Here is a 57671-nt window from a genome sequence, read left to right as displayed (position 1 = left end):
ACTAGATCCGCTCCTTATTCGTTTTAATGAATTAATTTTTCTGAAAACCGAAAAATTAGTTTGATTCTCATGCCGTATATCATTCTTTTAGACTTCTCTTGTCTTTCTTTTGAATATACCTAGAAAATTACTTACTCGACAAAATTTACTGCGAAAAGAGGAACTGAAATCCTTATTCGTTTTAATGAATTAATTTTTCTGAAATCCGAAAAATTAGTTTGATTCTCATACCGTATGTCATTCCTCTAGACTTCTCTTGTTTTGTTTTGAATATAGCTAGATATTTACTTACTCGACAAAATTTACTGCGAAAAGAGGAACTGAAATCCTTATTCATATTAATGTATTCATTTTTCAGAAAACCGAAAAATTAGTTTGATTCTCATACTGTATATCATTCCTCTAGACTCCTCTTGTCTTTCTTTTGAATATATCTAGAGAACTACTTACTCGACAAAATTTACTGCGAAAAGAGGAACTGAAATCCTTATTCATATTAATGTATTCATTTTTCAGAAAGCCGAAAAATTAGTTTGATTCTCATACCGTATGTCATTCCTCTAGACTTCTCTTGTCTTTCTTTTGAATATATCTAGGAAATTACTTACTCAACAAAATTTACTGCGAAAAGAGGAACTGAAATCCTTATTCGCTTTAATGAATTAATTCTCATGCTGTAGACCACCCAAATAAAGCGTTTGACTTGTCTATTGGAAAGTTTTTTCGCTTTTTCTTTACATTTGTTAAGTCTGAAAGGAATTTTCTTTCTTTTTATTTACCTTTCACATTTAGTAAAAAGAAGTCTTTTCCTTCAGGGTCGCTTGATAATGCTCTTCGTAATCATATAAAGGCGTCGGATAGTCACCATTGAAATAAGCCATGCATAATCCTGAATATGGTGCATCAAAATCTAGTCCGATCGCGTCGATCAAGCCACCTTCACTTAAAAATGACAATGAGTCAGCACCGATCATCTCGCGAATTTCTTCGATCGAATGATTTGCAGCGATCAATTCCTTACGAGTTTGAATATCGATCCCATAAAAACAAGGATACCGTAATGGCGGCGAAGCAATTCGCACATGAACTTCTTTGGCTCCCGCTTCCTTTAATAGATTGACAATTCGACGACTTGTAGTCCCGCGTACAATCGAGTCATCTACCATGATCACCTTTTTGCCTTCTACGACTCCTCGTACGGCTGAAAGCTTCATTCGAACCCCTTGTTCACGCAATTCCTGAGTTGGTTGAATAAAGGTTCTTGCAACATATTGATTTTTTACCAAACCCATTTCATAAGGAATGCCTGACTCCTCCGCATAACCGCTTGCTGCTGATAAGGAAGAATTCGGCACACCGACAACCATGTCTGCTTCAATTCCTGATTCTTGTGACAAAATGCGCCCCATATTTTTACGCGCACTATGCACATTGACCCCAGCAATGTTTGAGTCAGGTCGTGCGAAATAAATATATTCCATTGAACAAATTGCGTGTTGCGTATTATCTGTAAACTGTTCAACCTTCAAACCATCGTCATTAATCGTAATGATTTCGCCAGGATTGACATCTTGAATAAATGTCGCTCCCACAACTTCTAAGGCACAGGTTTCTGAAGCCACTACATAAGCCCCGTTGACCATTTGTCCGATCGACAGCGGTCGGAAACCATTTGGATCAAGTGCCGCTACCATTGAATCTTCTGTCAGCATCAAGTAGGCAAAGCCGCCTTTGACTGTGTTCAATGCTTCCTTCATGCGTTCGCATAACGTCTCTTTCTGGCTCCGGCGAATCAGATGCATCAAGATCTCTGTATCTGAATTTGAATGGAAGATCGCACCGTCAATTTCCAATTCTTTTCTCAAACTCTTCGCATTAGTCAAATTGCCATTGTGAGCTAAAGCAAAGTCACCATCGTAAAAATTGAATAAGAAAGGCTGGATATTATCTACACTACTGGTTCCTGCAGTCGCATAACGAACATGTCCGATTGCTGCTTGTCCAGTTAATTGAGTTAGTTGACGCTCGTCTTTAAAAACCTCCGACAAAAGCCCCAATCCACGAGTACTGATTAATTTCCCGCTGTCATTGCTGACAATCCCAGCACCTTCTTGTCCACGATGCTGCAAGCTATGCAAGCCAAAATAAGTGACGCGAGCAGCATCTGGGTGACCCCAGATGCCAAATACGCCACATTCTTCATTTAAACTTTTTACTTCATTAGACATGGAATGGCTTCCTCCCATAATTTTTCGGCTTTCTCCGTTGAAACGGCGATGTCACCACCCACAGCAGTCAGTTTCAATTCGCCAGTATTAGTCACTTCACCGATTTTTATTGCTTTTTCGCCAACGAATGCTTCGAAATCCGCTTGCTTCTCTGGTTTAATCGATAGAACAAAACGAGATTGTGTTTCGGCAAACAGGTTTTCGACAGGCATTTCTACATTAACGTCGACGCCTAAATGATTATTAAATGCTGACTCAGCGATCGCTACTGCCAGACCGCCTTCTGCACAATCGTGAGCACTTTCTACTAAGCCTGCTTTAATGGCTGATAAGACTAATTCCTGATTGGCTTTCTCAACAGCTAAGTCAAAGTCCATCAATTTCCCTTCGATCAATCCTTTTTGCATTTTCTGGATCTCAGTACCATTGAAGTCAGCGTTCGTTTCACCAATGACATAAACAAGATCGCCAGCCGTTTTGAATTCTTGTGTCGTAATGTGCGCCAAGTCTTCGATCAAGCCCACCATACCGATCATCGGTGTAGGGTAGATTGCTTTACCGTTGGTCTCATTGTACATAGAAACGTTGCCGGAAATAACTGGTGTATTCAATGTACGACATGCTTCTGAGATACCATCAGCTGAAGTCCATAATTCCCAGAAACCTTCTGGCTTTTCAGGCGAACCATAGTTCAAGCAGTCGGTAATCGCTAAGGGTTGACCGCCAGAAGCTACAATATTGCGGGCTGCTTCAGCAACAGCGATTTGCCCGCCGACTTCAGGATTCAAGTACAAATATCGTGCATTACAGTCAGTCGTCATCGCCAGAGCCTTGTTGGTTCCGCGAACACGCATAACTGCCGCATCACTTCCCGGCCGTACAACAGTGTTCGTCCGAACTTGCGAATCATAAGTTTCATAAATCATTCTTTTTGAGGCGATGGTTGGTTGCTGTAACAATGCTAGTAATGTTTCAGTAGCATCGTTCACTTCCGGTTTGAAATCTGCCATATTCGCAAACTCTTGAATTCGTGCTGGTTCACGCTTTTCGTTTTCATAAACAGGAGCATCTTCTGCCAACGCATCAACAGGCAAGTTGGCAACTTCTTCACCATGGTGATACAAGCGATACATACCATCATCTGTTACTTCACCAATAGTCACTGCGTCCAACTCATAGCGTTTAAATAATTCAACGACTTCATCTTCATGACCCTGCTCAACACAGATCAGCATCCGTTCTTGTGATTCAGATAACATCATTTCATATGGCGTCATGTTGGTTTCCCGCTGAGGAACATCGTCCAAATAGAGCTTCAGACCTGATCCGGCTTTTGAAGCCATCTCAGAACTTGATGACACTAACCCAGCCGCACCCATATCTTGGATACCAACTAAGATATCCGCATGATCTAAAATCAATTCCAAACAAGCTTCTAATAATAGTTTTTCCATGAACGGATCGCCGACTTGAACTGCAGAACGTTGTTGTTCTTCCCCTTCAACAAATTCTTCAGAAGCAAATGTTGCGCCGTGAATTCCGTCGCGGCCAGTTTTTGCACCGACGTACATGATCGAGTTGCCGACACCTTTGGCTTGACCTTTTTGGATGTCTTTATGATCCATTAAGCCGACACACATCGCGTTTACCAAAGGATTGCCCTCATAGCAAGGATCAAAAGCTACTTCACCGCCAACTGTCGGGATTCCGATACAGTTTCCATAACCACTGATCCCAGCGACGATTTCTTCTAATAAGTATTTGGTTCTTTCAGTGTTCAATTCACCAAAACGTAAAGAATCTAAGACAGCAATCGGACGAGCGCCCATGCTGAAAATATCGCGAATAATGCCGCCGACACCTGTTGCTGCACCTTCATAGGGTTCCACAGCTGAAGGGTGATTGTGACTTTCCGCCTTGAAAACAACTGCTTGATTATCGCCAATATCCACGATTCCAGCACCTTCTCCAGGACCTTGCAATACTTGTGGACCGTCAGATGGGAATTTACGCAATACGGGTTTAGAATTTTTATAGGAACAGTGTTCACTCCACATAACAGAGAAAAGACCTGTTTCAGTATAATTTGGCAGGCGACCAAGAATGTCTTCTGAAATCAAACGATATTCTTCATCAGTCAAACCCCATCCAGCGTATATACGCTGATCTTTGATTTCTTGAGCCGTTGGTTCTAATTTCATCATTAGTTTGCCGTCACCTTTCCAAAATTATTTAAAATAGAAGCGAAGAATTTTATCCCATCATCAGACCCTAACAGCTTCTCCATTGCACGTTCTGGATGAGGCATCATTCCTAAGACATTCCCAGCTTTGTTAGTGATCCCCGCAATACTTTCAACACTTCCGTTGATATTATCGCCTTCATAGGTAAAAACGATTTGATTATTCGCCTTTAATTCTGCTAAGGTCTCATCATCACAATAGTAATTTCCTTCACCGTGAGCGACCGGAATTTGGATCACTTCGTCGGCTTGATATTCAGTAGTAAATTTTGTTTGATTGTTCACAACTTTAAGCGGAGTGATTTTACTGATAAATTTCAATGATTCATTCCGCCGCAGCGCACCTGGCAATAAGCCGGCCTCTGTCAAAATCTGGAATCCATTGCACGTACCGAAAACTGGTTTGCCTTCTTCCGCAAAACGAATAACTTCTGACATGATGTTAGCAAAACGTGCAATCGCACCACAGCGTAAATAGTCACCGTAAGAGAATCCTCCGGGAAGTAAGACACCATCAAATCCATCAAGGCTGTCTGCATCATACCGAACGTACTCGCAATCAGCTCCCATAATCTCTTTCATTGCCCAGTACATATCTAAATCACAATTTGAGCCAGGAAAGACTATGACTGCAAATTTCATGTTAAACTTCCTCCGATGTCAAAATTTCATAACGATAAGTTTCCATATTTACGTTAGCCAGCAGCTTGTCACAAACTTCTTCGATCATCTCATCTACAGGACGATCACTTTTGGCAACTTTGATCTCAAAATATTTCCCGATGCGAACATCCTCGATCTCATCGTAGCCCATCCGATGAACAGCGCCTTTTACTGCTTCACCTTGGGGGTCCAATACTGAATCCTTATACGTTACATAAACTTTCACAAAATACATGCTTATTCTCCTCGCTTTTCTAATCTATTTAGTACTTCTTGGTATACCGGAATAATGTCACCTAAATCACGACGATAAATATCCTTATCTAAATGCTCATTGGTTTTCTTGTCCCATAAACGGCAAGTATCAGGAGAAACCTCATCAGCCAATAAAATCGACCCATCCTTCTGACGACCAAACTCTAATTTGAAATCAATTAGCGCAATATCAATTGAATCAAATAACTCGATCAAAGCCTCATTAACTTCTAAGGCCATCCGACGCAACTGAGCCAGTTCAACTTCTGTCGCAAGTTCCAGAGTCATGATGTGATCGTCAATAACCATCGGATCATCTAATTCGTCGTTCTTATAATAGAACTCAACAATCGGAAATTTCAGAGGTGACCCCTCTGGAATGTCTAAACGTTTTGAAAAACTACCTGCTGCTACATTTCGAACCACTACTTCTAAAGGGATGATTTCAACGCTTTGAATCAGCTGTTCATTCGCCGAAAGCTGTTTGATATAGTGATTATTGATTCCTTTGCTTTTTAAGAAATCAAAGATCAATCCAGTAATTTGATTATTAAGTTCGCCTTTACCGCTAATCTGATCCTTCTTCGCACCATTCAAAGCAGTTGCCTGATTTAAATACTCAACCCAAACAATATCCGGATCATCCGTTTGAAACAATTGTTTTGCTTTTCCTTCATACAATAAAGTGCCTTTTTCCACGTCATAACGCTCCCTTTTAATGAACATTTAAAAACTTATTGAAAAAATCGTTCGTTACTTAATTTCATATTTAGTGTAACAACTGAATATGGATATTTCAACAATTTATCGGATATTATAATAAACTAACACGGTTAATGTTCGTGTTTATAACGAGGCGTTAAATGCCGTTCCGTTAGCAAACCAAAGAGAGCGTTTACATTTTGTGAAAATGGTGCTATATTTAATTCGAACGAAATATATGGAGGAATCGCTTATGTTAGATGCACCGGTAGCAGCTGAAAAATTTCTTAATTCAATGCTGGAAACGGATAAACAACATCTGTTCAACGCCCTATTAGGATTGGATACGACACACAATCTTAACCGTAATACCAGCTTTTATTCCTATCGTAATCTAAAAAAAATCTTGCATCCAAAGCAATCGAAAGCAATGCAATCTTTACATTTTTCTAATCAATTGAACGAAGAGTTAGTCGTTAGACAGTTGAAGGACCACTCCTTCTTAAAAAATTCGTATCGGATCGAGATTATTTTAAATTCACAAACTTATGATTATCAGTTGATTAATTGTCTGCTGGAGCAGCTTTACCAATGTTGCTGTGCCGATATTTATTCTTACGCCTAAAATACAAAAACCTCTTGCCGCGGCAAGAGGTTTTTTTCTTATTTTATACCTACTCGTTCAAAAACTTTATCAACATTCTTAAGGTGATAATTATAATCAAACGCATCATCTAAATCGTCGGCAGATAAAACGTTGGTAATTTTTTCATCTGCATCCAATAAAGGACGAAATTGCGTTTGGTTATCCCAGGCATAAGCCGTTTTGGGTTGTACCAAATCATAGGCTTCTTCGCGGGTCATTCCCTTATCAATCAGTTTCAACATCACACGTTGACTATAGATCAAGCCAAACGTCGCTTCCATATTGCGCTTCATATTCTCTGGGAAAACAGTCAAATTCTTAACGATATTGCCAAAACGATGCAGCATATAGTCTACTAAAATCGTTGTATCCGGTGTAATGATCCGTTCTGCTGATGAATGAGAGATGTCGCGTTCATGCCACAATGCTACGTCTTCAAAAGCAGTGATCAAATGACCGCGAACCACGCGCGCCAACCCAGTCATATTTTCAGAACCGATCGGATTACGTTTATGCGGCATTGCCGAGGACCCTTTTTGGCCTTTAGCAAAGAATTCTTCCACTTCACGAGTTTCCGATTTTTGCAGTCCACGAATCTCTGTCGCGAAGCGTTCGATCGAAGTTGCGATCAGTGCCAAACTAGAGAAATATTCCGCATGCAAATCTCTAGGTAACACTTGAGTTGAGACTTCCTGTGGACGAATTCCTAGCTTCTCACAGACAAATTCTTCCACAAACGGTGGAATATTCGCAAACGTACCTACTGCTCCTGAAATTTTCCCAGCCTCTACACCTTTGGCGGCATGCTCGAAGCGTTCAATGTTCCGTTTCATTTCTGAATACCATGTGGCTAATTTCAAACCAAAAGTCGTCGGTTCTGCATGGACGCCATGAGTACGACCCATCATAACAGTATCTTTATGCGCTAAAGCTTTTTCGCCGATGATTGCTAAAAAGTCTTGTAGATCTTTACGCAAGATGTCGTTGGCCTGCTTGTACAAATAACCATAAGCAGTATCCACCACATCTGTACTAGTCAAACCATAGTGAACCCACTTGCGTTCTTCGCCCAAAGTTTCAGACACAGCACGCGTAAAGGCTACCACATCATGTTTGGTTGATTGTTCGATCTCTAAAATACGATCAATATCAAAGCCGGCATTCGCACGAATCTTTTGCACATCTTCTTTTGGAATCTCGCCTAATTCTGCCCACGCTTCATCAGCTAAAATCTCAACCTCCAACCACGCTTTATAACGATTTTCATCGCTCCAAATATTACCCATTTCGTCTCTTGTATATCTAGATATCATTGTATTCTCCCTCATTAAATCATTTAGTTTTTTCTTCCTATCAGTTCAGTTGTAAAATTACAATCAGGAAAATAAATTAATCCCAAGTTTCGCTTTTTTTGATATCGTCTAATGTTCGTTGAATACTGTCGGTCAAGATAGTCACATGGCCCATCTTGCGCCCTTTCTTAGGCATTGCCTTCCCATAAAAATGGAAGTGCCATTCGGGCCACAGATCGATCAGCTCATATACCTTCAACAGATTCTCACCTAAAACATTAACCATTACCGCATTAGATAATAACTTAGGTTCGCTCAGCGGCCAACCGCAAATTCCACGAATATGAGCATCAAATTGGCTCATCGTACAAGCTTCTATTGTGTAATGTCCGGAATTGTGTGGACGCGGAGCAATCTCATTGACGTACAGCGCACCTGCCTTAGTCAAGAAGAACTCCACACAAAGAGTTCCGACTAAGTCGACTCCTTGGGCAATCACCTTAGCGATTCGGCTAGCTTCTTTTGCCACTGCTGCATCGATCCCAGCTGGAACAATCGTTTCATGTAAAATATTATTGCGGTGAACATTCTCTACTACTGGGAATGTGACATAATCGCCAATATTATTTCCTGCGACTTGAACAGACAATTCTTTTTCAAAAGGAATCCAAGCTTCTAAAACACAAGTTCCCGAACGCAATAGATTCATCGATGGGGCTAGATCAGCCGTACTATTCAAAACATATTGTCCATGACCGTCGTACCCCCCGCGCGTTGTTTTCAAAACGCAAGGATAACCGATTCCCTCGATCGCATCTTGAATATCTGTTGGGCTGATGATCGTCGCGTAAGGAGCGATCACGATATTATTGTTTTCCAAAAAGGATTTTTCCATTAAACGGTCTTGACTGATCGCTAACAAATCGGTTCCCTGAGGAATGTTTGCGAAATGCTGGATATGATTAATTGTATCCACATCCACATTTTCAAATTCATAAGTAATTACTTGTGATCTGCGGGCCATTTCTTCCAAAGCCATTTGATCATCATAATCAGCAACGATATGCCAATCCGAAACCTGCGCAGCTGGACAATCCTCTGTCGGATCGATCACGCCCGTACGAAAACCCATTTCCTTTGCACTGATAGCCATCATACGGCCTAATTGTCCTCCGCCTACGATACCAATCGTAGAGCCTGGCTTTAATGATTTAACCAAGTTGTTCACTACTTTCCAATACAGTTTCTGTCATTTGCTGCCGCTTCTTTTCCAAGCGCTCAGCTACTTTTTTATCATACATGGAAAGCATCTGCGCCGCAAGTAGTCCGGCGTTCGTTGCTCCAGCTTTTCCGATCGCTGTAGTAGCCACTGGTACCCCGCCAGGCATCTGCACAATAGACAGCAGTGAGTCCAAGCCATTCAATGCTCTGGATTGAACAGGTACTCCGATTACTGGCAAAGTGGTTTTAGCCGCCACCATGCCCGGTAAATGTGCAGCTCCGCCGGCACCTGCGATAATCACTTTAATTCCACGTTCTCGAGCTTTTTCTGCAAAGTCGAACATTAAGTCTGGTGTACGGTGAGCTGAAACAACTCGTTTTTCATAAGCAACACCTAATTCATCAAGGCTGTCACATGCATGCTTCATCGTTTCCCAATCTGAGGTACTACCCATAATAACTGCAACTTCTGGATTCATAATTTGCCCCTTTCATTATTCATGCTTATTTTAGCAAGTAGGATTTCGTAAGTCAAAAAGGATTTCGAATATTAATACATAATTCTAATCTATTGTTCGTGTTTTTGTTTATTAAAAAAGAAACGCGGTTTTCACCACGCCTCTTTCCTTATTTTTCTGCTCTTTTATATCCATGAAATAGAAGATTTAAAACAATCGCTGATAAACTGCTCATAACAATCCCGTTGCCAGTAAACATCTGAATGGTCTCAGGTAATTTCGCAAATACTGTTGGCATTGCGTTGAAGCCTAAACCAAATCCAATAGAGATCGCGATGATCAATAAATTCTTCTCATCACTATAATCTACTTTCGACAGCATCTTCATTCCTTGGACAGCTACCATACCGAACATCACCAACATCCCGCCGCCTAAAACCGGTTCAGGAATAATTTGAGCTAATGCCCCGACTTTCGGGAAAAGCCCCAAGACAATTAGAAAGATTGCTGAAAAGTAGATTGGACGACGGGTTTTGATCCCAGATAGCTGGACTAAACCAACATTTTGTGAAAATCCTGTGTATGGGAAGGTATTGAATAATCCACCTAGTATAACCGCCAAACCTTCAGCTCGGTATCCACGCTTCAAGTCATCTTCTTTTACTTCTTTCCCAACGATATCCCCTAAAGCAAAATAAACCCCAGTGGATTCAACCATACTTACAATAGAAATAATAATCATCAACAAAATTGAAAATGGCTCAAACTTTGGTGTCCCAAAATAAAATGGTTGTGGGACGTGAAACATTGGTGCATGTCCTATCGCCGTTAAATCAATCTGACCCAAAAACGCGGCTAATATAGAGCCGCCTACTAAACCGACTAATACTGCGATTGAACGAACAAATCCCCGGCCAAATACTTGAACAGCTAGTATCAAAATAATCGTCACAAAAGCTAACATTAGATTCGTTGGATCACCAAATGTTTTGGCAGCGGCATCGCCACCACCCATTTTGGTGATTGCAACTGGTATCAATGTCAAACCGATTGTCGTAATAACCGTTCCCGTTACAATTGGCGGAAAAAGCTTTTCTACTTTGGAAAAGAAACCAGAAATCAGTACAACGAAGATTCCCGCAGCAATAATTGATCCATAGACCGTTCCTACTCCATGCGTTTGACCAATCAAGATCAAGGGTGCTACGGCTTGAATCGCACAACCTAAAACAACTGGTAGTCCAATCCCAAAAAATTTATTTACTGTCAATTGCAGCAATGTCGCAACTCCACACATGAAAATATCGATGGATATCAAATACGTCATTTGTGCTTCATTAAATCCTAAGCCCGTTCCTATCAAAAGCGGTACTGCTACTGCCCCTGCGTACATTGCCAAAAGATGCTGCAAACCTAATACTGCTGATTTTCCATTTCCTGTCTCGCTTGTCACTCTATGCGTCCTCCTCGATAAAGGTTACTTTACCGTCATGTAAGGAAGCAATTCTTGCTAAAGAAACAACCGGAATATCCATGTCTTCGATCAGTTGGCGACCATCCTGAAATGACTTTTCAATCAAGATCCCAATTCCAGCCACATTTGCACCAGCCTGCTGACATAATTCAATTAATCCTTTAGCCGCTTGGCCGTTTGCCAAAAAGTCATCGACTAACAAGACATTATCCTCTGCAGAAAGGAATTTACGAGAAATAGAAATAGTACTAGTTACTTGTTTGGTAAATGAATAAACAGAAGCTGTCAACAATTCTTCATCCATCGTCAAACTTTTTGATTTACGAGCAAAGATCATTGGTACTTTCAAAGCCTGTGCAGCATATACTGCTGGAGCGATTCCGGAAGCTTCGATCGTCACTACTTTAGTGATCTTTTTATCGGCAAAAACTTCTGCCAAGCGTTTACCCATAGCGTCCATTAAATCAGGATCCACTTGGTGAGTGATGAATTCATCAACTTTTAACACACCCTCACCTAAAACACGGCCATTATCCTTGATACGATCTGTCAATTCTTTCATTGTACTTTCTCCTTTTCTTGTCGTTTTTTGATTACTACAAAAAACGCACCTCATCTGCAAAGCAAAAAAGGTACGTAAACGTACGATTTTTACTTATAGTCTTGCGTTTACGGCACAAGGTAGAAACTGTCATCCATATTATGACGATATATAAGTTCACTTCTAATGAAAATTTTCATTGAAGTTTATGAAATATGAAAATTATTATATCAGATAGAAATCGTCTGTAAACTAGAATCATTTTAAATGAGAAGATTAATAGTTGACTAACAGAATTACTTAACCTTTTCCGAAATTTTCTCCATTATATAGGAAGAAATATCTTTCTATCAAATTTAACGATTCAAATTAATTGGCAATCATTCATCAATTTGAGATGATTAAGACAATAAAGTTTGACGAAGATTAGGAGGTCTTTTTCCTTGATTGATTATTTTTCTATTACAAATGAAGGCGTACAAAAAAATTCCAGTGGAGGAAACTGGCTATCTGTTTCCGATCCAACCGATGCAGAAAAAGAACAGTTGCATCAAGCCTATGATTTGCCGAAAAAATTCTTTTCCTTAGGCGAAAAGTATTCAAATGTTTCCTTTTTTAAAAAATATCAGACGGAAGATCAAAAAACGCTTTGTTTGATGCTTTTCATCAATATCCAGTCAATGGACGAACCGGAATCATTATCATCAGCAGTTACTGTTTTTCTAACCTCAGATATTTTGATCACAGTAAGTAAGAAACCGCTGATGGACGAAGTTTTAAACAATTACCAATCTGAGATTTTCACGACAGCCGGTTTAATTTTGCACACTTTGCAGATCATTAATGAACATTATCTAGTTTTCTTGCACAAACAACGCGAAATGATTGAAGAAATCAGCCAAGTAACCTCAAATGGCTCGAATAAGAATATTTTAGAAAAAACTACACATACAGAAAAAAAACTCGTCTACATCGATAATCTGCTAAAAGAGCAGAGCAGAACGATCACACACCTTTTGGACTCAAGTTTGGTATCTTCTGATAGAGATTTAGCAATTGAAATTGAGCTCCAAACAAAGCAAGCGACTACTTCTGTTCAGATTTATCGTGAGATGCTGGGTTCAATTAGCGGTCTGATCGATAGCATGATGGATAATCGACTGAACCAGTTGATGAAGTTTTTAAATACAGCTTCCCTACTACTGGCACTACCAACGCTGATTTTCAGCCTTTGGGGAATCAACACTGGCGGACTACTTTGGAAAGATTCAGAAATTGGATCAATTATGGTAGTATTGTTAGCCCTGATCGTTTCGATTGTCAGCGGCATTTACCTCTTTAAAAAAGACTATGACGCGTAGCTGAGACACAAGAGATTAAAAAAGCCGAATACCCGAAAACCTTACCAAATGGAAGGTTTTTCGGGATTCGGCTTTACTTTTGTAAGATATTTTTCAAAAAAACTTTACGATCCGTTTATTTCAATTCGTTTGCTACTGAGAAATGACCAATCACATCAGTAATACGGTTCAAATCGACATTACCACCAGAAACGACAGCAACAACTTTTTTCCCATTCACATATTGATCGACTTTTCCTGAAAGAATTGCAGCTGTAGCTAATGCCCCAGCTCCTTCGACAACGATCTTCGTCCGTTGAATCAAATCCTTCATTGCCAGCTCGATCTCTTGTTCAGAAACAGTCACCATATCGTCAACTAAATCTTCAACGACTTCAAAGGTAAGGTTTCCGGGAAACTCAACTGCACAACCATCAGCGATTGTTGCAGCTTTTTTATAGCCAACTTTTTTACCTGCGCGGAATGAAGCTGTCATCCCATGGATATTATCCGCTTGGACACCAATGATATTGATATTTGGATTAAAAGTTTTCATCGCTACCGCTATACCGGCAATCAATCCGCCGCCACCAACAGGAACTACTACCGTATCAACATCCCAAATAGAATCCAGAATCTCAAGGCCAATTGTTCCTTGTCCAGCCATGACGAACTCATCATCATAAGGAGGAATATACGTAACGCCTGTTTCTTCAACGATTTTTTCGCAATAGGCTTTGGCATCATCAAATCCTGCTCCATGCAAGATAACCTTTGATCCGTAGCCTTCTGTTGCTTCAACCTTAGCTTTAGGAGCGGTCTCAGGCATGACGATCGTGCTTTCAATACCCAACAACTTAGAAGTTAACGCCACTCCTTGCGCGTGGTTACCGGCAGAAACTGCGATGACGCCTTTATCCTTCTCCGCTTGTGTCAGGTGCGCGATCTTATTAAATGCTCCGCGGAATTTGAATGAGCCAGTTAATTGCATATTTTCTAATTTCAAAAATACTTGTCCGCCAGTTTTCGCAGTCAGAAACATTGATTGGATCAGCGGTGTAACTCGACCATATTGTTTTACTACATTCTTTGCTTCATGAATATCTTCAATAGTGACAGGTAACTTTGTCATAGTTTCAGTCATTACAGAACATCTCCTACTTCGGTATAAGGAACATCGATTGAATCCGCTAAGGCTTTAGAAACGACCTTGCCATTATATACACTTAGACCAGATAATAATGATTCATCAGATTTCAATGCCGCGTCTAACCCTTTAACACTCACATCTTTAAGGAATGAAATATTCCCTTTTGCTAGTGCAATTGTTGCTGTTCTTGGTGTAGCACCCGGCATGTTTGGAACAGCATAGTGAATAACATCGTGTTTTGTGAAGACTGGATCTGCATGATTTGTTGGTTTGTCAATTGTTTCGACTGTACCGCCTTGATCGATGGCAATGTCGACGATGACTGAACCAGGTTTCATTGATTCAACCATGTATTCTTTAACTAATTTTGGTGGTTTTGCACCTGGAATCAGGACAGTTGAGATGAATACATCCGCTTCTTTGATTTTTTCTTCCAAGTTTTCTGTATTAGATACAAGTACGTCTACATTATGATCCTTGTAACGATCCTGTAATTGCTTGATACGGTTTTCGTTCACTTCTAAAATAATTACGTGGCAGCCGATTCCGACAGCCATATCAGCTGCATTCTCAGCAGCATTACCGCCGCCTAAGATAACTACAGTACCAGCTTCAACACCGTCAATGCCTGGAAGCAAGATGCCTTCGCCGCCGTGTTGTTTTTCTAAATAGTATTGACCTAAGTTAACGGCACGACGTCCAGCGATCGCACTCATTGGTTTCAATAATTCTAAAACACCGTTGATTGAAATGTTTTCGCCTGATAAAGCTGTCACGCCGACTTCCATCATTTTTTCAACGCAGGCTTTGTTCGCTGCTAAATGCAAGAAGCCCCAAATGATTTGACCTTTTTTGAAATAATGATACTCACTTTCCATTGGCTCTTTGACCTTAACGATCAACTCCGCAGTCCATGCAGTATCTGTATCTACAATCTTACCGCCAGCTTCAACATATTGTTCATTAGTAAAACCTGATCCAGCACCAGCATTATCATCAACCAGCACTTCATTTCCAGCTTCAACTAAAATTTTTACGTTTTCAGGTGTCATACCGACACGAGCCTCACCTTGTTTTGGATCTTTAATTACGCCAATTTTCATGGTAAATCACTCCTAAGGATTTATTATCGAAGTTCTTTAACTTCGGAACATGTTTAATATATCACAATGCTTTTGATAAGCAACGATCGTGCTTCAAGTGTTATTGATATCTCATTATTTCTGATTACAGATTCATTTAAATGAAATAAAAAATCTAGAAACGCTGAAATTGCAACGTTCCTAGATAAGAATAATTTCATTTTATCTTTTTATATTCTCTTCAAACAGTTCTTTTAATAAAAATTAATGCAAACGTTACCGGATTTTTATGTGATTTTTCTCATTTGATAAAACTGATCTCTTGTTATTTTAGATGAAAACAAAAAAAGCCGAGGAATTATTCCTCAGCTTTTTTTTGACAATCTGGACATAAGCCATAAACTTCTAAACGATGTTTAGTGATTTGATAACCGGTCAATTTACTTGATGCCATCTCAACATCTTCTAAGCCCGGATAGAAAAAGTCCACAATTTTTCCACATTCAGTACATATCGCATGATAATGCTGCTTATTCGTGAAATCAAAGCGACTTGCCGCATCACCGTAATTCATCTCTTGAACAATACCAATCTCAACGAATTTTCTAAGATTGTTATACACTGTAGCCACACTCATGTTCGGGAAGCGGCTTTCTAGCGAACGGAAAATCTCGTCAGCTGTTGGATGATTACGGTACTCAATTAAATACTCTAAAATGGCATAACGTTGTGGGGTAATCCTGACTCCGCCGGCCTTCAATTCCTTGACCGCTTGATCAACTGCCTCATTTACCATATAAGCCCCTCCTGTTTTGATTCTCTATTAAAATGATACTATTATCTGAGGGGAAATACTAGTTGGATTCAAAAATTAATAATTTTCATAAACTTATTGGTTTTATTGAAATAATTCGGTAGACAAATAGCGTTCACCATTATCCGGCAATAAAACTAATACTTTTTGTTCAGGACGCATTTTTTTTGCGACCTCGATTGCTGCAAACAACGCGGCACCAGAAGATATTCCTACAAGAATTCCTTCTTTTTTCGCGATTTCACGCGCAGTTTCCATCGCATCGCTGCCTTTTACTGGTAAAACTTCATCATAAATTTTCGTATTTAAGATGCTTGGAACAAAACCAGCACCAATCCCTTGAATCTTATGCGGTCCAGATTGACCACCTTCTAAAACCGGAGATTCCTCTGGCTCAACTGCATATATTTTGATATCTGAATACATCCGCTTCAATTCATTTCCAACACCAGTAATTGTACCACCTGTACCGACGCCTGCAACAAAAGCATCCAATCCATTCTTTTCAAAAGCGTTAACAATTTCTCTTGCTGTTGTTTCTTCATGGACTTTCGGATTTGCTGGGTTATCGAATTGTGCCGGAACGAACCAGCCATTTTCATCTGCTAATTCCTTAGCCTTTGCGATTGCTCCCTTCATGCCTTCTGAACCAGGAGTTAGAACTAAATTTGCGCCATAAGCTTGCATCAATTTGTGGCGTTCAATGCTCATTGTTTCGGGCATGACTAAAGTGACAGGATATCCCTTCGCAGCTCCTACCATCGCTAATCCAATACCAGTATTTCCTGATGTTGGTTCGATAATCGTCATTCCAGATTTCAACTTGCCGTTCTTCTCTGCATCTTCGATCATTCGCAACGCGATCCGATCTTTTACGCTGCCGCCAGGATTAAATGATTCAACTTTAACATAAATCTGAGCCATCTCATCGGTCGTCATGTTTCCAAGTTTCACGATAGGTGTTTCGCCAATTGTATCCAGAATTGAATTGTAAATTTTTGTCATTTTTCCTCGCTCCATTTCTTACCTTATGTAAGTTATCTTAACGAATAATGAGAAAAGATGCGAGAATTTCGACTTTTAGTTCAGCATACTAACAGTTTTCTTAACGATCTCTACTAGTCTCTTTGAAATCCAATTAAAGCAACTGTTTTGCTTTAAATGTAAGACGATATTCTCTGCAGATTCATCTAAAAAATAAGCTTATGTAAATATGTAATACCCTCATTATACATATTATCTGAGGAAACAGCGTATTTATTAAGATGAATTAGCATTTAATTTAAAATGCACATTCGTTGAATCCACAAAAAAATGGAACAACCTGTTCCATCTTCGATAAGTTAAATAACGATTGTATCGCCTGGCATAATTGTTGATTCAGAACTCCAGCCGTTGTCTGCTAATAGCTGATCAACACTAATACCAAACTTCTCAGCGATTCCCCAGATTGAATCACCTGATTGAACCGTATAGGATTGACCGCTCGCTTGTGATGAAGCAGTTGTTTGTTGTGCACTTTGATCCCCATAGCCAGATTGTTGAGTTTGTTCTCCAGTTGTTTGGATCGCCGTACCTGCCCCTGGCGTATCAAACCGGGTCAAGTTGTAGTTTTGGATCAAAGAAATCAGCTTACCAGCATATCCAGGATCTGTTGCATAACGGCCTGTTAAGTAAACCGCCGCATCTTGATAACTGTTCGTATGGCTCTTGCGGGCCCCCGCATAATAAGAACCAGTCAAAAGACTTGCATGGGCCTGGAAAGACTCCGCATAACTACCATATACAGCAAATGGTTCATTCATTGTTACCCATTGACCATTCAGATATTCTTGAGTACTCATCGTTACTGATGCTCCGCCGCTGTATTCCTTAACACCAAACAAATTGTAATAAGGTGCCGCTGATAGCTGGGAAGTTCCAAAACCTGTTTCTACCAACGCTTGGGCAACCATGATAGACGCATACAAATCATTGGATGCAGATACTTGCATTGCAGAAGCTCCTAATTGCTCAATGAAAGCTGATTGATTTTGTGTCTGTCCCATTTCAGCCGCATTTACATTGACAGTGTTCATACTTAAAGCAGCCGGAGAGAAAATCATCGCTGTTCCTAATAAAGGGACGGTTCTCTTTGCAGCTTTTATACGTTTTTCTTTTTTCTGTGTTCTTATATAATTATATTTTTCGGTACGAGTTTTAAACTGGTTCATTATATACCTCCAAGAAACCTTTACGAGCTCTTCATTTTTAGTTACTTTAAAAGTATAATCCAAGAACAATTAACAAACAATTTAAACACCACAAATTCACTAATTTGTCATTACATCGTAATATGTGTAATGTAATAGTTGTTATGTTTCTATTTAAAGACACTTGATTTCTGTAGTAATGTCAATTAATTGTAAAAAGCTCACATAAAAAGCGAAACAGTTTTAAACACAATAACTGTTCCGCTCTTATCTTTTTATTATTTTCGTCAGGTAACTATTTTTATTCTTCAATTGGTTGATTTTGAAAAACTAATTGGTCATCAAACAATTCAATGGAAACCTTTGTTTTTGGCATTACTCGACCGGCAATTATTTCTTTTGCCAACGGAGTTTCTACTTCTCGTGTAATAAAACGTTTCAGCGGACGTGCCCCATACTGCGGCTCGTAAGCCTTCTCTGCAATCCAGCTTTTAGCATCTTCTGTGATGTCCAATTGAATTTCTTGTTCTTCCAAACGATGAGACAGATGTTGTACGATCTTCTCTACAATTCCCTTCACATCTTCTAAGCTTAACGGTGTAAACAGGATTGTATCGTCGATTCGATTCAAGAATTCTGGTTTGAAATGTCCTCGTAACATACTTAGGACTTGTTCTTTGGTAGCTTCAGGAATTTTCCCTTCTGGAGTCACACCATCTAACAGAACTTGTGAACCAATATTGCTGGTCATAATCAATACGGTATTCTTGAAATCTACGAGACGTCCCTTAGAATCAGTTAACCGTCCATCATCTAAAACCTGCAACAATATGTTGAAAACATCAGGGTGGGCTTTTTCAATTTCATCCAACAAGATAATCGTATAAGGATTTCTCCGAACAGCCTCTGTTAGTTGTCCGCCTTCTTCATAACCGACGTAACCTGGAGGCGCTCCGACTAGCCGCGACACTGAATGCTTCTCCATGTACTCGCTCATATCGATCCTTACCATATGATCTTCTGAATCAAACAAATTTTCTGCTAAAGCTTTAGCAAGTTCCGTTTTACCAACACCGGTAGGACCTAGGAACAGGAATGAGCCAAGCGGACGATTTGGATCCTGCAGACCTGCACGTGAGCGTAATACGGCGTCACTTACAGCGTCCACAGCTTCATCTTGTCCAATTACACGCTTGTGTAATGTACTATTCAGGCTTAATAGCTTTTCCCGTTCACCTTCTACCAATTTAGTCACAGGAATTCCTGTTAATCGACCAACTACTTGGGCAATTTCATTTTCAGTCACCGATTCCTGCACCATTTTGATGTCGTTCTTCTGGTTCTTTTCTTCTAGCTCGGCTAGTTCTTTTTCTAAGTCAGGTATCGTACCATGACGAAGAACCGCAGCTCGTTCTAAATCGTAATTGTTTTCTGCATCTTCTAATTCGTGCTTCGCTTGATCGATTTCTGCACGCTTATTCGAAACGACATTGACTTCTTCTTTCTCTGTTTCCCATTGCAATTTCATGGCATTGGTTTCCTCACGAAGATCTGCCAATTCTTCCTGCAAGCTTTCTAACCGTTTCTTGCTGGCATCGTCACTTTCTTTTTTCAAAGCGGCTTCTTCAATCTCTAGTTGCATCAATCGACGGGTAACTTGATCAAGCTCAGTCGGCATTGAGTTCATTTCCACACGAATGCTGGCACTGGCTTCATCCACTAAGTCAATTGCCTTATCTGGTAAGAAGCGGTCGGTAATATAGCGATCAGATAATGTAGCTGCAGCAACCAAAGCATTATCATGAATATTTACTCCATGGTGAATTTCGAAGCGTTCCTTCAATCCTCGTAAAATACTGATCGTGTCTTCAACGGTCGGTTCCTTTACCAAAACTTTTTGGAATCTACGTTCTAACGCCTTGTCCTTTTCCATGTATAAGCGATATTCATCTAAAGTTGTAGCACCAATCAAATGCAATTCTCCGCGAGCTAACATTGGTTTTAAAATATTCCCAGCATCCATGCTGCCTTCTGTTTTTCCAGCTCCAACTATGTTGTGAATCTCATCAATAAACAGCAAGATTCTTCCATCGGATTTTTTTACTTCCTTTAAGACAGCTTTGAGTCTTTCTTCAAATTCACCACGGAATTTCGCTCCGGCGATTAATGAGCCCATATCCAGTGAAAACACTGTTTTATCTTTTAGGTTTTCTGGCACATCTTTCCGAACGATTCGTTGTGCCAGACCTTCAACGATAGCGGTTTTACCAACACCTGGCTCACCAATCAAGACTGGATTGTTTTTGGTTTTCCTTGAGAGAATCCGAATCACATCACGAATCTCTTCATCGCGGCCGATGATTGGATCTTGTTTTCCATTTTTCACTTGCTGAACTAAATCAACACCATATTTTTCTAATGCTTTATAGGTTTCTTCTTGATTTTGTGAGGTCACTCGATCCCCTCCCCGCATTTCTTCAATATTCTTTTGGACATCCTTTTCGTTTAACCCCTGCTTATTCAAATACTTCGTTAAAGAATAATTTTTTAACTTCATTAACGCCAAAATGATGATTTCAGTTGATAAGAAATCATCTTGAAATTTTTCACGTAGTTTGTCAGCTTCATTTAATAGATTAAAAAGATTCTGACTAATGTTCTGACCATATTGAACATTGCCGCCGCTGACGGTCGGATATTCATCTAATGCTCTATCCACTTCACGTTCAAATTGATCAACATCGATCCCAGCATCTGTATAGAAGTTGCGACCAAAATGATTAGGCTGTAAAAATATCTTCCATACATGGGCGATATCGATTTCTTGATGATGTCTCGTTACTGCGATCTGTTGTGCTTCAGCGATCGCCTCTTGTAAAGTTGTCGTCATTTTTTCGATATTCATAAACATACCTCCGACATAATAATATTTTACACAATCTAGTATATAACTTTGGTCAGTAAAGGTCAAACAATAAACTCATCAAAATCAAAGTTTATTATTATGAAGAAAAACAAAATAATGCTACAATTCTTTCATTACTAGAAAGAGAGTGATTCAATGATTTCACGCGTGATTGGCTTTGAAAAGGGTTTTAAACTTTCAAGTGGAAACCATTTTGAAACATATGAAGTTATGCTTCCTAAATTAGAAAAATTTGACCTTGTCGTAAAAAATATGGCGACTTCTATCAACCCTGTGGACACAAAATTAAGACAAACTGGTAAAGGCACCCCTCAACCCCATGTCTTAGGTTTTGACAGCGTTGGCATTGTGACCCAGTTAGGTAATGACGTTAAGGACTTTGAAATTGGAGATCGGGTTCTGTTTGCCGGTACCACTAAAAGATTCGGCAGTTATAGTGAGAATCAAGTAGTTGATTCCCGAATCGTCGCAAAATTACCGAATGAGATTTCAACCGATGAAGCGGCGGCAATGCCTTTGACCTTCATTACCGCATATGAAATGCTGTTTGAAAAAATGGGCTTAATTGCTGAAGAACAACAAAACGAGGGAACGATCTTAATCATTAATGGTGCTGGCGGTGTTGGTTCTGTCGCTACTCAATTAGCGAAATGGTCTGGCTTGACTGTTATCACAACAGCTTCTCGCAAGGAAAGCAAGGAATGGTCCGAAAAAATGGGCGCTGATCATATCATCGATCACCATAAAGATTTGACCAAACAATTAAAAAAAATCGGATACCAATCATTACCCTATATTTTGATTCTTCATTCGACCGATCGCTATTTTGAAGAAATGAGCGAGCTGTTACAGCCTTTCGGTCATCTCGGTTCAATCGTTGAGTCCAGCAAAGATTTGAACTTGGCAAAACTGAAAAATAAATCAGGCAGTTTTGATTGGGAATACATGTTTGCTAAGACGGACTATGATTATAACATCGCTTCCCAAGGAGCAATTTTAGAACTGCTTGTTCAATTATTACAAGAGAAAAAAATCAAAAGTACATTGACTAAGATAATTCCTGGATTTACTCCAGAAGTTTTCTATCAAGCCCATCAATTTGTAGAAGAAGATAAAATGATTGGAAAACTTGTTGTGCATTACTAAAAATTTCAAAGAAAAAGATCCGAGCTCAGATTCTGAACTTGGATCTTTTTGATTACACATGAAGTTGATGATTTCACTCATTGGCTTCTTTTTTTGCTTCTCTGATCTCATGATTGATTTGACGTTGTTTGTTAACCAACACATAAATCATCCCAATTAAAAATGGCAGTAAATAGGTGGCGTATCGATATAGTAGTAAAGAGGACACTGCATCCACTCTGCCAACCACATTCCGGAAAAGCAGCACGTAAACAAACTCAAAGCCACCAATCCCACCAGGAGCTGGCAACACGCCACCGATAATCACCGTGAAGCTAATCAGTGCAACAGTCAGCCAAATATCGATATCAGGATGATCTTGTACTAAAATGAAAAAAGGCAAGACATACCAAACAACTAATTTTGCCATATTTGAGAAAAAGACGCGAATGACAGAATTGCGGTCACGAATAAAGGCTTGGATTGCACCTCGTAAGGAATAAACTTGATTGTTTACCTTATCTACAATATCTCTCAATTTTTGTCGCTTAAATAGACGATTGCAGATAATTACTAACAAAACTTGTGCATTGATATTAAGACTCAACACCAGTAAGCTTGAAATAATCAGCAGTGTTACTAGAATCCCTGCAAGGACCAAAAAGATCCCGTTAGCAATATGCTCTTGAATAGCGTCGCTTTTCACAACCAGAAAAACCAATGCCCAAACGATCAATGCTATTTTGTAGGTGATCATCCGTAACGCGCTAGTGCCCGTCCCTTCTGAATACTTCAGATCTTTTTTGTGATAATAAATCACTTCAGAAACAATCGATCCTGTTCCAAACGTAATCACTCGATAAAATGTCGCATATGCGGAAGCGAAAAATCCGTCACGGACAGTAAACTCCGGATTGAACTCACCTGCAATATTCTTAATTGTATATCCTTCGATTATTTGGCTGATGACCCCTAGCCCTGTTACTCCCAAAAGCACTGGCAAGGAAGTTTTACCCAGTTCAGTAAAAATATCGCTTAACGAGTCTCGAATAACAAAAATAATAACACCGATCATTACCGCGAAGACAAAGATATTTAGAATCAATTTACGATTGATTGATAATTTCAATTTTTTAGCCTCATTTTTTCTTTATTGCTATAGCCTACCACATGCTAGGGAGCAAAAAAAGAAAAAGCTTCAAGATTTCTCAAAGCTTTTTCAAAAATACTATTTTGCGTTATTTTCAATAATCTTCACAATCACGTCAACAGCTTTTTCCATCGTTTGTAATGAAACGAATTCAAAGCGCCCGTGCATATTTTCTGCACCAGCAAAAATATTTGGTGTAGGAATACCCATGAATGAAATTTTAGAACCATCAGTACCGCCACGAATAGGTTCAATCACAGGTTTCACATCAACTTCCTCCATCGCACCTTTCGCAAGATCGATGACACTCATATCTTTTTCAATGATTTCACCCATATTGTAGTATTGATCATACATATTAATTTCTACACGTTCTTGATCAAATTGGCTGTTCATTTTTGCTTGAAGATCAGTGATTGTTTGTTTGCGCGCTTCAAATTTATCTCGGTCGTGGTCACGAATAATATAAGTCATCTTCGCTTCTTCGACATTTCCATCTAAAGCTAGTAAATGGAAGAACCCTTCGCGTCCATCGGTTTTTTCTGGACGATCGCCTTCTGGCAGTTGATTATGGAAATCAATTGCCATTTGCAGTGCATTAATCATAGTATTTTTGGCAGTACCTGGGTGAACATTCTTTCCATGCATCGTGATCTCAGCTTGTGCCGCACTGAATGTTTCATATTGTAATTCGCCGATTGGTCCGCCATCCATAGTATAGGCGAAATCAGTGTTGAATTGTTTTACGTCAAATTTGTCCGCGCCGATTCCGATTTCTTCATCGGGACCAAAACCAACACGCACTTCTCCATGTTTGATTTCTGGATGATTGATCAAGTATTCCATCGCAGTCATAATTTCAGCGATCCCAGATTTATCATCAGAACCAAGTAATGTTGAACCGTCTGTTGTGATCAGTGTTTGACCAGCATAATTTTTCAGGTTAGGAAAATCTTTTACATTTAATGTGTATTTCCCGTCGGCATCTAATTTGATAGTAGACTCGCCATCATAATTTTCAACAATTTGAGGATTTACTCCTTCAGCGTTAAAGTCTGCTGTATCCATATGAGAGATAAAACCGATAGTCCGCGCTTCTTTGTCAAGGTTGCTTGGCAAAGTGGCAATCACATAACCGTTATTTTCATTATAGGTAATATCCTTCATGCCGATTTCTTCTAGTTCTTTCATCAGCTCATGGGCAAAGGCCACCTGTGTTTGAGTCGTGGGTGTTGTGGTGCTTGTCGCATCAGAACGAGTTTCTGTCTTAACATAGTGTAAAAAACGCGGTAATAAATTTTCGTACATCTTACTCTCTCCTTTAATGCTATTTATTTAAATGAAAAAGGATTTGTGGACGTCTCAGACACAAAGAAATCAACTGTCCAGTCCTCTTCATTTTTCCATTGTTCAAATAGAGCCACCATTTTTTCTTTACATAATGACTCAATATAATGTCCCGGATCAATGACTAACATGCCGGTCTCCTGCATATCATGAGCCGTATGATAATAGACATCTCCCGTAATATATACGTCAGCATTTGCTGCAAGCGCGTCACGATAAAATTTCTCACCGCTTCCGCCGCAAATAGCTACTCGTTTGATCATTTTCTTTGCTGTATGAGGATAAACGACCCGTAAGCCTTCCAACTGGAACGTTGCCTTCACTTTTGCGATAAACTCATCAGTCGGTATTGCTTTTGCTAGATTGCCAACGCGACCAATGCCGTAGTTTTCAGCAAGGTTATCAAGCGGATAGATATCATAAGCAGGTTCCTCATAAGGATGCGCAGTTAACATTGCAGCTTCGATTTCTGCCTGTTTTGTCTCAGGAAAAATCACTTCGATTTTGCTTTCCTGAACTTGTTCTGGAACATTTGCGGAACCAATCGTTGGATTTGCTTCACTATTTGGCGTAAATCTTCCTGTACCGTTAACAGTAAACGAAGTCGCCTGATAATCGCCTTGCTCTCCAGCGCCTGCTTCAGCCAGCACCTGACGCATCTTTTTCGCATCCGTATGAGGAACGTACACAGCAAGCTTTTTCATTTTAACCGTATGAGTATGGATCAGATATTTTGTGTCTAATACGTCCAACGCATCACAAAACCAATCGTTCAATCCGTTTTCGATAATATCCATGTTGGTATGAGCCGCAAATACCGCAATGTCATGCTTGATCAGATCAGCATACATTTTGGTCTGAACATCGTCAGTCGTTAAGCGTGACACAGGACGAAAGATCGGCGGATGTTTAACAATCAGCAAATCGATTTTTTTATCAATCGCTTCTGCAACAACAGCCGGCCGGACATCTAAACTCATCATGATCCGATCGACCTCTTTATTCAAGGTGCCAATGTGCAAACCGATTGGATCACCTTCTTCAGCTAACCACTCGGGACAATACTGATTAAAACGTTGGATAAATTCACTTCCCCGCATCTGCAAGTACCTCCTTGATCCATTCGATTTCTTGTTCGACTTCTCGGATTTTTTCTGAAACATCCTGATCACTTTGACGCAAGCTGTTTAATATATTTTCGGTCTTAATAAGTTTATGCTGCCATTTTTCAATAAAGACCAGACTTTTTTCTACTAATAAGGCTGGGCCAAAGAAGAGCTCTCTATCTGAGTACTCCGGCGTATCTAAAAATTTCTCTGCAACAATTATTTCGTAGATTTTATTATTTTCTTCAATGATCGTCTCATCTGTGATCGTATAACCTTCAGCAACTAACCATTGACGTAATTGCCGCTCCCCCACATTTGGTTGCAAAATTAAGCGCTCTTTGCCGGATAAACGATTATTTTCTTTACCTCGTTGTAAAATATCACGAATCAAGACACCGCCCATACCGCAAATCGTGATTGCAGAAACCTGATCACTTAAATCTACTGCTTCAAGTCCATCTGCTAGACGTACATCAATTTTACTTTCTAATCCGTTTTTCGCGACTTGGCGTTTCGCTGATTCGTAAGGCCCGACAACTACTTCACCAGCGATTCCGTAAGAAATTTTATCTTGCAGCATCAAAGCGACTGGTAAATATGCATGATCAGAACCAATATCTGCAAGTCGTGCATCCTGTGGTACAAATTCTGCTGCTTTTTGTAATCGAATTGATAAATCTTTGGCGTTCATTTTTTCACATCCTAAAAATAATTATAACACTCCTTAAAAAAAGCGCCCTAAAAAAGAGCTGAATGACAGCGCTTTTTAATAGGGCGTTTGCCTTTTTCTAAGAATTTTTTCTTTTTTTACCCATTTCGGCGATTTTCTCCAATCACCCAAATCTCTTTACTTAAATAACGAACACGTTCCATGATCCGTTTGGCTTTCAACGGTTCTTCATCTCCCCGTTGGGTAACAGATAAATGTTGCTCCAACTGATCCATATTGAAATTAGAAGAGAAAAACGTCGGTAATTGCTCCTGCATTCGATGCTGTAGGATTACACCTAATACTTCATCACGAATCCATGCACTCATGGAGTCTGCTCCAATATCATCAATCATTAGAATAGGTGCACGTTTGACTTCGTCTAATTTAGGTCCAACTTTATCATTAGAGATCGCTTGTTTCATTTCGCCAGCAAAGGTGGGAAAATGCAACAGTGTAGTTTCAAAGCCTTTGACAGCTAGCTCATGTGCAACTGCTCCCAGCAAATAGGTTTTACCAACACCGAAATCTCCAACTAAGAACAACGCTTTGTGAAACATTTTAGGCGCCGCTTCATACTGATTGATGAAATCTAAGGATGCCTCCAACGCTTCACTACGACCAGAAGTGACTTCAAAGGTTCTAATAGACGCTTTTCGAATATCTTTCGGCATGTCCAATGAATTCACACGATTACGAATTTCTTCTTCACGTTTCAAGCGCAGCAGCTCATCTGTCGGTACATAGGTCACATCAATAAAGTGAAAATTCAAGCTTAATTGCGGCTCGTAGCCAGGCGCGATCATAGATGAATCGCCCGCCAAATATTTCTTCTTTTCTTGAACAAACTCATACAGCTTAGCAAAAGATTTTTCAATATCTTCTTGCGTTAGTTTTTCTTTGTGTTCTTCAATGAATTGACGAACATCTGGATCGGCCAAAATTTCTTCCATCATTTGGCGGTAACGACCATCAACCCCACGGCTTTTAATGATGCGATTCAATTCTTTTCCTACATCTTCCATTAATCGTCACCTTCTTTACTTAAATATTCCGCTAATTTACGGTTTAATTCCGCTTCTTTTTCAGGCGTTAATTTGGTTTCCTTCGGAGGTTGTTTGATATGCTCTGGCAGAGCTTCTTTACGCCCTGTTCCACGCTTTTGATAACTTGGACGACTTGTTTGTGGTTTGCGTACTAATTTTTGATTGTTTTCCCGCACATGAGTAATTGCCGCCTCTGGGGTGTTGATTTTTTTCTGAGCCCAATCATTAGCGATAGCATTCAAATAATTGGCATTGATTACCGCTTGATTCTGAATCACCAAAATATAATTGATGATGATGTTAATGACGCTTTTCGGCAACAAGTTCCGACCGATCAGTTCCTCCAGCAAACGAACTTCAGTATTCGTCTCAAATCCGCCCTTTTCACGTTTGATTGCACGTAAAAAAGTAACTGGTGCGATTTTTTTACTTTGAGCGATGATCTCTCGTTCTTGCGGCGCAAAACTGCTCGCGGTTGTTTTATCATCTACTGGTACTTCTTTAGGCTTCGCAGTGACTTTGGGTCGTTTTTCCTTGTTAATCAACTGACGTAAATAATTAAAGTTTAATCCGGCTTTCTCCCCAGCAGTCGCTTTAGCAACATATTCAGCTAAATCTAACTCATTTAACCCATATAATGTCTGAAACGTTTGAAGCTTCTCACGTTCTTCATAGCTCAAAATCAGGTTGAACCGCCTTAACTGTTGAGTAAACAATGACCAATCAAACTCTGTTTTTTCCGCAAACTCTTCCTGTGTCTGCTCTAAGCTCTCGCTATGACTGGCAAAAGCTTTTTCGTCTAGGCGATAAACATCGCGAAAACGTTTCGTAATGTTTTTAAACTCATTTTTATCAAACATTTTGGGCTTGAAGCGCTCAACTAAACGTTCATAACGGTGTTTACCAACCTTATCCATCAGCAAATAGGCCATCAATGGATCTTGAAAAAACTTTTCTGGAATTAATGGAGACCGTAAATGATAGATCATGCTCATGCCAATCTCATCATCTGCTTTTTGATACGTTTCCAGTAAGCCGATACCCTCTAGCTGTTCCCGCGCTTTTACTAGACTCATCAGCCCGGTATCAACCGCTGCCAATAAGTCGGTATGCATTAAGCTAGGACTTTTACCTTCAATAGTAATATCACTCACTAAAGTCAAGTATAAACTTGCAGCAACACTTCCGATGATCGGCTGGTACAAATAAAGCAGCGCATCTTGTTTACTTTGATCAAGCAGTGGCTCACCATAGACCGTATAAAAGGTACTGGGTTTTAGTTCTTCTGCCACTAAAAAAGCCTCCTACTCTTCATCCGTTGACTTGGCTTTGTCAACGATCTCCTGTAATTCCTTCAAGAATACAGACATGTCTTTAAATTGTCGATAAACACTCGCAAAGCGAATATAAGCAATTTCATCAACTTCCATCAAGTCTTCCATGACAAATTCTCCGATTTGACTCGTTGGAACTTCATTTTCACCCATACTACGGACACGATTTTCTACGTGATCCACGATTTGCTCCATCTGCTCCATCGCGACCGGACGTTTCTCTGCTGAACGAATCAACCCGCGCAAAATTTTATCGCGACTGAATTCTTCACGATCGCCATTTCGTTTAACAACTAGTAACGGTGCTGCTTCGATACGTTCAAAGGTCGTAAAGCGAAATCCGCAGCTTTCGCACTCCCTACGACGGCGAATCGCTCGACCGTCATCAGTTTGTCGACTATCAATTACTCGAGAATTATTATGATTACATCTTGGACAACGCATAATTTCACCCGCACTTTCATATTATTGTTCAAATTCATTAATTAAACATGAATACTTTTTATGTTATATAGATTAATTTTTTAAAAACAAAAAAATACTCGAAATGAACTATTTATTTGTTTATATAACATGAGTTTACCATAACCAGCCGCCTAAAAAAAGCGTCGTAAAGCTACGACGCCGATTTCTTTAAGAAACAAATTTATTTTTCTTCATCCAATCCAAAACTTGCTTACGCGTTGTTTCTTGTGATTGGCAGTTATCAAATAGGATATCCGCTCTTTTTTTCTTTTCATCTAGAGAAAGCTGGCTGTTGATTCGTTCCAAAGCTTCGTTTTTAGGGAGTTCATTTCTTTTCATCAAGCGTTCCAACTGAATTTTTGGTGTAACATAAACCACCGCCACTTCATCCATCATTGTCTCGTAATGACCTTCAAAAAGCAATGGAATATCGACAATCACCAAATCACTCGATTGTTTTGCTTCCTGAGTTTGCCCTTCAATCTCTCCGCGAATAAATGGATCAAGCGTTTCATTTAACAACTGTCTTTTTGCTTCATCATGGAAAATCAAGTTTCCTAATTTTTTACGGTCTAAACTGCCATTATTTTGCAAGATGACAGAACCGAAAGCTTTTTCTAAAGCCCTTAATCCCTCAGTCCCAGGCTCTACTACTTGTCGCGCAACGATATCTCCATCAACAACTGGAAAGCCTTTCTCTTTGAAAAAATCTACCACCGTCGATTTCCCACTGGCGATTCCGCCAGTGACACCTAGTACGAAGCTCATCTCTACACCTTCTTTATTTTTTGACAGTGAGGACAAAGATGTGTTCCTCTTTGTGCAACTTTTATTTTGACGATCGGTGTACCACATCGAGAACAAGGCTTCCCTGTTTGACCATAGACATGGAGCTCTTGTTGGAATTTCCCTGCCTCTCCTAAAGCATTCAAATAAGTCCGAATCGTCGTTCCACCAGCTTCTTTCGCCTTCGTAATAACTTCAATAATCGCATCACGTAAACGACGTACTGCTTGTGAACTCAATGTATTCGCTGGCTGCTCTGGATGGATCTTAGCAAGCCATAACACTTCATCCACATAAATGTTTCCTAATCCTGCAACGATTTTTTGATTTAACAATAACGGTTTGATCATCGTAGAAGACTTTTTCAATTGTTTTCTGAAATCAGCTAAATCAAAATCTGCCTCAGTTGGCTCTGGTCCTAATTGCAGCAGACCTTTATAATCCTTTGCTGTTCCTTTTTTCAATAAGGCCATCCGCCCGAACTTCCGGACATCATGATAAACCAGCTCACTTCCATCAGTAAAAATAAAGCGTACATGACTATGTTTATCTAATGGCGTCGGTTGTTTAAAATATTCGTATTTTCCTTCCATCCGTAAATGTGAGACCATTTCGTAATGAGTAAATTCAAAAATCAAATATTTTCCACGGCGTTCGACTGTTTCAATCGTTTCACCGACTAACTGCTGCTGAAAGATTTCCACTTCTGGCAACTCAATGATTCGCGGCCAATAAACATCTACCTTTGCGATCGTTTTATCCTTAACTAAAGAAACTAGCCCTTTTCTGACTGTCTCGACTTCTGGCAATTCTGGCATGTTGCTCTCACTCCTAAACCAAAAAGCTGGAATTTCTCCCAGCTTTCTATTATTTTGCTTCGTACCAAGTTTTCCCCCAATTGCTATCAGTCAACAATGGAACATCTAGCTGGACGGTGTTTTCCATAACCTCTTTAACTAATTTATCTAATTGATCTAGTTCGCTTTTTGGCACTTCGAAAACTAGTTCATCGTGTACCTGCAATAACATAGTTGCTTGTAATTTTTCTTCTTTCAAACGTTTCGCCATTTCGATCATCGCAAGTTTCAAAATATCTGCGGCACTACCTTGAATTGGTGTATTAATAGCAGTCCGTTCGGCAAATGAACGGAGATTGAAGTTGCGTGCGTTAATATCCGGCAAATAGCGGCGACGATTATACAACGTTGCTGCATAGCCTTTATCTTTTGCCTCCCGTACGCTTTCCTCCATATACCGTTTCACATCAGGATAGTTCTCAAAATAGGTATCAATATATTCTTGTGCTGCTTTACGCGTGATTCCCAAGTTTTGTGACAACCCATAATCAGAAATTCCATAAACAATTCCAAAGTTCACTGCTTTGGCATTTCGACGCATATTCGGTGTCACTTCATCTTCAGGAACATTGAAGACACGCATAGCGGTACTGGTATGGATATCCATTCCATCGCGGAAAGCCTGTTTCAAGTGCTCATCACCCGAAATGTGTGCTAGAACGCGTAACTCGATCTGAGAATAGTCAGAAGAATAGATTACCCAATCTTCATCGCGAGGAACAAAAGCTTGCCGAATTTTTCGACCTTCCTCCAAACGAATCGGAATATTTTGCAGGTTCGGATCAACTGAACTCAAGCGTCCAGTTTGTGTCAGGGTTTGAATATAACGTGTATGAATTTTATTATCACTTTGAATTACTTTTAATAATCCTTCAACGTAAGTCGATTGAATTTTAGCAATCTGACGGTAATTCAAGATATGCTCCACGATTGGTGCTTGCTCGCGCAATTGCTCTAAAACATCTACAGCAGTTGAATAACCAGTCTTAGTTTTTTTGATGACAGGTAAATTCATCTTTTCAAAAAGAATTACACCCAGCTGTTTTGGTGAATTGATGTTGAACTCTTCACCAGCTTCTTGATAGATTTTTTCTTCGATTTCTTGGAGACGTTTTGAGAATTCACCGCGCATTGACTGTAATGTTTGGGCATTAACCGTAATTCCGGCGATCTCCATTTCAGCCAAGATACGCGAAAGCGGTAATTCCATTTGATAGAACAAATCATCCTGTTTCTTTTCTTCAAGCTCTTTTTCGAGTTTGTCATTTAAGAAATGAATGGCTTTGATCTTACGAGCTAAATGTCCGAAGAAAGCTTCGTCATCCTCTGGCAGACCTTTCTTAGCGCCCTTTCCGTAGATTTGTTCGTCAGTTTGAATCTCAGTGTAGCCATAATACTGTGCTACACCAGCGATATCATTGCTGTTGTCATTAGTATCCAATAAATAAGCTGCCAATAAAACATCAAAGTTGATGCCTTCTGTTTTTGTAATATAGCGATTCAAAGCAACGTATGTCCGTTTTGCGTCATAGACTTTTTTGCCATTTGCAGTTTCTAACCACTTTTTGAATGCGTCATTTTCAAATAGAGCCAATTCATTCGTTACATAGATTTTCTCTTTTGTGCCCCAAGCGACACCTACGACATCAGAAATATGATAATTGTCTTCCAGCATCTCAACATATAAGGCGGAATCCGTATCAAACATGTCTTGGGTGAACTCTGTGACAACTTCAAACTTGATATCTTCCAGCTCGACTTCCTCTTCTTCAACATTCAATTTACTTAAAAAGCCTTTGAAATCCATTTCTTTGAAAAATGGAATCAACTTATCCAAATCTTTGCCGTTATACACCAGCTCATCAATGGAAATATCGACTGGTGTATCTAATTTGATCGTTGCTAATTCTTTTGACAGAAAAGCCTGGTCCTTATCATTGATCAGATTTTCTTTCATTTTACTTTTCTTCAGCTCGTCGATATTTTCGTAAACACCTTCGACACTGCCGAATTGTTTTAACAACTTGATGGCAGTTTTTTCACCGACCTTTGTAACACCTGGGTAATTATCCGAAGTATCTCCAGCTAGCCCCTTCATATCGATGATTTGATTTGGAGTCAATCCATCGTATTTCTCAGCTACGTGTTCGGGTGTGTAAGATTCAATTTCACTAACACCCTTAACCGTAATATCAACTTTAATCTTATCGGTAGCTAATTGCGTCAAATCACGATCGCCGGATAAAACAACTACTTCGTACCCTTCATCAGCTGCTTGATGAGCCAATGTTCCGATAATATCATCCGCTTCGTAATTATCTAGTTCATAATGCTTTACACCTAAACCGACTAACAATTCTCGCAAATAAGGCATTTGCTCGCGAAATTCACCTGGAGTCTTTGATCGACCACCCTTATAGTCAGAATACATTGCTGTTCTAAATGTTGTATTTCCTGCATCAAAGGCAACCAGAACGTGGGTAGGTTTCTCCCGATCCATCACGTTTTCAAACATGTTGTTAAAAGCATAGATTGCATTGGTGTGTAAGCCATTTTTATTTTTGAAACGCTCCAACGAATTATGCAGGGCAAAAAAAGCGCGGAAAGCTACACTATTTCCGTCAACTAATAATAATTTCTTTTCACTCATAACCTCGACTCCTAATTCCTATTTAGGTATTTTTTTATTGCATAAAAATGTTTGATTTCCACTACGTATACCATCTAGCTAAATTTTTTTTGAAATAAGATAGACATGGATTTACTTACATTCTCTGTCTCTAAAAGACTATAAAAAGCTAGACTGGCATACTATTTTTTACATAATTTAGTTTGATTCTCAATACGCACAACTATACTTGTTGTCCTCCACGCTCCATTTTAACAAAGTATTCATCGAAAAGAAAAGAATGAAGCTAAATTGTCTAATCAGCTAAAAAAATATCAAAAAAAAGAGACGATCACTCGCCTCTATTTGCTATTTCCAAAAATACGTAAAAACGAAATAAACAGATTAATGAAATCCAAGTACAGCTGCAATGCCATAAATACAGCAACACCATTTCCTACTTCACCGTTTGTTCCGAGATATATCTTACGAATCATTTGATTATCATATGCTGTAATACCCGACATGATTACTACCATCAAGATAGAAATGAAGAAATCAACCGCGCCGCTGTGCAATACAAAAACATTCAGCAACATCGCAATAATGATCCCCAACAGACAGCTTAATGCAGCTCTACCAATTCCTGATAAATCACGTTTCGTAAAGGAACCGACTAACGACATAACTAGGAAAGTTGCCGATGCTGTAACAAATGCTTGAGTAACTGTACCTAGATCATACATCTGTAATGTGACAGCCAAGGTTAGTCCATTCAAAGCGGAGTATACGACGAAACCGCCGATCGCCAAACTTGGATTTTTTTGTGCTTTTACTCCTAGAAAAACAACTAACGCGATCTCAGCGATCCAGATCCCCCAGAAGCCTAATGGGAAATTATTAATGAAGTTTGCCACTTGATAGCTAAAAGTATTTAAGGACAGGTAAGAAATTACCGCGCTAATTCCGATCCCTAAAGCTAAAAATGCATAAATTTTTCCGTAAAAACGATTCAAACCATACACGCGTGCTTCTTGATTATTCATTTAGTTCATCTCCTATTTGTGCTTGTGGCGGTTTCACCATTACCACAGCATCCAAGATGCGCTTCTCTTCATTGTCAGTGGCTTCCACTGCTTCAACGGAGATGGTCACGACATCTTTCATTTTATCTACTTTGATTACTTCAAATTCAAAAGTCAGTGTTTCATAGTGAAAAACTGGATCAATAAAATTAATTGAGAAATTCACCACGTGAGAACCCGGTCCTGGTAAGTGCTTTGAAATCGCACTTGTAATAATCCCCATCAACATAATCGATGGTACAAGCGGTTGTTCATATTCAGTTTCTTTTGCATAATCATGTTGAATGTATAAAGGGTTAGCATCATTCGTCAAACCTAAATACAAAAGAATCTGATTATCTTCGATCGATTCCGTTAACGATAACGAGTCACCTTCCTCAATTTCGTCAATCGTTTTGCCTATTTTCCGAGCCTTCATATTATACAAATTCATTCCCTCCGTCATTAGTTCTACTCATTATTTTATCAGAAAGCATACAAAACACAAGTTTGTACATTTCTAATCTAAAGATTTTTAAAGGAATGATTTTTTAGACCTTCCTGTTTATTGTTTTGATTCTGAACTAGCAGTTTGCTAAAAAGAAGGGTCCTGACAAAGAATGTCTGAACCCTTCTTTTTCCTTTAGATTATAAAACGTTGCGTGTGGTGTTGCTTAATAGATTTTCGTACGCGCGTTCAAATTTTTGAACGTCGCCGGCACCCATGAAGATGACCACAGCATTTTCGTGATCCAATAACGGCGACATGTTCTCTTCTTTAATCACTTGACCACCTTTTTGGATTTTAGCGCCGAGATCTTCGATTTTTACATCCCCAGCGGTTTCACGAGCAGAAGAGAAAATATCACATAGATAAACCTTATCCGCACGGTCTAATGCTTCCGCAAACTCATCCATCAGAGCAATCGTCCGTGTGAATGTATGTGGTTGAAAAACGGCGACTAATTCTTTTTCAGGGTACTTTTGACGAGCGGCATCAATCGTTGCTTTAATCTCAGCAGGGTGATGAGCATAGTCATCAACAATAATCATGTCCGCAACTTTTTTCTCAGTAAAGCGGCGCTTTACACCAGAGAAAGTCAGCATTTCTTCCTTGACCTTGTCCATATCTAATTCTTCAAAGTAAGCAACAGCAATTACTGATAAAGCATTCAAGATATTGTGTTTGCCAAATGAAGGGACTGAGAACCGTCCGATGAATTTTTCTTTGTGATACACATCAAATGCAGAGCCATTTGTCGTACGAACAATATTACGTGCTTGAATGTCATCATTTTCGGATAAACCGTAGTAATAGATTGGTACATCTGCCTTTAATTTACGTAAGTACTCATCATCTCCATACGCGAAGATACCTTTCTTCACTTGCGAAGCCAATGTTTGGAATGCCTCGAAAACATCCTCGATACTCTTGAAGTAATCAGGATGATCAAAGTCGATGTTCGTCATAATTGAATAATCTGGGGCATAGGCCAAGAAATGACGTTGATATTCGCAAGCTTCAAAAGCAAAAAACGTTGCGTCTGGAACACCGTGCCCAGTTCCGTCGCCAATCAAATAACTTGTTGGAGCTAAACCATTCAACACATGTGCTAATAGACCCGTTGTACTTGTTTTACCGTGTGAACCAGTAACGGCAATGCTTGTGTATGGTTGAATAAATTCTCCGATAAAATCGTGATAACGAACAATCTCTAAGCCTAATTCTTTCGCCCGAGCAATCTCTTCATGGGTATCAGGAAAAGCATTCCCTTGAATGATCTTCATGCCCTCTTTAATATTGTCTTTACTGAATGGCAAAATAGTAATGCCGGCTTTTTCTAAATCACGTTGTGTGAAAAAATATTTTTCAACGTCAGAGCCCTGTACATGGTAGCCCTTTTCATGCAAGACCAAAGCCAATGAACTCATGCCTGATCCCTTGATTCCAACAAAATGATAAAGTGTGTCTTTATTATTCATTTAATCCTCTTCCTTATATGTACAAAATTGTTTGCGGTTCACATTATCATATAAATCCGTAAAAATAGCAATCTTTTATTCTCTGCCCTACTTTAGTCGACTTATGCTTCAATCATCTTCAAAAATTTTAGTTTCCCGTGGCAATTTCCACATACGTATTTTGTTGTATTAATTTTTCGACGTCGTTTGACTTCTTGAGAACACTTTTCACACTGATAGACATGAAATGTAGCAGTGGCAAGCTGCGGAGTAAACCGAGAACCACCTGTTTTTTTTAGCAACTGTTTGAATTCTAGATCTTTGTGCTGATAGCCACGGCCAGCCAGATGTAAATGATAATGACAAAGCTCGTGTTTGATGACTTTGATCAGTTCTTCTTGGCCGTATTTTTCGACAAGCATTTCATTAAAGTCTAAATTATGGCTTTGTAAATGATAACGACCACCCGTCGTTTTCAGTCGTCGGTTGAAAGTAGCTTTATGGCAGAATGGTTGTCGAAAAGATTCCTGAGATACCTTTTCGACAAGCGCCTGTAATTCCTGATTAGTCATTTTTATCACTTTGGACCATAGTCAAACTAATGCGGCCTTTTTTCACATCAACCGCTTCAACCCAAACTGTCACTACATCGCCAACAGATACAACATCAGTCGGATGCTTAACATATTTTTTGCTTAGCTTAGAAATATGAACCAAACCATCTTGTTTTACACCGATATCAACGAAAGCACCGAAATCGATCACATTGCGAACGGTTCCTTGCAGTTCCATCCCAGCTTTCAAATCTTCCATCGTCAATACATCTTGCCGTAACAATGGTGCAGGCATTTCATCACGCATATCTCGCCCTGGCTGAAGCAGCGCCTGTAAGATATCTTTGACTGTTTCTTTACCAATTTCAAGCTGCTTTTGTAAATCATTCACTTGAAGACTCTTAATTTTTTCTGTCGCTTCAGAAGAACCTAGTGTTTTCAAATTAACATCAACTAACGCTAAGATATCCTTTGCACTAGTATAGCTCTCCGGATGGATCGCAGTCGTATCTAAAATGTTTTTTGCATCAGGAATCCGTAAGAAACCAATCGCTTGTTCATAGGCTTTTGGTCCTAAGCGTGGAACCTTCTTCAGTTGCGGACGTGAGGTGAATGCGCCATTTTCTTCTCGATAATTCACGATATTTTGCGCAGTTGTCTTATTCAATCCAGACACATATTGCAATAACTGTGGACTAGCTGTATTAACGTTCACACCAACTTGGTTGACAGCCGTTTCTACTACGAAGTCCAAACGTTCAGATAAACGTTTTTGTGAGACATCGTGCTGATATTGACCGACACCGACTGCTTTTGGATCAATTTTTACTAGCTCTGATAACGGGTCTTGCAAACGTCTAGCGATGCTAACAGCGCTACGTTCTTCTACCTGTAAATCAGGGAATTCTCCACGAGCGATATCACTAGCTGAATAAACGGAAGCTCCCGCTTCGTTGACAATCACATAAAAAACTTCCTGCTGGATTTGTTTCAATTGTTCAGCGACAAATAATTCTGACTCGCGGCTGGCAGTTCCATTTCCAATTGCAACCATCTCTACGCCATACTTTTTGATCAACGCTTGTAAAGCTGGACCAGCAGCTTGCCGTTTGGCTTGTGGTGCTGGCTTATGAGGATAAATGACTTCGATGGCTAATACTTTTCCTGTTTCATCAACTACAGCTAACTTACAACCAGTCCGATAGGCTGGGTCAAAACCTAAAACAACTTTTCCTTTCAAAGGAGGCTGTAACAATAAATTCCGCAAGTTTTCTCCGAAAATATTGATCGCTTGTTCATCTGCTTCTTCGGTTAATTCATTGCGAATTTCACGTTCGATCGCTGGGCCGATAAAACGTTTATAGCTGTCTTTATAAGCTTCACGAACAAACTCCGCCGTAATAGCACGATTATTTAGTACTAATTGACGTTCTAAGTAGTCAAAGATCTTATCCTCTTCCACCAAAATCGCAACTTTTAAGATGTCCTCTTTTTCACCACGATTAGAAGCCAACACACGATGAGAAACCATCTTATTGATTGGTTCGGCAAAATCGTAGTACATTTCATAGACGCCTTTTTCATCTTTATCCGCGTCTTTAACTTTGCTTTGATAGACACCTTTATTTTTGGTAAAGGTACGGACCCAAGTCCGATAATCAGGATTATCACTGATTTGTTCAGCAACAATCTCATGTGCTCCCTGCAAGGCTTCTTCAGCAGTTCCTACATTTTCGTTGATAAATTCTTCCGCCTTGGCATAAACATCACCAGATTGCGGAAAGCTCATTAGATACTCGGCTAAAGGCTCCAATTCGTTTTCTTTAGCGATTGTCGCTTTCGTTCGGCGCTTTTGTTTATAAGGACGATACAAATCCTCGACCTTTTGAACTTTGACCGCTTGTTGGATTTTTTGTGCCAACTCTTCAGTCAATTTTCCTTGTTCATCAATTAAACGCAGCACTTCTTGCTTGCGTTTTTCTAAGTTTTCTAAATAATTGTAACGTTCTTCGATCTCACGAATTTGTACCTCATCTAAACTACCAGTCATTTCTTTCCGGTAACGAGCAATGAAAGGTACTGTATTTCCGTCAGTCAATAATGTTAAGACAACATTGATCTGTTGCGGACGATAACCTGTCAATTCTTTATTCAGTAGTTGAATGATTTCTTGGTTTAAACTTTCTGCCATTTCAATTCCTCATTTCATCCAAAATCTTATCTATTTTATCACACTTTCGGCAAGTTTGCTTCCTCCATTAAAACAGCTGTTTCGCAATAGGAGGAGCATTTTTCTATATATACCTGAAAATATTTCTATTCTAGCTACATATACGACTCAGTGTTGTTTTTGGATACCTGCCTTAACAAAAGCCGGTAAAACCATTGGAGTAGAAAAAATACTCGTCTATTTTTTCCTTTGACGCAAAAAGTTCGGTAGTTCCGACAATACCAAACCAGCCAATGTCAATAAAATCCCGAGAAATGTTTTTATAGTCCACGTTTCGCCCAAAATCAGGACCGAGGCAATTGTTGTCAGCATCGGGATCGTATAAATATATACAGCCGCGCGAACAGCACCCAGATTTTTAACTGAGAAATTCCATGTAACGAAGCATAAAGCTGATGCTCCGATTCCTAGAAACAATAGATTCCCTACGTTTCCAAACCTTGTAAAACGAGACAGATCAAAGGAATCTAAGGTTAAGAATAGAACTAGCAGCATAAATAACAACCCATAGAAAAAGATTCGTTGTGTCGTGGCAATCGTACCATAGCCAAATCCGCTGATCTTTTTGATGAGCAAGGAATAAGAAGCCCAGCAAACTGTCGCAATCAGCGCTAAGCCATCCCCGATTGGATTAACGTTTAGCGTACCTGAAAGACTGATCATTGATATCCCGATCATCGAGCAAATAAACCCTAAAACAAACACGCGCGGAATTTTTCCTTGCTTCAAAATAAACCGGCTAATCAGTGCCGTCATAAAAGGGCTGACGGAACCAATGATCCCAACATTCATCGCCAAAGTATAGGTCAGTGCAACATTTTCTAAATAATAATATAGAAAGACACCGAATAAACCGGCAATGATATAATAGCTCTCCTCACGCCAACCCTTGAAAGGCAAGATTTTCCGTGAAGCGATTGTTAACATAAAAAAGCCAATCAAAAAACGAATAAATAAAATTTCAATCGGTAAAAAGCTTTTAAGTAGAATTTTTGTAGATATAAAAGTCATCGCCCATATAACGACAGTTAAACTAGCGGATAAATGGCCTTTCACTGTATCTGACATAGCGTCCCCTTACTCAACTAAAAAGTCGATTATTGATAGTTGTTAAGCATATTCGATAAATTAAAAACCTATTAAAATACTATGCCATTTTGTACATTGTTGTGCAAGTGGTGGTAGAAAAAAAGTGAGATTCATATAGAATCTCACTCAACAATTAAAAATCAGGTTGCCATGGTCCGTTCATATTGGGGATTTCATAATCATGTATGATACCTGTTTGATCAAAGACGACCCCATGCAAAGTTCCTCCAAAGACGGCTCCGCCGTCGATACCGATCTTCCCATCGGACTGCCAAAGCGAAGTCGTTTGCATATCCCCATAGAGCATCGGTGTAATAGTATGTCCAAATACGATCGTTTTTCCTGTATTATTTTTACCCTCATGAAAAGGTTCGCGAATCCATAAAAAATCTTGCGCAGAAGTCTCATGCCAGTCTTTTGATAAATCAACACCCGCATGCACAAAGAGATATTCTCCCCATTCACAGTAAAGCGGTCGTTCTGCAAGGAAAGCCAAAAGTTCTTTGTAACGGCTCCTAATCATCATTGCGATTTCCGTTGCCGAATACTCATCAGTTGCACCTTTATGTAGTAAACTCTCGATCGTTTCTTTCCCACCATTGTATAGATAACTGGGGAACCAATCTTCTGGACTGTTCATAAATTCAAGGAAGTATTGTTCATGATTGCCTCTCAGGTAAACTGCCTGATATTTCTCAACAAGTTCCATTCCTAATAACCAGCAGTCCTTGCTCTTAGGACCTCGATCATTCAGATCACCAATTAAGATCAATTGTTGCTTATCAGGTTGAAATTTTTTTAGAATTTCAAGAAACATCTCATATTCACCATGAACATCACCAATTACAAAAACTTGTTTCATATCCATCCGCCCCTCCTAATTGAAGACCGTACTAATGACCTGACACCACAAAATAATTTCCATCTGCATCAACAAAATTGAAAACAAGCTCATCACCAATCTGTGCAAGATCGCCCAATCGAACATCAATTTTTTGAAGTTTTTTGTATAGTGACATGACATCATCACTTCCAAAAATCAAAGCCGGAGATGGTTCAGTCGCCTCGTCATCATTTTTTTCAATAAATTCGCGATCATAAATCACCAAATGAGTAGTGCTATTTTCACTCATCACGACTTCAGCTACCTGCGAACCGTCAAGCTCATCAAAACTAATTTCTACAAAACCTAGGCTCTGCCAAAAATTACTAGCCTTCTGTACATCATTGGCGTATAAAATCACCTTTACTTGTTCATTAAACAAACTTTTCACTCCTAATTAAATCTCTTGTATTATCACGAAAAGTGTACCAAAAAAGGCTTGGTCGCGCTAGCCAAGCCTTTCATATTATTAAGAATTTACTTCAATTGAAGCATTCTCATCATTTAATATATCTCGATCTAACTCATGAATCCGTTCACTGGTCACAACACCAGCCACCATACTACCGCTCACATTAACAGCCGTGCGAGCCATATCAATCATTGGTTCTACAGAGATTACCAAACCTACGATTGCAACAGGCAGATTCATAGCTCCTAATACGATCAATGAAGCAAAAGTTGCGCCACCGCCGACGCCAGCAACACCGAATGAACTGATCGTCACGATAGCAACCAACATCACGATAAATTTCAAATCAAACACATTTACACCTACTGTAGGTGCAACGATTGTAGCAAGCATTGCTGGATAAACCCCAGCACAGCCGTTTTGACCTATTGAAATCCCAAAACTGCCGGCAAAGTTCGCTGTCGCTTCGTCGACTCCTAATGCCTTCGTTTGCGTTTCAATATTCATTGGCAAAGTTCCGGCACTTGAACGTGAGGTAAACGCAAAACTCAATGCTGGAAAAGACTTCTTGAAGAAATTGATTGGATTAACTTTAACTCCTAAAAGAATCAAGGAATGAACTAATAATACAACAATCAATGCACTATATGAAGCTATAATAAACTTACCTAAGTTAACAATTGCTTCAAAATCGCTTGTTGCCAACACATTAGTCATTAAAGCGAAGACTCCATATGGTGTTAAACGCAATACTAACGTTACAATACGCATGATAATTTTATAAAGACTATCAATCAAGTTTGCAAAAAACTCAGCTTCTTTCGGTGCCTTCCGACGTACTCCCAGAAAGGCGATACCGACAAAAGCCGCAAAAATTACCACGCCAATTGTACTCGTTGGGCGCGTTCCAGCAAAGTCTGCGAAAACATTGGTTGGTATGAAAGAAAGAATTTGTTGAGGGATTGAAAAGTTTTGAACCATTGTTTGGCGATCTGCTAATTCTTTGATTCGGGCTGTTTCAGCCGCTCCTTTTGTAAAGGTTGCGCCATCAAGTCCGAAGATCATCACTGCTGCAATACCGATCAAAGCAGCAATTGCCGTTGTAGCTAACAAAGTAACTAACACATTCGCACTGATCTTCCCAAGCTTCTTACTTGATTTCATTTTAGTGAAAGCACCAACGATTGAAATAAAGACTAAAGGCATAACTAACATTTGTAATAATGAAATATAACCATTACCAACGATCCCGATCCATTCCATCGCTTGAGAAATAATTTTGCTACCATTACCCAAAAGAAGTTGTAAAACTCCACCGAAAATGATTCCGGCACCTAATCCTGCAAAAACACGATTTGAGAATTTTACATGTCTCTTTTGCATTTGGTAGAAAACTACAAGCAACGCAACGAATACTACGATCACTAATACAGTGAACAGAGTTGTCATTGTATTCCTCCTAAAATAACTTTTTTATAATGACAAGTCTGTCAAAGGAAGTAAAGGTTCCCGGTATCCGTTCTTCAACAAAATACCCTAAAATATAGCTGCGCGACCTAAATTTTAGTGACTATTAAAGTATAACCTAGAAAAAAATATCTGTCTTATGATTTGCATTGTTACATGGAAATTTTCATGAACACAACAAAAAATCCTCTAACCTGAAATTATCTAACAAAAAAAGTAAGATTTCTTCAAAATAGAGGATAAATAGTTAAATTGTATTAGAAGAAAAGTTGATTTTAACACCAGGTTTATCTAAAGCAATTTCCGTGATTTCATAAACCATTCGCTCAATTAATCTTAAAATTGGACGAATCATTTCATTCGCTTCAGCTTCTGTCAGATCATTTTGTTGTTTGACTTGACGCCCAATGACATGTATCACCTGAGAAAGCACACCGCCTATGATAAACTCTTCAAAAGGGAGAACGAACTCGATCCGTACACCCATGATGCTATTTTCGGCCGGATATCCCGGATCCACTGCTTCCAGTGGACTGAAATTGATCAGTAATTTTTGTTTTACTACTTTATCTTTTGGAGGAAGACCGTAATTAAATGATTCAACGACTTCCTGATCGCGTTCTAATTCCATCGCGCACCTCCTTGTTTAAAATAATTATTCTTAAAATACTAGTTAAATGATTCCCATAGCGGTCTTTCAGCCAACTATACCCTTATCACAATTATAGCTTTCTGCTCAGAAAATTTGTACCATTTCTTTTAAATTATTTATAAAATAAGTCGCCCTAATATCTTGCTTAAAATAATCTAAATCAAAAAAAACTGTTTGAACACCAGCGTTGTTTCCCGCCTCGATATCTAGCTTACGATCTCCTATCATAAGAGTCTGATTTGGATCAAGCTGATAATTATTCATAAAATGATCAATAGCTGCTGGGTTAGGCTTTCGTGGAAAATTTGAATCACTGCCGATAATGTCAACAATTAATGAATCTAATCCATCGCGTTTTAATAAATTCCAAGTCGAATCCACTGTGCGGTGAGTCAGAATAAAGTGCTGTCCGCCTTTTTCCTGCAATTTTTCCAAGGTCGCCTTCGTTTCTTCAAAAGGGAACGAATCTTTGTTTTGCTGCGCTTCAAAAGTGTGATACATTTGATCAAAATTTGGTACAGGCAATTGCCAATCAATGATCATCTGTCTGATTGACTCTGTTTTGATTTTTCGATAAACATCTCTTTCGCCTTTTTTGATGCCAAGTTCTTCAAAAGTTTTCATCAAAGCTTTTAGCATAATTGGGTACGTATCATATAAAGTACCGTCAAAATCCCAAATGTAATTCATAATAACCTCTCTATGTTTACATAATAATTTTATAAAATTTCTTTTTGAACAATCTTTAACTGCGGATTGAAAGTATAAATCATCGGCGTCGCATTAGGAATGTCAATCTGATCTACTTGATCAGTAGGGATACCTTCCAAAAATTGAACGAGTGCACGTAAACTATTTCCGTGTCCGCAAACTAAAACCGTTTTCCCATTTAGTAATTTCGGTGCAATTTGATCCTGCCATAATGGAATGACTCGTTGCGATGTCATATGTAAACTCTCTCCTGTTGGTATCAAACGCGAATCCAAATTATTATAGCGTCGATCAAAGTGATTTTCTTTTAATAACGGCGGTACTTCATCAAAGCCTCTCCGCCATTTTTTTACTTGATCGGCTCCAAAATGCTCTGCAATGATATCTTTGTTCTTTCCAACTAGCGCCCCGTAATGGCGTTCATTTAAACGCCACGTTTTGAACTCAGGGACAAAACTTGAATCTGTCTCCTGTAATATCATTTTAGCTGTTTTAATAGAGCGTTTCAGAACCGATTCGAACGCAACATCAATCAGTAAGCCAGCTTCCTTTATTTTTCTGCCGGCATTTCTAGCCTGATTAAGGCCTTTTTCTGTTAAATTCACATCTAGCCAACCGGTCCAATAGTTTTCAAAGTTTGCTTCACTCTCGCCGTGACGAACTAAAATCAACTTCATCTTCTCACCTTCTCGTTGTAAGGATATCAGAAAAAGCCTAGTTTTAAAAACTAGACCTTCTTAACGAATTGTGTATGACAATTTTTACAAGTCACTTTAATCTTTCCTCGACCTTTTGGTGCTCGCAGCTTTTGTTTACATTCAGGGCATTTGAAGTAACTATAGGTACCCTTTTTACCTTTGAAGAAATCCTTCATACGGGCGATCCACTGAATAAATTTTTGGTTTTCATTGCTTCGCGGATAAATCTTTTTTGAACAAAAACGATAAAGAACTAATGCAAAAGCCGCTAATGCCAAAATATTTCCGATGTAAAACGGAATCCAACGGTCAAGAATCATCATTACTGCCCATACGATCAACAAAGCTTTATTGATTTGATCAAATCTGCCATAACGTCCGCGCATCAAATGCGCATATTTTTGATAAAATTTCGTCAATCGCTGCATCCAAATATTTCCCAATGAAATCGTCCCTTTCTGCTGTTTACTTATTAAAAATCTTTGGTCCCTTGCGCATGTTTTTACGATCGTTTTTCGGCGTCTCCATCTTCTTTGAACGGCCGCCGCCTTGTTTCTTCTTGATCAATTCTAGCATTTTTTCTTTTTGGTTCATTTTTACACCGCCTTTACAAGTAGCGTTACTGATTCGACATGGTATGTTTGCGGAAATAGATCCACTGGCTGAACCTTCACAGCATGATAGCCAAGGTCTTCATATCTTCTCAAATCTCTGGCTAATGTCGCTGGATTACAAGAAATATACACGATTTTTTCAGGATTCACTGCTACTGAAGCTTCGACGAATTTTTCATCTAAACCTTTTCTCGGCGGATCAACAAAAATAACAGAAGGTTCGATGCCTTCACGTGCCCAGCGTGGCATAATTTTTTCAGCTTTGCCAACTTCATAATTGGCATTTTCAATCCCATTAGCCTTCGCATTTGCTTTCGCATCTTCAATTGCTTGCGGTACGATTTCTACACCATAAACATGTTTTACTTTTTCTGCAAGTGACAATCCGATTGTACCGATTCCGCAATAAGCATCAACAACGATATCTTCTGCATTCAGTTCAGCGAAATTGATTGCTGTTTGATACAACACTTCAGTTTGTTCTGTGTTGACTTGATAGAATGATTGAGGTGAGATTTGGTAAGTTTTGCCTAACAACGTGTCTTTAATCGTCGTTTTACCAAATAAAACTTTTTCTTCGCGACCTAGGATAACATTGGTTTTTTCAGGATTAATGTTTTGAATGACCGAAACAACTTCTGGCAATTCCGCTCTGATCAATTCAGCAATCTCCATTCCCTTAAAGAAGCGCTCTGTACGGGTTACCAAGATTACCATCATCTCATGGCTATAATGACCGCGGCGAATAATAATGTGGCGAATAAAGCCGGTGTTTTCACGTTCGTTATAAGCTTTGACTTTAAAACGTCGTAAAATATCACGTATCGCTATAATCGCTTGATCAATTTTTGAATCTTGAATCAAGTAATTTTCGATTGGTAATAAAACATGTGAGTTTTTACGATAAAAACCGGTCATTAATTGATCATCAACTTTTTGAACTGGAATCTGTGCTTTGTTTCGATATTCAAAAGGTTTTTTCATCCCTATAGTTGCCGCAACAGGCAAATCCGGCAACTTTGCAATTGTTTTGAGCACTTTTTCGACTTGTTGCTGTTTGAATCGTAATTGGTAATCATAAGTCATGTGACTTAAAGGTGCGATGCCGCTTCTTAATAGATCCAAGTCCTTCACATCTTTTCGCTCTGGATTTGCGTTAAAACGCTCGATCACTTTACCAAAGCCAAATTTTTTACCGACTTTGACCGCTTTGATCGACATTTCTTCTTCAGGTAAAGCATTTTCGATAAAGAGCGGGAATCCGTCGATATGAGCGACACCCATACCTTCGTGGGATAAGTCATCAATTGTGACGGTATATGTTTGATTCTTTTCTACTGTGGTCATGTTATTCTCCTTCAAGGCTGATTTATCTATTCTAATGAATTCTATTCGAAAAAGCAAGGTAACACCAGTGTTATCCCCTTAAGACTTCTGTAAGTTTTATTTCAAAAGAAAAACGTCTCTGTCTTTCAACAGAAACGTTCTAGTTTTAATCTTCTGAATCTTCATCTTGAATTTTTTCGTACTCTTTAACAAGTTCGATTCCAGCTTCACGTTTTTGATCATCTTGACCTAAAATCGCATCGTCATTGATCTCATCAGTATTCGCGTAGAATTCAATGTGTTGATGCAGATTCTCAAAGCGCATTGGAGCATCGCCGCCATATTCACCATCTAAATTGATCATCATTTTCTTATCAGTATCAATCAAACTTGCATCTAAAAAACTAGTCTTTACATATAAAACTTTTGAATCATTGACATGCTTTCCACCATTTAATACTAGTGTGATCAAGCGGACGATCTCAAAAAGATTTGCTGTTTTGACCACGATCAGTGAAAATTTTCCATCATCCAGTTTAGCGTCCGGTGCGATCGTTTCAAAACCGCCAATTGAATTCGTTAACCCCAAGAAAAACATCGAGGCATTCCCCTCATACTCACCGCCTTCATAAACTAGACGCATTTTTGTTGGCTTAATCCGTGGAAGCATCTCCGCACCTTTAGCTAAATAGGCTAAATAACCAAAAATACTTTTTAGTTCTGAGGGAACTTCATAAGTTAGCTCTGTCAATGAACCGCCAGCAGCGATATTAATAAAATACGTATCAGCTGCTTTCCCAATATCCATCTTAACTGTCTGCTGTTTTTGGATCACCTCAGCTGCTGCTTTGACATTATTGCGCGGCACTTTCAAAGCGCGGGCATAATCATTTGTGGTTCCCGCAGGAATAATCGCCATCTTAGGTCGCTTTTTCAAACCAGCGATCCCATTGACCACTTCATTAATTGTTCCATCCCCACCTGCCGCAACGACTAGTTCAAAACCAGCTTTTGCGGCACGAGTTGCTTCATTTTTGGCTGAATCAGGCTCAGGAGTTGTAGCAAAGGCACTTGCTTCATAACCTGCTTTTTCAATGGCATCTAAGATATCTGCCAAATTATTGCGCATGATCTCTTTTCCAGATACTGGATTATAAATCAGTCGTGCTTTTCTCATGTTCGAGCCCCTTACCGTTTCGCTAATTCCTCTTGAAGTAATTTGTTTACTACGCCAGGATTAGCCTTCCCTTTAGTCGCTTTCATAATTTGGCCAACTAAGAAACCAACAGCTCTTTCTTTACCGTTCTTGAAATCTTCAACAGACTGTTCATTATTATCTAACACTTCATTGATCATCGGAAGTAATTGAGCAGGGTCTGACAACTGAACAAGTCCTTTAGCTTCAACAACTTCTTTGGCATCTCCACCATTTTGAATCAATTCTCGGAAGACTTTCTTCGCAATTTTAGAGCTGATCGTACCGTCGGCAATCAGGGTGATCATGCCTGCTAAGTTGTTCGGAGTTAACTTAGTATCAGCTAATTCTAATTTTTCGCTGTTCAAATAGGCAGATACTTCACCCATCAACCAGTTAGAAGCTTGTTTTGCATCTGCGCCTTCCTTCAAGGTATCTTCAAAGAAGTCGGACATTTCACGGCTTAAGGTTAGGACCATCGAATCATATTCTGGTAAACCTAACTCATTCACATAGCGTTCACGACGTGCTGCCGGCATTTCTGGCAATGTTTCACGTACTTCATCAATCCATGCATCATCGATTTCAAAACGAGGAATATCTGGTTCCGGGAAGTAACGATAATCGCTTGAGCCTTCTTTGACACGCATCAAGATTGTTTTGTTTGTTCCTTCATCATAGCGGCGCGTTTCTTGCTGGATCGTTCCACCTGAAAGTAAAACTTTCGTTTGACGTTGTACTTCAAATGTTAAGCCTTTTTTTACGAAGCTAATGGAGTTCAAGTTCTTTAACTCGGTTTTTGTTCCGAATTCTTCTTGACCATACGGACGTAAAGAAATATTCGCGTCACAACGCATTGAGCCTTCTTCCATCTTCACATCACTGACTCCAGTAAATTGAACGATCGAGCGTAAGGCTTCTAAATAAGCATTGGCTTCTTCAGGCGAACGCATATCTGCTTCCGATACGATTTCAATTAATGGCGTTCCTTGGCGGTTTAAGTCGACATAAGAATAACCACCGATGCCGTGCATGTTTTTACCAGCATCTTCCTCTAAATGAACACGTTCAATTCGGATCTTTTTCTTTTTGCCGTTGACATCAATCTCGATCCAGCCATCATGTCCGATTGGTTCGTCAAATTGCGAGATTTGATAGGCTTTGGGATTATCTGGATAAAAATAGTTTTTGCGGTCAAAATGCATATTTTTAGAAATTTCACAATTTAAAGCTAGAGCTGCCTTCATTCCAAATTCGATCGCCGCTTTGTTCATAACTGGCAAAACGCCTGGGTAGCCCCAATCGATAATATTTGTATTCGTATTCGCTTCCGCACCAAAATGAGCGGGCGCAGGTGAAAAGATTTTAGAGTTTGTTTTTAATTCTACATGGACTTCAAGCCCAATGACTGTCTCTAAGTTCATTATTTGTCCCCCCCTAAAATCACTGGTTTTTGCTTATGGAAATCTGTTGCTTGTTCAAAAGCAAATGCTGCTTTGTACATCGTTGATTCATCAAAATGTTTTCCGATAATCTGTAGTCCAACTGGTAACCCTTCAGAGAAGCCGGCAGGAACAGACATTCCAGGTAATCCAGCCAAATTCACTGGAATCGTCAAGATATCATTTAAATACATTGTGATTGGATCATCGATGTTTTCACCAATACCAAAGGCAACAGTTGGTGATGTTGGACCAATGATCAAATCATAATCAGCAAAGACTTTATCGAAATCTTGCTTAATCAATGTCCGAACTTGTCCGGCTTTCTTGAAGTACGCATCATAATAGCCGGCAGAAAGTGAGAAGGTACCTAACATGATCCGGCGTTTTACTTCATCGCCGAAGCCTTCAGTCCGGGTATTTACATAAACATCTTCCAAGTTTTGAACATCTTCAGAACGGAAACCATAACGAATACCATCAAAACGCTGCAAGTTTGAGCTTGCTTCAGAAGAGGCGATGATGTAATACACTTCTACACCATATTTTGAGTGAGGCAAGCTAACTTCTTCAACTGTTGCACCCAAGGCTTTAAATGTGTCAACTGCTTTTGTAATTGCAGCTTTGACTCCTGGCTCAATTCCCTCAGCCATAAATTCTTTTGGTAATGCGATCTTCATTCCTTTGATATCGCCAGTTAAACCAGCTGCAAAATCAGGTACAGAAACTCCCGCAGAGGTGCCATCTTTTGGATCATATCCACTGATTGCATTTAGAGCTAAGGCATTATCCTTAACTGTTCGGGTAAATGGGCCAATTTGGTCTAATGATGATGCAAAAGCAATCAAGCCAAAACGAGATACGCGGCCATAAGTAGGTTTCAATCCAACAACGCCATTGAAAGCTGCAGGCTGGCGAATACTGCCCCCGGTATCACTACCTAAGGACACAGGAACTTCTCCTGCCGCTACTGCAGCAGCAGAGCCACCTGAAGAGCCACCGGGAACCTTCGTTTGGTCCCAAGCATTTTTTGTTTTCTTAAAGTATGATGTTTCGCTTGAACTTCCCATCGCAAACTCATCCATATTTAGTTTTCCGACAGGAATTAAATCTGAACTGTAAACCTTCTCCATGACGGTGGCATCATAAATAGGATCAAAGTTTGATAAGATTTTTGATGCAGCTGTTGTTAGAAGTCCTTTCGTAACGATGTTGTCTTTGATTCCGATTGGAATACCAGCCAACGCATTTTCTTCAGTGATTCCTTTTGCATCGATGGCTTTTGCCAATTCTAGCGCTTTTTCTTCATTCAAAGTGATGAAGGCATCGATATCTTTTTCAGTTTCTTTGATTCGGTCAAAGGTTTCGCTTGTTAGATCAGTCGCGGTAATTTCTTTTGAAACTAACAGGCTGTGTAGTTCTTCAATTGATTTATCATATAATTTTTCCATTATGCACCAGCCTCTCCATTGTCAATGATTGCCGGAACCTTGATGAAACCATCTTCACTTTCCGGAACATTTTTCATTAACTCGTCACGCGGCCAGCCTCCATCGGTTACATCTTCGCGCATGACGTTAATTGTTTCTAATACATTGGAAGTAAATGGCACGCCTTCTGTATCAACTTCCCCAAGTTGTTCGACCATGTCGATTATTTTGCCTAATTGATCTGTAAACCCAGTCAATTCATCATCTGAAAAAGAAAGCTTCGCAAGTTTCGCGACATGTTTCACTTGTTCTTCATTGATTGCCATAATATCCCTCTTTCTTTTGTCAATTTTCAATCATTTTATCATATCTCTGTTAGAATTCACGGGTTTTTCTTGAAATTTTTTGAAAAGTTGTTCAATTCAAACAATTTAATGAATAAACCCATTCTAGTAGACCTGACGCTTTTTTATAATACTCGTTCGTTAATCGAATCGTCAATATTCTTCTAGACAAAATTGCTTAATCTGTATGACTTTCTTCGATTGCTTGAATCATTTGTTTTTCATCCCAAACTTCTATACCCAAACTTTGTGCTTTTGTCAGCTTACTTCCGGCGTCTTCGCCAGCTACTACGATATCTGTCTTTTTAGAGACGCTGCCAGTTACTTTCCCGCCAAGATTTTGAATTTTCTCTTTAGCATCTTCCCGGGTATAGTCGACAAGTTTCCCAGTTAACACGACCGTTTTATCTTTGAACGGCGATTCGACTTCTGCTAACTGACTCGCTCGAATCCCCTTATATTCAAGATTTACACCACGATCTGCTAATTCTTGCATCAATTCGTGTACCTCTTCATTTTCGAAATACGTCACCAAGCTGTCTGCGATTGTTTCACCAATCGTATTCAGGCTGACGATTTCTTCTTTATCAGCCTTGCTTATAGCCTCAAGATTGCCAAAGTGTTCCGCTAAAATCCCTGCGGCTTTTGCACCAACATGACGGATACCAAGACCAAAGATCAGACGTTCAACCGAATTCCCACGACTGGCATCAATTGCCTGCAAAATATTTTCAGCAGACTTATCCTTGATCTTGTCTAAAGTCAACAGTTGCTCTTTATCCAATGAATATAAATCTGCAACATCTGAGACTAGTTTCTTATCGAACATTTGTGCTAATACTCGAGGACCTAAGCCTTCAATATTCATGGCATTTCGAGAAACGAAGTGGCTTAATCCCTCTTTGATCTGTGCCGGACATTTCGGATTAATACAGCGCAACGCAACTTCTTCATCCAAATGAACTAACTCGCTATCACAAATCGGACAATGGGTTGGTACTGGATACGGTTCGCTGTCTTTTGGACGCTTTTCCAGAATTACCTGTGCAACTTCCGGAATAATATCTCCAGCCTTATAAACTAAAATCGTGTCTTTCAATCGAATGTCTTTCTTTTCAATATAATCACTATTATGCAGACTAGCACGCCCAACTGTTGTTCCTGCTAAACGAACTGGCTCCATAATTGCTGTCGGTGTCAATACGCCTGTTCGCCCAATCGTCCAATCAATGTCCAGTAAGGTCGTCTGTGCTTCTTCAGGCGGAAATTTGTAAGCTGTAGCCCAGCGTGGCGCTTTCACGGTAAAGCCCAACTCGTCTTGTAAATCAAACTCATTCACCTTGATCACGATGCCATCGATTTCGTAAGACAATTGGTCTCTCGTTTCATGGAATTTTTCGATATATTCCCAAACTTCATCGATTGTCTCGCAGACCTGGTGTTCCGGATTCGTCCGAAAACCTAAGCGAGACATCTCATTCAGTGCGTGATCTTGAGTTGTTGATTCTAACGGACCAAAATCAGCTAATGTATACAAAAAAGTGCTCAAGTTTCTTTGTGCCGCGATACGTGTATCCAATTGTCGCAAACTTCCGGCTGCTGCATTACGGGGATTAGCAAAAACTTCTTTTCCGTCTTCTTCCCGCTGCTTATTTAACTTGATAAATGAAGCTTTCGGCATATAACATTCGCCCCGTACCTCGATAGTCAGAGGTTCTTTTAACCGCAATGGAATCGACTTCACGGTTTTCAAGTTTTCTGTGATATTTTCACCAACTGTTCCATCTCCGCGAGTCGCCCCTTGTACGAAGACCCCATTTTCATATTTTAATGAGATCGATAGTCCATCGATTTTTAATTCCACACAGTAAGAAACGGGATGTCCCACCGCTTTTTTGACCCTTTCGTCAAAAGCAATTAACTCTTCCTTACTGAAAACATCATTCAAACTGTATAAAGGAATATCATGCACAACTTTTTCAAAGCCTTCTAGTACTTTACCACCTACACGCTGTGTAGGTGATTCCGGTGTAATCAAGTCTGGATATTCTGTTTCGATTTCTACTAATTCTTGATATTTTTTATCATAAACAAAATCTTCCACCGAAGGTTGATCTTGTACGTAGTATTCGTAGGCGTATTGATTCAATTCATCGCGAAGCTGGGCTGAACGCTCTTCCGCTGCTTGAAAGGTCATTGGTTCCAAGAAGATCCCTCCTAGTTTTTATATTTTTTGAATTGGCGCAAAGGCCGCTAATAAACGCTTGACTCCTTGTTGTGGGAAAGCAATGTCTAGTTCAACATCCTTCGCGTTGCCGCTAACTTTTACTACTGTTCCAGTCCCCCATTTTTTATGTTGCACTTTATCACCTGGATTCCAGCTTTCATTTTCACCACCGGAAGCGGTTTTGTTCATTACTGGTTCTCGTGTAGCATGCTGATATTTTGGCTTCATCGCATTAGGATTTGTCTTGAACGGATTATTAAAGGAGGCAGCTTTGGGTTGTGGCTGCATTCCTACTGGATTCAATAAGCTTTCATCAATCTCCGCTACAAAACGAGATGGTTGATTGTATTGTGTTTTTCCATAAAGTGTTCGAGAAAAGGCGTTTGTTAAGTACAAGCTTTCTTCAGCACGAGTTATGCCAACATAAGCCAAACGACGCTCTTCCTCTAATTCGGCTTCTTCCATCAATGAACGAGACAGTGGAAAGATCTTTTCTTCCATCCCAATCAAGAAAACGATCGGAAATTCTAATCCCTTAGCCGCGTGTAACGTCATTAAAGTTACTTGTGCACTCTCTTCTTGATAATCATCCAAATCTGAAACAAGTGCCAAGTCATTTAAGAAGATCGCTAGTTTCTCTTCTGGGGCATTCGCCGCATCGTCTTCTTGTGCTTCGTTACGTTTGTCGAATTCCTTCGTTACTGTCCGGAATTCTTCCAAGTTTTCAAGACGTGATTCAGCTTCAAGCGTCCGTTGATTTTTTAATTCATCTAAATAACCCGTTCGCTCTAGTACTTGATCAACTAAATCTGTAACCGGTAAATATCCGATCATTTCTTGAAATTGCGTGATCATCGTACCGAATTCGCCAATCATCCGCCCCGCTTTACCGGAGATATTCGCAAGATCTACATTTTGCGCAGCCTCAACCATTGACCAATCGTGCATTGTTGCAAAATTTCGTAATTTTTCGACTGAAGCCGCTCCAATTCCGCGTTTTGGCGTATTAATCACGCGTTCGAAGCTGACACCATCTCGAGGATTATTAATAATATTCAAATAAGCGATAATGTCTTTTATTTCTTTACGGTCATAGAATTTATGTCCGCCGACCATTGTATAAGGAACATTCGATTTGACTAGTGTGTCTTCAATCACCCGTGATTGAGCATTCGTTCGATACAAAACAGCAAAATCATTATAGCTACGATTATTTGTTTGGATCTCTTCTGTAATTTTGCTGACAATGAACTGTGCTTCATCACGTTCGCTATCGGCACGATAGTAAGTAATCTGTTCTCCTGCTTGATTATCAGTCCAAAGATTCTTATCCCGACGATTGCTATTATTTTGGATGACTTGATTGGCAGCATCTAAAATACTTTTCGTCGAACGATAATTTTGTTCCAGCAAAATGACTGTTGCATCGTTATAGTCTTTTTCGAAATCTAAAATATTTTGCATATCCGCACCACGCCAGCCATAGATACTTTGATCCGCATCGCCGACAACACACAAATTACGGAACCGTGCCGCTAACATATTTACTAAGGTGTATTGGGCATGGTTAGTATCTTGATACTCATCGACGTGTAAGTAATGAAACTTATTCTGATAATAGGTCAGAACTTCTTCGTTATCTTCAAATAATCGAATCGTATTCATAATCAAATCATCGAAATCCATGCTTTGATTGTTTCGCAAGGCTTTTTGATAAGCATCGTAGCAACGTGCGACAATTTCTTCAAAAAAAGAACCTTGGCGATCGGCGTAAGTTTCTGGTGTAAGCAACTCATTTTTTGCATTGCTGATTGCTCCCAGAATCGAACGCGGATCATATTTTTTCGGATCAATGTTTAATTCTTTCAAGATTCGTTTCATTAGTGTCAATTGATCCGAACCATCCAAAATCGTAAAATTCCGATCATAACCGATTGCATCTACATCGCGGCGTAAAATACGAACACACATCGAATGGAAAGTGGAGACCCAAACATCTTCGCCACCTTGGCCTAGAATGCCGTTCACCCGCTCCTTCATTTCTCGTGCTGCCTTATTGGTAAAAGTGATTGCCAAAATATTCCATGGATTCACATTTTTTTCTTCTATTAAATAAGCAATTCGATGGGTCAAGACTCGTGTCTTTCCACTTCCTGCTCCCGCCATAATCAATAACGGTCCTTCTGTATGAAGCACCGCTTCTTTTTGTTTAGGGTTTAGTCCTGCTAACAACTCCTGTTTGTTTGGCATGCAAAACGTCCTTTCTCTATTCAATCTTTTTCATTATAGCATCTCAGAAAGTTTCGCGACACTAGCAACATTTTAAAAAAGCGAATTCATTAATTCATCCTTGTTTTTCTTAGGAATTAGCGCTAGATTTAATAATGGTATGGGAGGAAATCATGAAAAAAGAACATGAAATAAAACGTTTAGATAGTACAAAAGTATTCTTTATATTAAAAGGAGTTTTGATTGGAGCAATCGCCGGAATCATTGTAAGTTTGTTTCGTCTATTGATTGAAAAGATGATGGAACATGTCATCACGCTTTATCTCTGGTTTCGTGATAATCCTTTATGGCTGATTCCATGGGCTTTAGTCATGCTAGTTTGCGCTTTGATCGTTGGCAGAATGATAAAATCTGAACCAAATATCAAAGGCAGCGGCATCCCGCAAGTCGAAGGAGCCTTGCAGGGTGAGATTAAATTGAACTGGTTCTCAGTTCTTTGGAAAAAATTTATCGGTGGCGTTTTGTCTGTCGGATCAGGATTATTTTTAGGTCGTGAAGGTCCCTCGATTCAATTAGGCGCTATGGTAGGACAAGGTTTTAGTGAATATACTCATGCCTCAACCTCAGAAAAAAAGATTTTTATTTCTAGTGGCGCAGCGGCGGGGCTAGGCGCGGCTTTCAATGCGCCGATTGCTGGATTGTTGTTTGTGATTGAAGAAGTTCATCATCACTTCTCGCCCTTGATTTGGTTAACTTCGCTAACTGCAGCTTTGACGGCAAACCTAGTCTCATTGAACTTTTTTGGTTTAAAACCAGTTCTGTTTATCGCAAATGTTCCATCACTACCTTTGAAGTATTATGGTCTATTGATTCTTTTAGGAATTATTCTAGGCGCACTCGGCTATGTTTACCAGATCGTACTTTTATCATTGCCGCAATTTTATAAACGAACACACTTGCCAGAACATCTTTATGGCATTATTCCCTTTTTATTGATTATTCCGATTGCTTTCTTTTTTCCGCATTATTTAGGCGGCGGCAATCAAATCGTCCTATCCCTAGGCAAAGAAGTTTTTCCATTGACTGTGTTGTTTTTCTTATTTCTTTTACGTTTTATCTTTTCAATGATCTCGTATGGCGCGAATCTTCCAGGCGGGATTTTCCTTCCGATTCTGACATTAGGTGCCTTGATTGGTGGTATTTTTGGGACTGTTTTGCATCAATGGTTTGGGATGGATTCCATGCTGATCCGAGATTTTGCGATTTTCGCGATGGCGGGATATTTCACAGCTATCGGAAAAGCGCCATTAACAGCAATTATTCTTGTTACCGAAATGGTTGGTAATATCACGCATTTAATGCCTTTAGCAGTTTGTTCGT

52 protein-coding genes and 1 riboswitch (2 of these 53 cut by a window edge) are annotated in these 57671 nt (G+C 39.5%); of the genes, 4 read left to right on the top strand and 48 right to left on the bottom strand.

Annotated features, from left to right (window positions below):
- From purM to purC, 6 genes are all read right to left on the bottom strand, one after another.
- A protein-coding gene (gene purM / locus E6139_RS10125; protein ID WP_316402944.1) for a phosphoribosylformylglycinamidine cyclo-ligase crosses the window boundary here: on the bottom strand, positions 1–2 show a 2-nt sliver of it. Its footprint begins 1042 nt before the window's first position; a 2-nt sliver of its 1044-nt coding sequence is all that appears in the window; the start codon is cut by the window's left edge — 2 of its three bases fall inside, at positions 1–2; its stop codon lies off the left edge, out of view.
- 786 nt (positions 3–788) lie between these two features.
- Complete coding sequence (purF, locus tag E6139_RS10120; RefSeq protein WP_316402943.1) at positions 789–2228, bottom strand: amidophosphoribosyltransferase; 1440 nt, start codon at positions 2226–2228, stop codon at positions 789–791.
- Complete coding sequence (purL, locus tag E6139_RS10115; RefSeq protein WP_316402942.1) at positions 2213–4432, bottom strand: phosphoribosylformylglycinamidine synthase subunit PurL; 2220 nt, start codon at positions 4430–4432, stop codon at positions 2213–2215. The genes purF and purL overlap by 16 nt, the downstream gene beginning before the upstream one ends.
- Positions 4432–5112 (bottom strand): phosphoribosylformylglycinamidine synthase subunit PurQ, encoded by a 681-nt coding sequence (gene purQ / locus E6139_RS10110; RefSeq protein ID WP_316402941.1) that lies wholly within the window; start codon positions 5110–5112, stop codon positions 4432–4434. Before purQ ends, purL begins: the two co-directional genes overlap by 1 nt.
- 1 nt (position 5113) lies before the next feature.
- The gene (gene purS / locus E6139_RS10105) at positions 5114–5368 is read right to left on the bottom strand and encodes a phosphoribosylformylglycinamidine synthase subunit PurS (protein ID WP_316402940.1); all 255 of its coding nucleotides are present in this window, start codon (positions 5366–5368) and stop codon (positions 5114–5116) included.
- Between the two features lie 2 nt (positions 5369–5370).
- Complete coding sequence (purC, locus tag E6139_RS10100) at positions 5371–6087, bottom strand: phosphoribosylaminoimidazolesuccinocarboxamide synthase (protein WP_316402939.1); 717 nt, start codon at positions 6085–6087, stop codon at positions 5371–5373.
- Positions 6088–6343: 256 nt separating this feature from the next.
- On the opposite strand from purC, the gene E6139_RS10095 reads away from it, so the two are divergent.
- Positions 6344–6715 (top strand): hypothetical protein, encoded by a 372-nt coding sequence (locus E6139_RS10095; protein WP_316402938.1) that lies wholly within the window; start codon positions 6344–6346, stop codon positions 6713–6715.
- A 38-nt stretch (positions 6716–6753) separates the two neighbouring features.
- On the opposite strand, the gene purB is transcribed toward E6139_RS10095, so the two are convergent.
- From purB to E6139_RS10070, 5 genes are all read right to left on the bottom strand, one after another.
- The gene (gene purB, locus E6139_RS10090) at positions 6754–8049 is read right to left on the bottom strand and encodes an adenylosuccinate lyase (RefSeq protein ID WP_316402937.1); all 1296 of its coding nucleotides are present in this window, start codon (positions 8047–8049) and stop codon (positions 6754–6756) included.
- A gap of 76 nt (positions 8050–8125) precedes the next feature.
- A complete protein-coding gene (gene purK / locus E6139_RS10085; protein ID WP_316402936.1) occupies positions 8126–9247 on the bottom strand; it encodes a 5-(carboxyamino)imidazole ribonucleotide synthase in 1122 nt (373 codons plus the stop codon).
- Complete coding sequence (gene purE, locus E6139_RS10080) at positions 9240–9728, bottom strand: 5-(carboxyamino)imidazole ribonucleotide mutase (protein ID WP_316402935.1); 489 nt, start codon at positions 9726–9728, stop codon at positions 9240–9242. Before purE ends, purK begins: the two co-directional genes overlap by 8 nt.
- 148 nt (positions 9729–9876) lie before the next feature.
- Positions 9877–11160 (bottom strand): nucleobase:cation symporter-2 family protein, encoded by a 1284-nt coding sequence (locus E6139_RS10075; RefSeq protein ID WP_316402934.1) that lies wholly within the window; start codon positions 11158–11160, stop codon positions 9877–9879.
- 1 nt (position 11161) lies between these two features.
- A complete protein-coding gene (locus tag E6139_RS10070) occupies positions 11162–11743 on the bottom strand; it encodes a xanthine phosphoribosyltransferase (protein ID WP_316402933.1) in 582 nt (193 codons plus the stop codon).
- 76 nt (positions 11744–11819) lie between these two features.
- Positions 11820–11917: riboswitch (purine riboswitch) on the bottom strand.
- A gap of 248 nt (positions 11918–12165) precedes the next feature.
- On the opposite strand from E6139_RS10070, the gene E6139_RS10065 reads away from it, so the two are divergent.
- On the top strand, positions 12166–13083 hold the full coding sequence (locus E6139_RS10065) for a magnesium transporter CorA family protein (RefSeq protein ID WP_316402932.1): 918 nt from the start codon (positions 12166–12168) through the stop codon (positions 13081–13083).
- A gap of 115 nt (positions 13084–13198) precedes the next feature.
- Here E6139_RS10065 and tdcB read toward each other — a convergent pair whose 3' ends face one another.
- From tdcB to clpB, 6 genes are all read right to left on the bottom strand, one after another.
- Entirely contained in the window at positions 13199–14206 is a 1008-nt protein-coding gene (gene tdcB / locus E6139_RS10060) for a bifunctional threonine ammonia-lyase/L-serine ammonia-lyase TdcB (RefSeq protein WP_316402931.1), read from the bottom strand.
- Positions 14206–15315: an alanine dehydrogenase gene (gene ald, locus E6139_RS10055; protein ID WP_316402930.1), complete on the bottom strand. Its 1110-nt coding sequence runs from the start codon at positions 15313–15315 to the stop codon at positions 14206–14208. Before ald ends, tdcB begins: the two co-directional genes overlap by 1 nt.
- A gap of 337 nt (positions 15316–15652) precedes the next feature.
- Positions 15653–16090: a Fur family transcriptional regulator gene (locus tag E6139_RS10050; RefSeq protein ID WP_316402929.1), complete on the bottom strand. Its 438-nt coding sequence runs from the start codon at positions 16088–16090 to the stop codon at positions 15653–15655.
- A 102-nt stretch (positions 16091–16192) separates the two neighbouring features.
- A complete protein-coding gene (gene cysK / locus E6139_RS10045; RefSeq protein ID WP_316402928.1) occupies positions 16193–17113 on the bottom strand; it encodes a cysteine synthase A in 921 nt (306 codons plus the stop codon).
- Between the two features lie 338 nt (positions 17114–17451).
- Entirely contained in the window at positions 17452–18321 is an 870-nt protein-coding gene (locus E6139_RS10040) for a glucosaminidase domain-containing protein (protein WP_316402927.1), read from the bottom strand.
- A gap of 280 nt (positions 18322–18601) precedes the next feature.
- A complete protein-coding gene (gene clpB / locus E6139_RS10035) occupies positions 18602–21205 on the bottom strand; it encodes an ATP-dependent chaperone ClpB (RefSeq protein WP_316402926.1) in 2604 nt (867 codons plus the stop codon).
- 156 nt (positions 21206–21361) lie between these two features.
- Here clpB and E6139_RS10030 point away from each other — a divergent pair, with 156 nt between their 5' ends.
- Positions 21362–22372: a zinc-binding alcohol dehydrogenase family protein gene (locus tag E6139_RS10030; RefSeq protein WP_316402925.1), complete on the top strand. Its 1011-nt coding sequence runs from the start codon at positions 21362–21364 to the stop codon at positions 22370–22372.
- Between the two features lie 73 nt (positions 22373–22445).
- Here the strand turns inward: E6139_RS10030 and E6139_RS10025 are convergent, their stop codons facing one another.
- The 31 genes from E6139_RS10025 to pcrA form a co-directional block, all read right to left on the bottom strand.
- Positions 22446–23480: a YbhN family protein gene (locus tag E6139_RS10025; protein ID WP_316402924.1), complete on the bottom strand. Its 1035-nt coding sequence runs from the start codon at positions 23478–23480 to the stop codon at positions 22446–22448.
- Between the two features lie 99 nt (positions 23481–23579).
- On the bottom strand, positions 23580–24809 hold the full coding sequence (gene pepT, locus E6139_RS10020) for a peptidase T (RefSeq protein WP_316402923.1): 1230 nt from the start codon (positions 24807–24809) through the stop codon (positions 23580–23582).
- 23 nt (positions 24810–24832) lie between these two features.
- Positions 24833–25954: a Nif3-like dinuclear metal center hexameric protein gene (locus tag E6139_RS10015; protein ID WP_410470521.1), complete on the bottom strand. Its 1122-nt coding sequence runs from the start codon at positions 25952–25954 to the stop codon at positions 24833–24835.
- Positions 25935–26648: a tRNA (adenine(22)-N(1))-methyltransferase TrmK gene (locus E6139_RS10010; RefSeq protein WP_316402921.1), complete on the bottom strand. Its 714-nt coding sequence runs from the start codon at positions 26646–26648 to the stop codon at positions 25935–25937. Before E6139_RS10010 ends, E6139_RS10015 begins: the two co-directional genes overlap by 20 nt.
- A gap of 116 nt (positions 26649–26764) precedes the next feature.
- Entirely contained in the window at positions 26765–27691 is a 927-nt protein-coding gene (dnaI, locus tag E6139_RS10005; RefSeq protein ID WP_316402920.1) for a primosomal protein DnaI, read from the bottom strand.
- Positions 27691–29004 (bottom strand): DnaD domain protein, encoded by a 1314-nt coding sequence (locus E6139_RS10000; protein ID WP_316402919.1) that lies wholly within the window; start codon positions 29002–29004, stop codon positions 27691–27693. The genes dnaI and E6139_RS10000 overlap by 1 nt, the downstream gene beginning before the upstream one ends.
- A gap of 12 nt (positions 29005–29016) precedes the next feature.
- Positions 29017–29490, bottom strand: a complete 474-nt coding sequence (nrdR, locus tag E6139_RS09995) for a transcriptional regulator NrdR (protein ID WP_316402918.1) — start codon at positions 29488–29490, stop codon at positions 29017–29019.
- A 189-nt stretch (positions 29491–29679) separates the two neighbouring features.
- The gene (gene coaE, locus E6139_RS09990; RefSeq protein ID WP_316402917.1) at positions 29680–30279 is read right to left on the bottom strand and encodes a dephospho-CoA kinase; all 600 of its coding nucleotides are present in this window, start codon (positions 30277–30279) and stop codon (positions 29680–29682) included.
- A gap of 2 nt (positions 30280–30281) precedes the next feature.
- Complete coding sequence (gene mutM / locus E6139_RS09985) at positions 30282–31115, bottom strand: DNA-formamidopyrimidine glycosylase (protein ID WP_316402916.1); 834 nt, start codon at positions 31113–31115, stop codon at positions 30282–30284.
- 49 nt (positions 31116–31164) lie between these two features.
- A complete protein-coding gene (gene polA, locus E6139_RS09980; RefSeq protein WP_316402915.1) occupies positions 31165–33804 on the bottom strand; it encodes a DNA polymerase I in 2640 nt (879 codons plus the stop codon).
- 320 nt (positions 33805–34124) lie between these two features.
- Positions 34125–34808, bottom strand: a complete 684-nt coding sequence (locus E6139_RS09975) for a Bax inhibitor-1/YccA family protein (protein ID WP_316402914.1) — start codon at positions 34806–34808, stop codon at positions 34125–34127.
- Positions 34801–35280, bottom strand: a complete 480-nt coding sequence (locus E6139_RS09970) for a MaoC/PaaZ C-terminal domain-containing protein (protein WP_316402967.1) — start codon at positions 35278–35280, stop codon at positions 34801–34803. Before E6139_RS09970 ends, E6139_RS09975 begins: the two co-directional genes overlap by 8 nt.
- 194 nt (positions 35281–35474) lie before the next feature.
- A complete protein-coding gene (gene murC, locus E6139_RS09965) occupies positions 35475–36809 on the bottom strand; it encodes a UDP-N-acetylmuramate--L-alanine ligase (protein WP_316402913.1) in 1335 nt (444 codons plus the stop codon).
- A gap of 101 nt (positions 36810–36910) precedes the next feature.
- The gene (locus E6139_RS09960) at positions 36911–37360 is read right to left on the bottom strand and encodes a SprT family protein (protein ID WP_316402912.1); all 450 of its coding nucleotides are present in this window, start codon (positions 37358–37360) and stop codon (positions 36911–36913) included.
- Positions 37353–39533 carry a Tex family protein gene (locus E6139_RS09955; protein ID WP_316402911.1) on the bottom strand — a complete coding sequence of 727 codons (2181 nt, stop codon included), beginning with the start codon at positions 39531–39533 and terminating at the stop codon, positions 37353–37355. Before E6139_RS09955 ends, E6139_RS09960 begins: the two co-directional genes overlap by 8 nt.
- A 216-nt stretch (positions 39534–39749) precedes the next feature.
- Positions 39750–40640, bottom strand: coding sequence for a DMT family transporter (locus E6139_RS09950; RefSeq protein WP_316402910.1), 891 nt, complete (start codon positions 40638–40640; stop codon positions 39750–39752).
- Between the two features lie 154 nt (positions 40641–40794).
- Entirely contained in the window at positions 40795–41523 is a 729-nt protein-coding gene (locus E6139_RS09945) for a metallophosphoesterase family protein (RefSeq protein WP_316402966.1), read from the bottom strand.
- Positions 41524–41554: 31 nt separating this feature from the next.
- The gene (locus E6139_RS09940) at positions 41555–41926 is read right to left on the bottom strand and encodes a VOC family protein (RefSeq protein WP_316402909.1); all 372 of its coding nucleotides are present in this window, start codon (positions 41924–41926) and stop codon (positions 41555–41557) included.
- 87 nt (positions 41927–42013) lie between these two features.
- A complete protein-coding gene (locus tag E6139_RS09935) occupies positions 42014–43405 on the bottom strand; it encodes an L-cystine transporter (RefSeq protein WP_316402908.1) in 1392 nt (463 codons plus the stop codon).
- A 265-nt stretch (positions 43406–43670) separates the two neighbouring features.
- The gene (locus E6139_RS09930; protein ID WP_316402907.1) at positions 43671–44054 is read right to left on the bottom strand and encodes a DUF1149 family protein; all 384 of its coding nucleotides are present in this window, start codon (positions 44052–44054) and stop codon (positions 43671–43673) included.
- A gap of 105 nt (positions 44055–44159) precedes the next feature.
- Complete coding sequence (locus E6139_RS09925; RefSeq protein ID WP_316402906.1) at positions 44160–44765, bottom strand: HAD-IA family hydrolase; 606 nt, start codon at positions 44763–44765, stop codon at positions 44160–44162.
- A 29-nt stretch (positions 44766–44794) separates the two neighbouring features.
- Entirely contained in the window at positions 44795–45463 is a 669-nt protein-coding gene (locus E6139_RS09920) for a 2,3-diphosphoglycerate-dependent phosphoglycerate mutase (protein WP_316402905.1), read from the bottom strand.
- Positions 45464–45513: 50 nt separating this feature from the next.
- A complete protein-coding gene (locus E6139_RS09915; RefSeq protein ID WP_316402904.1) occupies positions 45514–45927 on the bottom strand; it encodes a hypothetical protein in 414 nt (137 codons plus the stop codon).
- Between the two features lie 22 nt (positions 45928–45949).
- Entirely contained in the window at positions 45950–46078 is a 129-nt protein-coding gene (locus tag E6139_RS09910) for a hypothetical protein (protein ID WP_067625539.1), read from the bottom strand.
- A gap of 2 nt (positions 46079–46080) precedes the next feature.
- A complete protein-coding gene (gene rlmD / locus E6139_RS09905) occupies positions 46081–47445 on the bottom strand; it encodes a 23S rRNA (uracil(1939)-C(5))-methyltransferase RlmD (protein WP_316402903.1) in 1365 nt (454 codons plus the stop codon).
- 145 nt (positions 47446–47590) lie between these two features.
- Complete coding sequence (locus E6139_RS09900; RefSeq protein WP_316402902.1) at positions 47591–48601, bottom strand: diacylglycerol kinase; 1011 nt, start codon at positions 48599–48601, stop codon at positions 47591–47593.
- Between the two features lie 11 nt (positions 48602–48612).
- The gene (gene gatB, locus E6139_RS09895; protein ID WP_316402901.1) at positions 48613–50043 is read right to left on the bottom strand and encodes an Asp-tRNA(Asn)/Glu-tRNA(Gln) amidotransferase subunit GatB; all 1431 of its coding nucleotides are present in this window, start codon (positions 50041–50043) and stop codon (positions 48613–48615) included.
- Entirely contained in the window at positions 50043–51512 is a 1470-nt protein-coding gene (gene gatA / locus E6139_RS09890; protein ID WP_316402900.1) for an Asp-tRNA(Asn)/Glu-tRNA(Gln) amidotransferase subunit GatA, read from the bottom strand. The genes gatB and gatA overlap by 1 nt, the downstream gene beginning before the upstream one ends.
- Positions 51512–51817 (bottom strand): Asp-tRNA(Asn)/Glu-tRNA(Gln) amidotransferase subunit GatC, encoded by a 306-nt coding sequence (gene gatC / locus E6139_RS09885; protein ID WP_316402899.1) that lies wholly within the window; start codon positions 51815–51817, stop codon positions 51512–51514. The genes gatA and gatC overlap by 1 nt, the downstream gene beginning before the upstream one ends.
- Before the next feature lie 196 nt (positions 51818–52013).
- Complete coding sequence (ligA, locus tag E6139_RS09880; protein ID WP_316402965.1) at positions 52014–54032, bottom strand: NAD-dependent DNA ligase LigA; 2019 nt, start codon at positions 54030–54032, stop codon at positions 52014–52016.
- Positions 54033–54059: 27 nt separating this feature from the next.
- A complete protein-coding gene (pcrA, locus tag E6139_RS09875; protein ID WP_316402898.1) occupies positions 54060–56312 on the bottom strand; it encodes a DNA helicase PcrA in 2253 nt (750 codons plus the stop codon).
- A 152-nt stretch (positions 56313–56464) separates the two neighbouring features.
- Between pcrA and E6139_RS09870 the strand changes: the two genes are divergently transcribed.
- Positions 56465–57671 carry the 5' portion of a ClC family H(+)/Cl(-) exchange transporter gene (locus tag E6139_RS09870; protein WP_316402897.1) on the top strand. Its footprint extends 368 nt past the window's final position, so 1207 of the gene's 1575 nt are visible here — the first part of the coding sequence; it begins with the start codon at positions 56465–56467; its stop codon lies beyond the right edge, outside the window.

It is taken from the genome of Enterococcus sp. (genome assembly GCF_032555305.1).
GTDB lineage: Bacteria > Bacillota > Bacilli > Lactobacillales > Enterococcaceae > Enterococcus_A.
This window is presented reverse-complemented; position numbering and strand designations above follow the sequence as displayed.

Bases quoted from the DNA above. Each gene is read 5' to 3' on its own strand.
- ald (WP_316402930.1), bottom strand. From the start codon at position 15,315: ATGAAAATTGGCGTAATTAAAGATCCAAAACAAGGTGAGGCTCGTGTC.
- E6139_RS10010 (WP_316402921.1), bottom strand. From the start codon at position 26,648: ATGAACGCCAAAGATTTATCAATTCGATTACAAAAAGCAGCAGAATTT.
- purB (WP_316402937.1), bottom strand. From the start codon at position 8,049: ATGATATCTAGATATACAAGAGACGAAATGGGTAATATTTGGAGCGAT.
- dnaI (WP_316402920.1), bottom strand. From the start codon at position 27,691: ATGGAAGATGTAGGAAAAGAATTGAATCGCATCATTAAAAGCCGTGGG.
- E6139_RS10050 (WP_316402929.1), bottom strand. From the start codon at position 16,090: ATGGTAAATGAGGCAGTTGATCAAGCGGTCAAGGAATTGAAGGCCGGC.
- polA (WP_316402915.1), bottom strand. From the start codon at position 33,804: ATGAGTGAAAAGAAATTATTATTAGTTGACGGAAATAGTGTAGCTTTC.
- E6139_RS09900 (WP_316402902.1), bottom strand. From the start codon at position 48,601: ATGAGAAAAGCACGACTGATTTATAATCCAGTATCTGGAAAAGAGATC.
- E6139_RS10070 (WP_316402933.1), bottom strand. From the start codon at position 11,743: ATGAAAGAATTGACAGATCGTATCAAGGATAATGGCCGTGTTTTAGGT.
- E6139_RS10095 (WP_316402938.1), top strand. From the start codon at position 6,344: ATGTTAGATGCACCGGTAGCAGCTGAAAAATTTCTTAATTCAATGCTG.
- E6139_RS10030 (WP_316402925.1), top strand. From the start codon at position 21,362: ATGATTTCACGCGTGATTGGCTTTGAAAAGGGTTTTAAACTTTCAAGT.
- E6139_RS09945 (WP_316402966.1), bottom strand. From the start codon at position 41,523: ATGAAACAAGTTTTTGTAATTGGTGATGTTCATGGTGAATATGAGATG.
- coaE (WP_316402917.1), bottom strand. From the start codon at position 30,279: ATGAGCTTCGTACTAGGTGTCACTGGCGGAATCGCCAGTGGGAAATCG.
- gatA (WP_316402900.1), bottom strand. From the start codon at position 51,512: ATGGAAAAATTATATGATAAATCAATTGAAGAACTACACAGCCTGTTA.
- E6139_RS09970 (WP_316402967.1), bottom strand. From the start codon at position 35,280: ATGAATTTGTATAATATGAAGGCTCGGAAAATAGGCAAAACGATTGAC.
- cysK (WP_316402928.1), bottom strand. From the start codon at position 17,113: ATGACAAAAATTTACAATTCAATTCTGGATACAATTGGCGAAACACCT.
- pepT (WP_316402923.1), bottom strand. From the start codon at position 24,809: ATGTACGAAAATTTATTACCGCGTTTTTTACACTATGTTAAGACAGAA.
- purS (WP_316402940.1), bottom strand. From the start codon at position 5,368: ATGTATTTTGTGAAAGTTTATGTAACGTATAAGGATTCAGTATTGGAC.
- purQ (WP_316402941.1), bottom strand. From the start codon at position 5,112: ATGAAATTTGCAGTCATAGTCTTTCCTGGCTCAAATTGTGATTTAGAT.
- E6139_RS09975 (WP_316402914.1), bottom strand. From the start codon at position 34,808: ATGAATAATCAAGAAGCACGCGTGTATGGTTTGAATCGTTTTTACGGA.
- rlmD (WP_316402903.1), bottom strand. From the start codon at position 47,445: ATGACCACAGTAGAAAAGAATCAAACATATACCGTCACAATTGATGAC.
- purE (WP_316402935.1), bottom strand. From the start codon at position 9,728: ATGAATCCAGAAGTTGCAGTTATTATGGGTAGTACCTCAGATTGGGAA.
- nrdR (WP_316402918.1), bottom strand. From the start codon at position 29,490: ATGCGTTGTCCAAGATGTAATCATAATAATTCTCGAGTAATTGATAGT.
- E6139_RS09960 (WP_316402912.1), bottom strand. From the start codon at position 37,360: ATGACTAATCAGGAATTACAGGCGCTTGTCGAAAAGGTATCTCAGGAA.
- E6139_RS09955 (WP_316402911.1), bottom strand. From the start codon at position 39,533: ATGGCAGAAAGTTTAAACCAAGAAATCATTCAACTACTGAATAAAGAA.
- clpB (WP_316402926.1), bottom strand. From the start codon at position 21,205: ATGAATATCGAAAAAATGACGACAACTTTACAAGAGGCGATCGCTGAA.
- purF (WP_316402943.1), bottom strand. From the start codon at position 2,228: ATGTCTAATGAAGTAAAAAGTTTAAATGAAGAATGTGGCGTATTTGGC.
- E6139_RS10040 (WP_316402927.1), bottom strand. From the start codon at position 18,321: ATGAACCAGTTTAAAACTCGTACCGAAAAATATAATTATATAAGAACA.
- E6139_RS09935 (WP_316402908.1), bottom strand. From the start codon at position 43,405: ATGACAACTCTGTTCACTGTATTAGTGATCGTAGTATTCGTTGCGTTG.
- mutM (WP_316402916.1), bottom strand. From the start codon at position 31,115: ATGCCAGAATTGCCAGAAGTCGAGACAGTCAGAAAAGGGCTAGTTTCT.
- ligA (WP_316402965.1), bottom strand. From the start codon at position 54,032: ATGACCTTTCAAGCAGCGGAAGAGCGTTCAGCCCAGCTTCGCGATGAA.
- E6139_RS09910 (WP_067625539.1), bottom strand. From the start codon at position 46,078: ATGAACCAAAAAGAAAAAATGCTAGAATTGATCAAGAAGAAACAAGGC.
- purL (WP_316402942.1), bottom strand. From the start codon at position 4,432: ATGATGAAATTAGAACCAACGGCTCAAGAAATCAAAGATCAGCGTATA.
- gatB (WP_316402901.1), bottom strand. From the start codon at position 50,043: ATGAACTTAGAGACAGTCATTGGGCTTGAAGTCCATGTAGAATTAAAA.
- E6139_RS09925 (WP_316402906.1), bottom strand. From the start codon at position 44,765: ATGAATTACATTTGGGATTTTGACGGTACTTTATATGATACGTACCCA.
- tdcB (WP_316402931.1), bottom strand. From the start codon at position 14,206: ATGACTGAAACTATGACAAAGTTACCTGTCACTATTGAAGATATTCAT.
- gatC (WP_316402899.1), bottom strand. From the start codon at position 51,817: ATGGCAATCAATGAAGAACAAGTGAAACATGTCGCGAAACTTGCGAAG.
- E6139_RS09950 (WP_316402910.1), bottom strand. From the start codon at position 40,640: ATGTCAGATACAGTGAAAGGCCATTTATCCGCTAGTTTAACTGTCGTT.
- E6139_RS09930 (WP_316402907.1), bottom strand. From the start codon at position 44,054: ATGGAATTAGAACGCGATCAGGAAGTCGTTGAATCATTTAATTACGGT.
- E6139_RS09920 (WP_316402905.1), bottom strand. From the start codon at position 45,463: ATGAAGTTGATTTTAGTTCGTCACGGCGAGAGTGAAGCAAACTTTGAA.
- pcrA (WP_316402898.1), bottom strand. From the start codon at position 56,312: ATGCCAAACAAACAGGAGTTGTTAGCAGGACTAAACCCTAAACAAAAA.
- murC (WP_316402913.1), bottom strand. From the start codon at position 36,809: ATGAATAATAAAGACACACTTTATCATTTTGTTGGAATCAAGGGATCA.